Raw genomic sequence first — 57,671 nt, 5'->3', positions numbered from 1 at the left:
ATAAGGTCCGTAAACAAGTAATGGCTTAATCGCTGATCCAGGCTGACGGTAACCTTGATAAGCGCGATTAAAATCGTATTTTTGATAATTCTTTCCACCGATAAGAGCAATGATCTCATGTGTCTGATGATCAATGACTGTTACAGAACCCTCAATATCTTGATAAGGAAGATATTTCTTAACTGCATGAACGGCGCTTTTTTGTATAGTAGGATCTAATGCGGTTTCAATAATGACACCTGAAGCCAACACTTCTTGAACTCGGCGATTTAACTTGTTTGTCAGTTCTTCTTGTTGTGAAGGATTTGCATGCTCAATTTGATCGTGAAAGCCTTCAGCTTGTGAAATCATTTCTTTTAATTCAGTTTCTACATACGTGACATAATCAGGGTATAAGTCAGTTCTGCCTCGCAAATCAATGTCGATCGCTTCCGCTTTCATGGCGACCGCTTCCTCATTGGTGATGATCGACTCTTTTTTCATCAAATCTATTAATCTCTCTTGACGAGCTTTCGTTCGCTCAAAATGTTTTATCGGGTTGTAGAGTGAGGGATTGTTCGGAATAGCTGCTAAAAAGGCTTGTTCAGCAGGAGTTAATTCCGTAGCTTTCTTTTGAAAATAAGTGTTGGCAGCTGCCTCAATTCCATAAGCTCCATTTTGAAAGTAGATTGTATTTATATAAAGTTCTAATATCTCTTTCTTAGAAAAAGTTCGTTCAAGCTGATAGGCGTACAGTACTTCACTAAGTTTCCGATTGTAGGACTGCTCATAATTTAAATATAAGTTACGGGCCAACTGCTGTGTAATGGTACTAGCGCCTTCTTCAATCCCATTTGCTTGGATATTGACAGCTAGAGCTCTTCCTATTGCTGTTAAATCAAATCCAGGATGCTCATAGAAATGCTGATCCTCTGAAAGCACGAATAAATTTTTCGTGAAATCTGGAATGCTATCAAAGTCTATATAGATTCGGTTTAGCGGTTTATAGATATCTGAGATGATCTGTCCATGTTTATCATGAATAAAACTAGATTGATTGAGATTCTTTTGTTCGACATGTATTCGCTCATCTAAAAAGCTATGGAAGCTCTGAATTTGTCCCATTTCAGTGGAAGTGAGCATGACAAACATAATAAAAATAGGCAAGAATAAAATAATAAATAAATAGCCGGTGAGCATACGCCCCATGACAGACCCATTCCTTTTCCAAAGCTTTTAGTTATAACGTAAAGTTCCAAATTCTAGAACCTACATCATTATATGTGATCTATCGCCAATTCACAATCTAAGAAAGAATCGTAAGAAAGGAAAAGTTTTAGAAAAGTGTCTTCTTTTTACAGAAAAGTTAAAAAACTGCGTTTGAAAAATGATATAATAAAAAGATAATAGTTTGGGAAAGGGGGGAAAAGGAAGTGGAGGAGCATCAATATTTATTTATTGACTTTGAATTTACAATGCCTGAAAGAAGTCCAAGATACAAAGGGTTTTTTCCTGAGATTATTGAAGTAGGAATTGTTGCTGTTCGAAACAATCAAATATTTGAGCAATACTCATCCTATGTATTGCCAGAGCGTTTTCCTGTGTTATCACAACGCTGTAAATCATTTTTGAAGATTTCTCAAGAGCAGGTGAACTCAGGTATCCCGTTCGCAGAACTCATCAAGAAGTTCCAAGATATTACATCTGATTGTAAAAAGAGCACAGTTGTTACCTGGGGCAACATGGATATGAAGGTGTTACGCAATAATTGTCAAAAAGGGAGCTATCCATTTCCGATCAAAGGACAAGAAATTGATTTATCGATGGAATATAAACGTTTCTTCGGGGATCAAAATCAAACAGGATTATGGAAAGCGGTTCAGGAATACGGAAAAGAAGGCGTTGGAAAACATCATAGAGCGCTAGATGATGCCATGACGACTTATCATATCTTTAAATTAGTGGAGAAGGATAAAAAATACTTAAAGCAACATGAACCAACGACAATTGGGGATAGAGTAGATTTTTCAAAGCTCTTTAATAATTTAGCATAACAAGCCAAATCTATATGAATGATTTGGCTTATTATGATCTTGTCATCTTATTTAAAATAATCTTTTTCAAGGATTTCAATATTTTTCAAGCTTTTTTGTGCCCACACAGAATCTTCTGCTTGTAATTCTTGCTTCATCTTTGCTAATGCAGCTTGTAAAGAGGGCAAGTATTCAGGAATTTCTCCCTCATATGGTTTAACCATTTTTTTCGGCATATTTGCCTGTTCCCTGTAAGCAAGTGCACGCCTTTCATGAAATAAAGGTACATCGACTTCCTTCCCGGAATGGATATCTCCTTGCATCGGATGCTTCGCTACGGCCAATACTCTCACTAAATAATTTTCCCCACGGATGTCGGTGATTTCTCCAATATATTTGCCTGTCTTATAAAAAGCTGTCACAGAATCGCCTATTTTTAATTCGCTCATTTCCATGCTCCTTTCCAATTCTTCTAAAAATGATCTATCATAATTATGACGCAAATAAGTAAAAGCTACAACGTTTGAGGTAGAATGTAAAAAGATAGTATGAATGGATGGAGGGAATGGGTTTGAAAAAACAACATTATATGATCATTGCAGTCGTAGCAGTTATCTTATTTAGTACTTATTTTTATTTATTGAAAAGTGGACAAGAAACTGGAAAGCAAAAAAGTGAAGATTTAACCTTCCCACAGTTGACAACAGAAGTTCTGAATGGTGAACGCCTTGTTGAGATGGAAACGTCAATGGGGAATATTAAGATTAAATTATTCCCAGAACAAGCTCCTAAAGCAGTGGAGAATTTCATTACTCATAGTGAAAATGGCTATTATGAGGGTGTTGCTTTTCACCGTGTAATCAATGATTTTATGATCCAAGGCGGCGATCCAGTGGGAACGGGTGCTGGTGGAGAAAGTATTTATGGCGATTTTTTTGAAGATGAATTCTCGGATGAACTATATAACTTGCGTGGAGCCTTATCAATGGCTAATTTTGGAGCGAAAAACACGAATTCAAGTCAGTTTTTCATTGTCCAACGAAAAGTAATAGATGATAGTCAAGTAAAAGATATGGAAAAAAACAATTATCCGCAAGAAATCATTGAAGCATACAAAGCGAATGGGGGGACACCTTGGCTCGATAAGGTACATACCGTTTTTGGCCAAGTAGTTGAAGGAATGGATGTTGTTGATCAAATTGCAGCAGTCGAAGTGGATGGAAATGAGAAACCAGTTGAAGCTGTGCTAATAAATAAAATAACCGTTTTAGAATAGCGTTTTTTGTTAAGTTGAATTGATGGAGAGGTGGCTGTTAGGCTGATATAATAGTTTAATGGCAGGAATAGTTGGAAATGAAAAACAGAGAGGAAGATTTTTATGCTTCACTGGACGATTTTATCGCTCTTTTTATACTTCCCTGAGGATAAAACAGAGTACATCCCAGCGGCGATCACATCTGTTATTTTTGTCATCGGAGCGGTTTTAACGATGAAGTTTATTATGAAAAAATCGAAGCAAGATGAAGAAAAAACAAAAGCGCTTGAAGAAAAAATGCTTCAGTATGCACAAGAGGAAAAGAAAGAATGAAACAGGAGCCATAGAGGACTCCTGTTTTTTAGATCAGGTGAATGCTTTTTTTAAACGTTCTAATCCATCCATTAAGGTTTCACGGGTACATCCAATGTTCATGCGTACGAAACCTTCTCCCCCTGGACCGTATTTTGGTCCTGGCTCAAGAGCAAGCTTTCCTTTTTTGATGAGTTGTTCTTTGAGTTCTTCATCAGATAAACCAAGTTTGCGACAGTCCAGCCATAGTAAATAGGTGCCGTCCGGTTCCATGACAGAAAGTGTCGGCAGTTCCTTTTCAATAAAGTTTGTCGCAATTTCTACATTTTCCCTCAAATACATTAAAAGTTCCTCAAGCCATACTTCTCCATGTGTATAAGCAGCTTCCATACCGATAATCCCAAACGTATTTAAACTGAAAAACCCAAGCTTGTTTTGTATATTTTGAAAGAGATCACGTAGCTCTTTGTTTGCAATTATAACCGCAGAGGCTTGAAGACCCGCTAGATTAAACGTTTTACTCGGCGCAATGCAAGTGATTACATGATCTGTAAATTTCTCATCTAATGAAGCAATGGGAACGTGTTTATTCGGCTTATACATAAGGTCTGAATGAATCTCATCGGACAATATATAGCAATTGTATTGGATACAAAGCTCTGCCATCTTCGTAAGCTCGGTAGCGTTCCATGCGCGACCACTTGGATTATGAGGATTGCACAAGATAAAGAGCTTTACCCCTTCCTTTAGCTTCTCCTCAAAATCTTCAAAATCAATTTCATAGCGATTATCTTTCAATATTAGAGGTGAATTGACGACGACACGTTCATTCTTTTCAATCATATTGAAAAAAGGAGTATAGACAGGTGATTGAAGCATGACCTTATCGCCAGGTGCTGTCAAGGCTTGAATCGCAATGCCGATGGAAGGAACAACACCGGGGCTATAGAGAAGCCAAGACGGGTGGATCTCCCAGTTGTGCCGTTTATTTACCCAAGACTGTACAGCTTGAGATACATGGTCGGGAACGTATGTATATCCATAAATTCCATGGTCTAACCTGTTTTTTAGAGCATTTGTGACCTCTTGAGGTGGTTGAAAATCCATATCAGCTACCCACATTGGTAACACATCATTGGTCCCGAAAATTGCGTGATTTAATCCCCATTTTACAGAAGCTGTATGTTGGCGATCAATTTTTTTATGAAAATCATATATTCCCATTGTTGCACCCCATTTCATAAATTAAAGTTCTTATTACTTATGATAGAATATATTGCGAAAAATATAAACTAAAGTGATTGTTTAGATGATTTACTAAAACTTTCGCATCTCGAGAAATGTAACGTGTCAACTCATATTTCAAGACCGACTTCTGCAAATGTAGCCATTTGCTTCATCATATGACAAGCTGCATCTACAATCGGAAATACTATAGCGGCACCTGATCCTTCGCCAAGACACATATTCATATAGAGCACCGGTTCAATTCCTAGCATCTCACTAGCCTTCTTTCCACCAGGCTCAGCACTAGCATGCGATGTGATTATATACTCTTTTGCTTTAGGTTCAATCGAAATAGCAAGTAAGGCAGCTACAGTAGAAATATATCCATCGACCACAACAGGAACTCGATTTGCGGCTGCACCTAACATCACCCCAGCCATGCCGCCAATTTCTAGACCGCCCACCTTCGCTAGTACATCGATCGCATCATCCTTATTTGGTTCATTGATTGCAATTGCTTTCTTAATCACGTTAATCTTATGTTCGATTCCTCTACTCCCTACTCCTGCTCCTTTCCCAGTAATTTCTTTCGGATCAATATTTCCTAGAACAGACAAAATAGCTGTACTTGGAGTGGTGTTCCCGATTCCCATTTCTCCTGTCCCGAGTATTTGCGCTCCTTTTCTTATTTCCTCATTTGCCATCTCGATCCCTACTTCTAACGATTGAATAGCTTCTTCTCTTGTCATCGCAGGGCCCTTGGCCATATTATCTGTCCCATTTTTAATTTTCCTGTTCGTCACTTGGGCATCGCTTGGAATGTCCCCTTTTACTCCAATATTTACAGTAACGATCTTTGCAGCAGACGATTTTCCTAAGGCACCAACCCCTGTTACTCCTTTTTGAATGTGCATGGTTTGTGCAAAGGTAACCTCTTGAGGATTACTAGAAATATCTTCTTCATAAACACCATGGTCAGCCGCCATCACGACAATGGTTTTTTGAGTGAGGCCTGGATATAGCGTGCCGGTTATCCCTGCGAGTTGTACAGCTAAATCCTCTAGTTTGCCAAGACTGTTTGGCGGCTTAATAAGATTGTCCACCCTTTGTCTTGCCTTCTCCATCATTTCTTGATTCAATCCCTCAATTTGTAGAAGCGTTTTCTCTAATAAATTCATCTTTTTCTCTCCTCCTTAAAAAAATAAAAAGCCCATAGTTTACTTGCAATAGCAAATAAACTACAGACTTTTCCATCATCTATAACTTTAAAGTAAATAGGCAGGTCTCCTGGCTGTGGTTCATCATTTCATAGGCCTTCCCAAACAAAAGTCCAGTGGCTTTCTCTATGAAACTACCCATTACAGTGGTGGGACCGCTGAAGTTTTTCACTTCATTCCCTATTCTCCCCGAAGGGCACCTAATTACTTTTATAAACTTTTTGACAATTTTATCTTATAATAGATAATGTTGACAGGTCAACTCAAAAAATGGACTCTTGAAGGAAATGGGGAATTAACAATGACAATGAATAAATTCTTCTCTCCTCATTATCTGCTTATTTTGGTAGGAGAAAGTTGAGTTATGAAAAAATCATTAGTTAGGTGATATATATGGAAATAATGGAGACAAACGTAAAGCTCGTACAGACATTAAAAAATGGGATCCCTTCAGCCTGGGTGAAGAGGCATATGATCCGGAGATTGCCGATTCGATTGCCGCCGTTCATTACTTGGTAGAAGAAGGGAAGTTGGCTGGGAAAATTCAAGAGATTTATGAATTTTCCTTTGAAGAACTCATTCCGTTAGAAAAATGTCAGCAAATCGCTCGAGAACTTCTCGCAATTAAAAATGAGGGAAGTTGCTCGATTTAAAAACAGCTCCGAGTAGCTGTTTTTAGTTTGAAATAAATTCTTTGATATGTAAAAAAACATCTTCTGGTCTTTCCTCTGGAACTAAGTGACCGGTTTCTTCGAAAACGATTAGTTTTGACTGTTTCAAATCTTTGTGTAGTCGTTTGCCGATTTGTAAAGGAACGACTTTATCATGTGCGCCCCATATTAATAAACAAGGGCTTTCGATTTGTTGAAGCACTTGTGCTGGTAAATCTCCTTCACGATGACGAATCAATCGGGTAAGCCCTTTAAAAATATCATCCTCTAAGAAAGGTCTCATATATCCGTGAAACATCTCTTCATCAATTAAAGATTGATTGTAGACGACGTTTTGCAGGTTTTTCAATACACCAGAACGAGCTAAATGTCTTTTGACGATTAAATGAAAGAATGGGAGATAGCTCGCTAGGATTAAAGATTGTTTTGAGCGTTCTAAATAACCTGAACTACAAAGTAATACGACTTTCTGAACGAGGTCTGGTCGTAAGTGGGCCATGTTCAAAGATATTTGTCCACCCATTGAATGTCCAACAACTATGAATTGTTCTAATCCAAGCTTTTTCGTGAGTTCAATGATCGAATTTGCCATATTCTCATAGGAATATATATATTCTGTTGATTTTCCGCTATTGCCAAAAGGCGGGAGGTCAACTGAAATGATATTATATTCTTCTTTTAATAACGGGATCAGTCGGCGGAAACTAAAAGTTGATGACAAAAAACCATGTATTAAAACGAGTGTTAATGGAGATTTTTCATTTTTATAGTATTCATAGTAGAGGTCATTTCCACTAATTTGTTGATGACCTTTGTAATGAGGGGTTTCCATGGAAATTTCTCCTCCGTTTGTTTATTTCGTGTGTGACTCATTTCGTGTGAAAACTCGGTTTCACACGCCTTTTTCGCTTTAGGCTGAAAGGTTGCCCCAACAGCATGAAACGCATTGAGAAAGCGAGCTTTCTCCTGCGTTTCATGCTGTTGGGGCTAAAATGAGTCAAAAATCTTAGGGTGTGCGAGTCCGTAGGTTTGGTTTTTTGAGTGAAATTGACGCTTTTTGGGTTGAGTCAAAATTGATCAAGTTATGGATATTTTGCTATAATTTAGTTATTTTATGACAGGTGTATTTGATTTTTTTATTTTTATTTTGAATACGGTTGCCATAGTTTGTATTTGATATTGAAGGTGGGTCTTGGATGAAGTTAACGGATAAAGAGTTGGAGATTGTTGAGATTCTTGAAAAGGATGCACGGACTGTGGTTGATGATATTGCCAAAATGGTAAATATTAGTGTAAAGGAGACGGAGGAATTAATCAAGAAATTAGAGGAGAATAATGTCATTGTTCAGTATTCTTCGATTGTTGATTGGTCAAAAATTTCTGGTCATGAAGGGGTTACTGCGATGATCGATGTTAAGGTGACACCGAAACGTGGGGTGGGCTTTGATGAGATTGCTGAAAGAATTTATCGTTTTAAAGAGGTTAAGGCCCTTTATTTAATGTCTGGTGCATATGATTTATCGGTTATTGTGGAAGGGAAGTCCATGAATGAAGTGGCGAATTTCGTGTCACAGAAGTTGTCTACATTAGATTCTGTTATTTCTACTACTACTCATTTTATTTTGAAGAAATATAAGCATGATGGGACGATTTTTGAACAAGGTGACGATGACAAACGAATTGTGGTGTCCCCTTGATGAGTCAAACAAAAACTTATTTATCAAGAGCTGTGGAAGAGTTGAAACCTTCTGGAATTCGTCGTTTTTTTGATCTTGCGGCTGGGATGGAAGGGGTTATTTCCCTTGGGGTAGGGGAACCAGATTTTGTTACTTCATGGTCAGTGAGAGAAGCGGCAATTTTGTCTCTTGAACAAGGCTATACGTCCTATACCGCCAATGCAGGTCTGATGGAATTAAGGGAAGAGATTGCTTTGTACATGGAGAAAGGTTTTGAGTTAACGTATTCTCCAAGTAGAGAAATTATTGTAACTGTAGGAGCCAGTCAGGCATTAGATATTGCTTTAAGAGCGATTATTGATCCAGGTGACGAGGTAATTGTGATTGAGCCCAGCTTTGTGTCTTATGTGCCTCTTGTTAATTTAGCAGGTGGAAAAGGAATTACGGTTCAAACGAAAAAGGAAAATGATTTTAAAGTTACACCAGCTGAGTTGGAGCAAGTTATTACCGAGCGAACGAAGGCTATCATTCTTTGCTCACCGAATAATCCAACTGGTACGATGCTAGGTCAACAAGATTTCGAAGCGATTGCTGAGGTAGTCAAGAAGCATGATTTGGTTATTATCTCAGACGAAATCTACGCAGAACTTTCCTATGACGAGAAATTTGTTAGTTTTGCGGCCATTGAAGAGATGAGAGAGCGAACGATTTTGATTTCTGGTTTTTCCAAGGGATTTGCGATGACGGGTTGGCGCTTAGGTTTTGTCTGTGCCCCAAAGGAATTGACGGAAGCAATGCTGAAAATTCATCAATACGCAATGATGTGCGCACCAACGATGGCCCAATTCGCAGCGGTTGAAGCGTTGCGGAATGGACATGAGGATGTCAATGAGATGAGGAAAAGCTATCGTCGGAGAAGGAATTATTTTGTGCAATCATTAAATGAAATCGGTCTTGAATGTCATGTTCCAGGTGGAGCATTCTATGCGTTTCCATCTATAAAACGGACAGGATTAACTTCAGAACAGTTTGCAGAGAGGTTGTTAATTGAAGAAAAAGTCGCAGTCGTACCAGGAAATGTATTTGGTGAAAGTGGTGAAGGTCATATTCGCTGCTCTTATGCATCTTCAATGGAGCAATTGCAGGAGTCGATTAAGAGAATGAAGAGTTTTATCATAAGACAATCGTAAAATTTATTTGAGATGCTAAGCGCAAGTTAGCATCTCTTTATTTTTGTCCAGGAATATACAAATTCCCTCGACTTAATGTTAGTACAAACAGGATCGGTATGAAAAAATAACAGGAAAAATTCCGCTTAATAAGCAAGCATCATGAAAAAGAGCCGAAATAACAGGAGAAATTCCTGCTATTCCCTCAAAAAATGCCAAAATAAACGATTTTGCTCTCCATAAGCGGAAAATCTTCCGTTATTTTCCCTATATGGGAGCCAATCGAAGCGATAACAGGAAAAATTCCGCTTAAGGGCAAGAGCTGGTTGGATCGAACGAGACAAACCGAAGCTTCCATTGTAATAACAGGGCTTTATTCTCCTATCTATGACTAAACAATGTTTGCGTATAAAAAGAGCCTTACATAATAAAAAGCGAGGGATCCTCGCTATAAAAGCAAACGCTTTCGTTTTTACATTTGCTCAAACATGGTTTCGTTGATTTGGTTATAGCTTTGTAGAAGTTCTGTTGCTGGTACATCCAGCACAGTGGAGATTTTTAGAAGTGTTTCTTTTGTAGGGATGTGCTGTCCAGATTCATATTTTTCAATTCTAGTCGTACCAACACGTATTTTAACTGCGAGCTCTTCTTGGGACATATTGGCCCTTTCCCGGTAAAGCTTGATGTTATCGCCGATGGAAGCCATATTCTCACCATCCTTTCCCATGACACTTTTATCTACTTATAGTGTAACACGTCAATGGTTGTACCAACGGTAGCGTTCTTGAATATTTTTTTACATTTCAAGCTACCAGAAAAACTGGTAGCTTGAAAGAATTTAGAAGATCCCTATCGAATTTAAAAAGACAAAGATAATCCCAACCGGGGCAATATAACGAATGGCAAAGTACCAAATATCAAAGAGGACACCTAAACCATTTGTTCCAAGCTTGAGTTCTTCTTTAACGGCTTGTCTAGGTAAACGATAGCCGATAAATAAGGAGATAAACAATGCGCCGAGCGGTAAGCTAATATTACTGACCAGAAAATCGGCAAAATCGAAAATATTTTTATTAAAAATACTAATCTCAGCTAAACTTCCGAAAGACAGGGCACTTGGTACACCGACAATAAAGATGAGAACCCCAGCCAGCCAAGTTGCTTTCTTTCTTTTTCCAGCATCTTGTTTAACGCTCGCAGCGACAACAATTTCTAAAATGGAAAAGGCTGATGTTAGTGTTGCAAACAACAGTAAAATGAGGAAAATCGTTAAAAAGAATCCACCAAAGGCAATTTCATTAAAGACAGCTGGAAGAACGACAAAAACAAGTCCTGGCCCTTCTCCAGGTTCGAATCCTAGAGCAAATACCGCTGGAAAAATCACAAGGCCTGCTAATAGAGAAATGAAAATATTTAAACCGACAACAGAAAAGGCAGACTTCATAATATTCTCTGACTTTGCTAAATAGGAGGCATAGGTGACCATTACCGATATCCCTACACTTAAAGCAAAGAAGGATTGACCTAAGGCTAGAAGAAAGGTTTCCCCCGTAACACTGCTGAAATCAGGCTTTAATAAAAAAGAGACCCCTTCTAACGCTCCATCTAAAGTCATGGAACGGATGGCAAGAATAATGAAAAGAATAAATAATGCAGGCATCATATATTTATTCGCCTTTTCAATTCCTTTTTGAATCCCACCTTGAACGACCCAAATCGTTATTAAAAGAAAGATAATTTGGGCAAGGATGACCTCTGTCGTATTTCCGATTGTATGGTTAAAGAGGTTGACATATTCAGTTGGAGCTAGTCCGGAAAAAGCCCCCGTTATACTTCTCCATAAATACGATAAGATCCATCCACCGACAACACTATAAAAGGATAATAAAATAATTGAAGCGACGACCCCTAAATAGCCAAGTAGTTGCCATGGAGAACGAGGAGCGAGCATTCGATAGGCACTAACTGCATCTTTTTGTGCATTCCGACCGATGACGAACTCTGCAATCAGGATAGGAGCTCCAATTAATACGGTAAAAGCGATGAAAATAAGGAAAAAGACAGCTCCCCCATTGGTTCCTGCTACATAAGGGAATTTCCAAATTGCCCCGAGTCCAATTGCGGATCCAGCGGCAGCTAAAATAAATCCAAGCTTTGATGTCCATTGATCTTGTTTGTGCATGATAAAAAAATCTCCTTCAATCGATTGATATTTTTACATGTTACTATGAATTGTCGAAAAAAGGTAGTTTAAAAAAACGAATTTCATGGATATAATGTGATTTTTTGAATTTTAACGAATTTTTAATCAGTCATCGTCATCGAAATGAAAGAAGTTAAAGTTAACTTAAAGAATACTTAAAGTTGCAAAAAAGTACTTGTTATCTTTCCTATAAAGATGCTATAGTTCTTTATATGGAACATATTCGTTATAAAGAACCAACAAAATACGTTTTTATAGAGACTAAAATAAATATGTAACTTTCATATTCACTTTTTGTTCTTAATAAAGAATTTAACTTTTTTTGGCGATGTCTTCTTGCCAATATCAATGAAGGCACTCGGTCATACTGTGGGTTGCGTGGAAAACCTTAGATGCTAGTCGTCGAAAGTGTGATGTGAGGGGGGGTTAGATGCCCATTTAATCATTAAAATTTTTAACTGTAAAGTTTTGAATAAAGTGGAAATTATGACACCTAATGACATTCGGAGCGAGTTTGTCATTAGTAAGAAATCCCCACAAATTCATATCGGCATTGATAGGAGAATATGTTGAACAAAAGACGTTATAGTTAAGGATTTTAAATGGCAATAGCCAATTTTGCTAAAAGTATCTTAACATTTATTTTTCATACAGGAGGTGTTGACAGATAAAAAGGGTCAATATCGAAATAGTAGTTTTATGAAAAGATAGGTTTTCAATTTAAGTCGACAAAGCTAGATGAAGTTCATGAAGTCTTACATTGAATTTGATTCATATTGATGATGTTACTAGTATCTAGTTCGGCATTAAAAAGGGGTTACCTTTCAATGATCGGAAAAAATATTGCAGTAATTAGGAAGCAAAGAGGTTATACACTCACTCAATTATCCGAGCTATCCAATATTTCAAAGTCTTATTTAAGTAATATTGAGCGCAACATTAACAAAAATCCCTCACTTGAAGTTATCCAAAAAATTGCTAGCGTCTTAGATGTTGATTTAATTACTTTACTGAGAACCGGATCAGATTTGGATAGATATTTAAATGTTGATAACGAATGGGTAGAGATCCTTAAAGAATTAAAGGAATTAGGAATAGGCAAGGAACAACTCCGTGAATATAAAACATTGCTTGAATTTATTAAATGGAGAAATCAACAATCCAATTAAATATGTATCGTACTTTTTAAAAGACAATGCTTGTTGTCGAAGAGTGTCAATATTATAGCGCGTTCGTAGTGGAGGTTTATATGGAAGAATCACTTAGTATTAAGGATATCTTAAGGATATTAATTTATCGCTGGAAGTTTCTGCTTACCATTATAATCCTTGCAGCAGTTGTTAGTGGAGCTGTTTCATATTTCGTTTTAACACCGGTCTATCAAGCATCAACTCAAATATTGGTCAATCAGAAAAATTCGGAAAACAATCTCGACATTGGTCAGCAACAAAGCAATATCAGTCTAATTAATACGTATAGTGTCATCATTAAAAGCCCCGCAATATTAGAAAAAGTAATTGATAATTTAAATCTTTCAACGACTATAGAGGAACTTAATCAAAATATTTCGGTTGTCAGTCAAGATAATTCTCAAGTCTTTTCATTAATTATTGAACATAGTAATCCCGATACGGCCATTGCCATAGCCAATTCTATTACTCATACATTTCAGCAGGAAATAAAAGGGATTATGAATGTAGATAACGTAAGTGTTTTAGCGAAAGCGGAACGTAGTAATAATCAAGTTCCTGTTAAGCCTAAACCATTGTTGATTATTGGAATTGGAGTCGTGATTAGCTTACTACTAGGCATTGCTTGGGTGTTATTTATGGAATATTTAGATAACACGATTAAAGATAGTCATGATGTTCATATGTTTTTAGAATTACCTGTACTTGGATCGATTGAAGAAATCTCGAAACTAAAAGCAAAAGAAAGAATCAAGATAGAAGAAATTGGGGTTGAGTCGTTTGGGTCGTAAGAAAAGAAATAAAAATCAAATCGAACTGGTTGCATATAATTATCCGAGAATATCTGTTTCAGAGCATTTTCGTCTAATTCGAACAAATATTTTATACTCTGCTGTTAATGATAAAGAAATTAAATCAATTGTCGTAACATCTCCTGAAAAAGGTGATGGGAAATCGACAACCGCTGCAAATCTTGCCATTGTGCTGGCACAACAGGGAAAAAAAGTATTACTCGTTGATTCAAATTTAAGAACCCCTTCTCTTCATTTGGCCTTTAATATGATAAATAATAGGGGACTTACAAGCGTGCTTAAAAAAACGCTTTATTTAGATGAAGCGATCACAAAATCTTATATTCCTAATCTGGATGTGTTGACCAGTGGACCGATTCCATTGAATCCATCAGAGTTATTAAATTCAGATGCAATGGAAGTCATCATGAAAGAAATTTATGCGGACTATCATTATATTGTTTTCGATACTCCTCCAGCATTATCCGTGACAGATGCTCAAATTTTAGCGAATAAATGTGATGGAGTGGTTCTAGTGATTACTAGCCGAAAGACTCAAAAAAGCACGGCTTTAGAAGCAAAAGAATTATTAGAAAAAGCACGTTCAAGGTTTCTAGGAGTCGTAATTAACCGAATACAGAGAAAAAAACCAAAGTTAGTGAAACGTATTAATTAAAGGTGACGCTACTAGGAAAAGAAATTAAGAAGAGGGTTGAGGGAGATATGAAAAAGATTAGAAAAGCGATTATTCCAGCTGCTGGACTTGGAACGCGATTTTTGCCCGTAACAAAGGCAATGCCGAAAGAAATGCTTCCAATTGTTGATAAGCCAACGATTCAATATATTGTCGAAGAGGCCATTGCCTCTGGAATTGAGGATATTATTATTGTTACAGGAAAAGGAAAACGAGCAATAGAAGATCATTTTGATAATGCATTTGAACTTGAAAATAATTTAATGGAAAAAAATAAATATGAATTATTAGAACAGGTTCAAGCCCCATCGAAAGTAGACATTCACTATATTAGGCAAAAGGAACCAAAAGGGCTAGGGCATGCCATATGGTGTGCACGTAAGTTTATTGGCAATGAGCCATTTGCAGTGTTATTAGGAGATGACATCGTACAGGCTGAAATCCCATGTTTAAAACAATTAATGAACGAGTATGAAAAAACGCTTTCTTCTGTTATTGGGGTTCAAACTGTACCAGAGCATGAGACACATCGTTATGGCATTATTGAACCAAGTAAGCAATTAGGAAATCGTTATGCCGTACGTCATTTTGTTGAAAAACCTTCCGTTGGAACAGCACCATCCAATTTAGCGATTATCGGTCGATATATTCTGACCCCAGAGATATTTTTATTTCTAGAAAAACAAGAAATTGGAGCTGGCGGAGAAATCCAGTTGACTGATGCGATTCAAAAGCTTAATGAAATTCAACGTGTATTTGCTTATGAATTTGAAGGAAAACGATATGATGTTGGAGAAAAAATAGGATTTATCTTAACGATGCTAGAATTTGCACTGCAAAGAGAAGAATTAAAAGACGAAATTTTAGAATATATAGTAGACAAAGTTGCTTTGGAAAAGTCTCAAAAGGGGGTAAATTGATTGGAGTCGCAAATAAATCGTGAGCTTGCTAAGGAAGAAATAGCTGGAAGGAACTATATAATTGACGTTACAGCGATTAAAGACGATGACAAACTATTTCATTTTACCAAAAGAATCATTGATATTGTGGGAGCGCTAATAGGAATATTAGTGCTTTTATTTTTGGTCATCTTTTTCTATCCAGTGTATCAAAGGGGGGAGAACAAGGGACCGATGTTTTATAAGCAAGAGCGAGTTGGAAAATACGGAAAGAAATTTGAGGTATACAAATTTCGTTCAATGATTATAGGGGCGGACGAAAAATTGAAAGAAAACAAAGTTCTGTATCAAAAATATGTTAAAAATAATTACAAATTAGAGCAGGAGCAAGATCCAAGAGTAACGAAATTCGGGAGATTTATTAGAAAAACAAGTCTGGATGAATTTCCCCAATTTATGAATGTGTTAAAAGGCGAAATGAGTCTTGTGGGCCCGAGACCTGTAGTAGATGCTGAATTGAAGGAATATAAAGATAAGGTGGATGCTTTTTTGTCTGTAAAACCGGGGATTACAGGATATTGGCAATCTAACGGAAGGAGCGCTATCGGTTATCCAGAGCGTGTGAATATTGAACTTTACTATGTTTTCAACAAGTCATTGTTATTAGATATAAAAATACTATTTTTTACTATTTTTCAGGTTGTTAGTCGAAAGGGAGCCTATTAAATAGAAAAGGAATGTTACGACGTATAGGAGAAGCGCATGCTGATATATTTTATTCTTACAATAGCGATGTTGTACTGTTTATTCCTTTCGAGAATTACGATCATAAATGATGCAATCGGAGATAGAAATGAAGGGTTTTTGTTCAAAAATAATGGTGTTTTATTGATCTGGTATATGATACTACTCTTTTTAGCTGCATTTAAAGGTGCTGAAGTTGGCGTAGACTATCCTATGTATATCAGTTTTTTCATGCATAAAACATATATTGGATTACTTGAGCCTGGGATTAGTTATATTTATCATCTAGCAGATAAATATAATAGTTTTTATGTGTTCTCTACCATTATTTATTCTCTATTTTTACTGTTCATTTTTTATGCTGTTAAAAAGAATACACCGAACTATTTAATTAGTATTTTCCTATTTATTATCATGCATATTTATTTCAATAGCTTTAATCAAGTCCGTCAATTAGTCGCAGTTTCGATTATATTCTGTTTCGCTCATCTAGTTAGCTCTGAAAAGAGGCTCGATCGGCTCAAATATATCTTTGTCATCCTGATAGCTATGCTCTTTCATGATAGTGCGATCTTCATGTTTGTGTTAATCGTAATTCCTAGAAAACAGTGGAGCCCAAAGCTGGTGATTCCCCTATTTTTCGTCACGATTGTGCTCTATTTTTTACCATCGGTTAAGAATAGTATTGGTGAATTACTGATCTCTATTGCTGGATCGTATGGAGAGAAATATGCGAGCGGATACGTTTTTTTTGGTGTAAATAAGGAAAAAGGGTTCATTCAATTAATCCCAGTCATGATCCAAATGATTATTGTTAGCATCGCCCTTTATATACCCAAATTCAATGAGCATTTAAACATAAATTACAAACTTTATATATTTAGCATGAATGCAGTCATTATTAATTTATGGTTATATGCACTTGCTGGAATAGAGGCCATAGATCGATTGCAAATTTATTTTTCTTGCTTCAATATTTATTTCTATGCCTATTTAATTCATCACTTATTAAATAAAAAGAAACTGCTGGATCAGCTATTCGTTTTTCTGATCATTGCTTTTTGGATCTTGTATTATGTGCTCAGATTGCTAATAAACGTGCACGGGATTGTGCCCTATTCGTTTTTAATTTAGTGGGGAGAAGATTTTGATGGATGGATTAAGTGTTGTAATTCCAATTTATAATGTTGAAACCTATCTTGCTCATTGTTTACGTTCTGTTCTTGATAGTATGGGAGATCGGGGCAACATCCAGCTTATTCTTGTTGACGATGGTTCAACTGATCAGTCTGGAGAGATAGCTAGAAAGTATGCCCAAAAATACGAACAGATAGAGTATGTCTATAAAGAAAATGGGGGTTTGTCAGATGCAAGAAATTATGGTCTTCAATTTATTCACTATCAACATGTGACTTTTCTTGATAGTGATGATTATGTTGATATCAGCTATTTTTCAGAAGTGATGGCAGCCTTAAAATCTGACCCAGACTTAGTTATCTTTGATTGGATGGATGTGGGTGATGATGGCTATAAGAATGTTGTGAAGGGAATAGAACTCGCTGACGAAATTTGGACTGTGCAACCAAGTGCGTGGAACAAAGTTTATCGAGCAACTTTTTTTCAACAGATCAAATTTCCAAAGGGAAAACTTTATGAAGACGTTGGAACCATTTATAAGTTGCTTTATTATGTAAAAGACTATGTTTATATTAATAAACCACTTTATAAGTATCGGAAAAACCGAGCAGGAAGCTTGCTAACGACGATTTCACCTAAAATTAATGATATATATGAAATGTTGGAAGATACGCATCATTTTTATGTTGGAAATCATGCGTTTTCAAAAAAAACGCTGATGGCCTATGTTATCAATATATAAAGATTCTCATGTGGCCCAATATGTATCGTCAACTAAAATATTATCAATTTAACTTTATTGGTTTTTATAAAAAAATGAAAGGAACGAGGGAACTTTTGTACAAATATTTTTATGATTGGAAAAATAATCCGCATTTAAAAAAGAACAGCGATTATTTCAAGAATCGATTCGGTAATAACTATGTAAAGAGAATGGATCGATTGGGGGATAGCTTTGTTGCAACTGTCTATACAGTTGTTTTTTTAATGGCTAGAAATTATCGAAAGAGATAAAGAGGTGTCGCCAACCATTGGAAAAGAAAAAAATCTTATTTATTATGCAGAGTCTCCAAGGTGGAGGGGCTGAGAGGGTGACGTTGGATGTCATTCGCCATTTGGATAAAGAGCGATTTGAGCCATCCATTTTGATCATCCATTATTTTGGAGAATTAACCGAAGCGGTACCGAGAGATATTGAAGTAATAAAGGTATTAACAGGAAAAGAGAAGAGTTATTTTCATCCTTTTAAAGTCATTCGAATGGTTTTAAAGGCTGCTAAACGAGTAGATGGAATCGTCGGTTCTCTCGAAATGACGCCAACCTATTTGGCGGCAATTGCCTCTATTATAACGAACAAGCCAGCGATTGGCTGGGTGCATATCGATGTTCGAAAATATCCGAAAACGAATGAAACCGTGCATCGGTTCTTGATTAATAGGCTGTATAGAAAACTAACTACTATTATTGCGGTTTCAAATGGTGTGAAAAGATCGTTCGAGATGATGTTTCCACAAGTAAATGTCCCTGTTAAACGAATTTATAATCCTGTAAGAATTAAGGATATTGAGCGAATGATGGATGAGAAAGTGACGAATCTATCTACATCAGAACCTGTCATTTTGGGGATAGGTAGGTTGACTGAGATGAAGGGGTTTGATGATCTTATTAAGGCTCATAAATATTTATTAGAACATCATGTGAAAACGAAGTTAGTCATATTGGGAGAAGGTCCCCAAAGACGATGTTTAGAGAGCTTGATTCAAGAATTAGGGGTGGAGGACAGTGTCGAGTTAAAAGGATTTGTTCATAATCCTTACGCTTATATACGTACAGCTGATGTGTTTGCACTTAGTTCCATTTATGAAGGGTTTTCAGTGGTGGTGGCGGAAGCATTAGCCGTTGGAATCCCTGTCGTATCAACAGATTGTCCAAGTGGACCAGCGGAAATCCTCGCTGATGGAAAATATGGGCTTTTGTCACCAGTAAGGGATCATCAATCCCTCGCCTTGAACATAGTTGAAACATTAAATAATGAAAACAGATTACATCATGAACATGAGAGGAAAAAAAGGGCAAATGAATTTTCTTTTGAGGCCGTGATCCCAGAATTTGAAAAACTATTTAAGGAATTGGGAGAAGCATGATCCGGTCTTAGCCAATTTCAAAGATGGTAGGTGGAACACCAGTGAAACGAGTAAAGGTGAGCATCATTATTCCGGTTTTTAATAGTGAGAAATTTATAACTCAATGTATGGAAAGCGTCCTAAATCAAACGGTGGAGGATATTGAAATTATTGTCGTGAATGATGGCTCAACAGACCGCAGCTTTGAAATATTAACAAAATTGGAAGAAGAATTCGACCATATGATTCTCCTAAATCAAGAGAATCGTGGTCAGGCAATAGCGAGAAATCGAGCGATAGAGCATGCTACAGGTGATTATTTAGCCTTCGTTGATTCGGATGATTTTATTGAACCGAATATGGTGGAGCAGATGTACAACGGAGCGATTCAGAATGAAGTCGACATCGTTATTTGCAATTGGAACAGAGTGGATGTGACAGGAAGGGTCATCGAAAATAAAGACCATTCGGAATATGATCAAAAAATCATGACAAGAGAAGAAATTGTAAGGCTGTTTTTATGTCATGATCATGAGTTAGTAGAAGGCTTTTCCTTTAATAAATTAATTAAGAGAAGTATTCTTATTGAAAATCAAATTACGTATCCAAATATGGCTTATGAGGATATTCCGATGATCTTTTCGATCCTCACGAAAATAAATACATGTCTATATTTGAATCAAATACTCTATCATTATGTTCAACATCAAGACTCGATTACACATACGAAAAGCATTCGGAATATCGAACACTTTACCATTGCGATTAAAAGAGTGAAAGAAATTTTGATTCAAGAGCAGCTGTATGAATCATTTGAAGACGAGTATGACTATTACTGTTCGAAAAAACTTTTATCACAATACAGTTCATCCGTTCATGTCATTAAAAACTCTAAAGATTTAATACATGTTTTTGAATCTCTTTTAAAACCTATTTCGTTAAAAAAAATCTATTATTTTCATCCATATCGAGACATGCGCCTTTCTATTAAGCTGTTTTTATACAAAATCAAATTATTGCCTTTATTGATTCATATCTTTCGAAATATCAATATTCAACAAAGGACATAAACAAAAAGACCGAGGAGGTAAACACGCAATGGGAGATTTAATTTCAGTAATCGTACCCGTTTACAATAGCGAGAAGTACTTACCGAAGTGTATTGAATCCATTCTGAATCAAAGCTATCCCCACTTTGAATTAATACTAATTGATGATGGATCTTTAGATGATAGTTTGCATATTTGTCAAAAATATGCCGAGAAAGATCAAAGGATAAGAATCTTCTATCAGGAGAACAGAGGTCCTTCAGCTGCAATGAACAAAGGACTAGATATGGCAGAAGGAAACTATATTGCTTTTGTCGATTGTGATGATTATGTCGATCATCAATTATATGAAATCTTGTATAAAAACTTACACCATTATGAGGCAGATATTTCAGTTAGTAGTTTTCAATACGTATATGAAGAGGAAGAAATAAACGAACCCTTTGCAGCGAAAAAAATCGAAAATGAGCATATAGAGATTTATGAAGAACAGGAGATACTTGAAACATTATATGGAGATTTACATGTTGAAAATATTGTCGTGTGGAATAAGTTGTACAAAAGAGAAATATTTAATAGCTTACGATTTAAAACGGGCAAATGGCATGAAGATGAATTTATTGTCCATCGAATTTTAGATCGGGCATCTAAAGTTGTGTATTCCAATTTACCGTTATACTTTTATTTGCAAAGAAAGTCCAGCTTTATGGGAAAGAAATTCAATTTAACGAGATTGGATTTTTTAGAGGCTTTAGAAGAAAGGATGCTATTTTTTCAAGAGCGAGGATTTCAACGATTATATAATCAAACGCTCGATGATTATTTAAATATGCTGCCGAAACACTATTTTCTAGTGCGGAAATTTTTCCCGAAGGAAGTATGGATATTACATGGGTTACAAGAAAAATATAGAAGATTAAGTGAGCATTTACACGATTTACCGATGAATGTGAAGATTAAATATAGTCTTTTCAAGTATAATCCTCTTTTGTATAAGGTATGTATGAATACATGGCAAATGATGAAAACACAGAAGAGCGGTGTTGGAAATAAAAGTACGAACACGATGCTGATAAGTCCAGTTCTTTTTAGTGAGCTAAATATATTTTTAATGTTATAGATTTAAGGAGAAAGGGGGAAATCTAGGGTGGAAAAAGCAGTGGTTAATTTCTCTGAATATTCAGATGATAGAGGTTGTTTAGTATCCATTGAGGAAAATATTCATATCCCATTTGCGATCAAACGGGTTTATTATATTTTTGGCAATAAACAAAATTTAACTAGAGGAGGCCATGCTCATAAAGAGTTGAAGCAAGTGCTTATCTGTGTAAGCGGGTCCTGTACGATTATGTTAGATGACGGGCTGGATAAAAGGGAGTTCCATTTAAGTAGTCCAAACCAAGGATTACTGATTGAACGTTTTATTTGGCGAGAAATGAAGGACTTCTCTAAGGACTGTGTTTTGTTGGTGTTAGCCGATGCTTATTATAAAGCTGAAGACTATGTAAGAAGCTATGATGATTTCATCAATCTAGTTCGAGATAAGGAGATAATCCATGATTAACTTTCTTGATTTAAAGTCTTTAAATGATAGGTATGTAACGGAAGCTCTAGATTTTTTTACACACTTCTTAAATGATGGTCAATATATTCTAGGCAATGAAGTGAATATGTTTGAGTCAGAATTCGCTCGTTATTGTGGAACTAAGCATTGCATTGGTGTTGGAAATGGATTAGACGCTTTAACGTTAATTTTAAGGGGATATAACATAACAGAGGGCGACGAAGTAATTGTTCCAGGAAATACTTATATTGCAACGATTTTAGCGATTACGGCCACTGGTGCAAAGCCGATTATAATAGAACCAAATGAAGATACCTATAATCTCGATGTGGAATTAATTGAAGGCTCGATTACATCAAGTACAAAGGCAATATTATTAGTCCATTTATATGGACGTGGAGTTGAAATGGAGCAGCTTTGGTTATTAGCACAAAAATATCAATTGAAAATAATTGAAGATGCAGCGCAAGCACATGGAGCCAAACTCAGTGGAAGAAGGGTTGGAAGTCTTGGTGATGCCGCTGCATTTAGTTTTTATCCTGGGAAAAATCTTGGAGCTTTCGGAGATGGTGGAGCGATCACAACAGATGATACAGGACTTGCTTCCAGAATTAAAGCGTTAAGAAACTATGGCTCGCAAATTAAATATTTGAATCGTGAGAAAGGGGTCAATAGCCGTTTAGATGAGATACAAGCTGGTTTATTAAGATTGAAATTACCATATTTAGATGAAGATAATGCCAAGCGAAGAGAAATAGCACGTTATTATTGTAAACATATACAAAATCCCAATTTGGTCCTACCGAATTTTCCTGATGACGAAGAAAGTCATGTATGGCATTTGTTTGTAATAAGAGTGGAGAAGCGCCAAGATTTTCAGGCCTATATGAATGCCAATGGGGTCAGTACGCTCGTTCATTATCCAATTGCTCCTCATAAACAAGAAGCATATGTAGAGTTAAATGATTTAAGGTTACCGCTAACTGAATTGCTAGCAGAGCAAGTTGTCAGTTTGCCGCTGTATCCAGTTATGACTAGAGAACAGATTGAACATGTTGTGACTACGGCAAATCAATACAAAGGCTGAACAAAAAGAAAGGAGGCAAAGTATGAAGGGAATCATTTTAGCTGGAGGCTCTGGCACAAGACTATATCCGTTAACAAAAGCTGTTTCAAAACAAATTTTGCCTATATATGATAAACCGATGATCTACTATCCATTATCTATTTTAATGCTTGCTGGAATTAAAGAAATCCTCTTAATTTCTACGCCGCGCGATATAGGTGGGTTTAAAGAATTATTTGGCGATGGTCGCCATTTAGGGTTAATGATTGAATATGCGATTCAAGAAAAACCGAATGGTTTAGCAGAAGCTTTTATAATCGGAGAAGAATTTATAGGAGATTCCTCCGTCGCCTTAATTTTGGGTGATAACATCTTTTACGGAACAAATTTTATTGATTTCATTGAAAATGCTACCTCCTTGAAAATAGGGGGTATTATTTTTGGCTGTTATGTGAACGATCCGAGCGCATATGGAGTGGTCGAGATAGGGGACAATGGGGAAGCAATTTCGATTGAAGAAAAACCAAAAAGGCCAAAATCTAAATTTGCGATTCCAGGGTTATACTTCTTTGATAACAAGGTGATTGAAATAGCGAAAAAGGTTCAGCCATCTTCAAGGGGAGAAGTAGAGATAACCTCTATTCTAAATGAATATTTACAAAGGGGAAAACTGAAAGTAGAGGTGCTAGGGAGAGGATTAGCCTGGTTGGATACGGGGACAAATGAATCCCTTCTTAATGCTTCAAATTTTGTTGAGGTCATCCAAAAAAGGCAGGGAATGTATATCGCCTGTATAGAAGAAATTGCTTATAGAAAAGGATATATTTCGAAGCAGGAATTAATGGAATTAGCTTACCCACTTATGAAAACAGATTACGGAAAATATTTAATGGAACTAGCTGATAGCACGGTTGAGGAGTATTCTTTAGCCTATTCCTCAATGAATGGAGGGTAAGGGAAGAATGAATATTCTTGTTACGGGCGGAGCCGGTTTTATCGGTTCGAATTTCATCAGATATATGGCTTCTAAGTACGATTATACACTTGTTAATCTTGATGCATTGACGTATGCAGGCCATTTGACTAATCTTACGCGGTTACCGGATAAAAAGAATTATCAGTTTATAAAAGGAGATATTGGTGATCGCTCCTTGCTTAATCAGATATTTAGGCAATTCTCGATTGATATTGTCATTCATTTTGCAGCTGAAACGCATGTTGATCGTAGTATTGCTCATCCTGAAATTTTTCTACAGACCAATGTATTGGGCACCAATATTTTACTAGAAGTGGCGAAAGAGAATTGGCAAACGGAATTATCAACAAAAAATAATATTCAATATAAAACTGGCGTGAAATTTATTCAAATTTCAACAGATGAAGTATATGGCACATTGGAAAAAGAGGGATTTTTTACTGAAGAGACAAATCTCGCTCCAAATAGTCCGTATTCAGCGTCAAAAGCAGCTGCAGATATGATCGTTAGAGCTTATTATGAGACCTATGGTTTACCGATAAATATAACAAGATGTTCCAATAATTATGGTCCTTTCCAGTTTCCTGAGAAATTAATTCCTTTAATGATCAGTCAAGCACTTCAAGACAAGAAATTGCCAGTTTACGGTGATGGGAAGCAGATTCGTGATTGGCTACATGTATACGATCATTGTCGAGCGATAGATGCAGTATTGCATAAAGGAAAAGCAGGGGAAATTTATAATATTGGTGGAAATAGTGAAATGGAGAATATCGAAGTGGTTAAACTGCTTCTTAAGCTTCTTGGTAAAAAGGAAAGTCTCATTCATTTCACAGAGGATCGTTTAGGTCATGATCGGAGATATGCAATTGACCATTCGAAGATAACGAAGGAGCTTGGTTGGAAACCTATTTATCAATTTGAAAAAGGAATAATGGAAACCATTAATTGGTATGTTCAACATGATGGATGGCTTTTCAATAAAGCGGCTCTAGTTTATTAGAATGGAAAATTGCCTGTGCTAAATAAGAAGAAAAGTGGTGCTCAATTTTGGAAGAATTAATATCTGTCATTGTACCAATCTATATGGTTCAGGAGTATCTTCCTAAATGTTTAGATTCCATTTTACAACAGACGTATCGAAAAATAGAAGTTATCTTAGTCAACGACGGCTCGCCAGATAACTGCGCCGAAATATGTGAACAATACGCTTGTCAAGATCAAAGAGTAATCGTCAAACATCAGGAAAATGGCGGCTTATCAGCTGCTAGAAATGCAGGAATCGAATTAGCTAATGGGGATTATATTTGCTTTGTTGACCCTGATGATTATATTCATCCAAGAATGTATGAGCGATTGCATAAAAATTTAAAAGAGCATCGTGCTGATATATCAATTTGTGGCTATTCTGTCGTTCAAGAAAATGAAGGGACAACGAAACAGTCTTTTGATGAAATCGATGCAGGTAAGGAGTCTATCTCTGTTTTTAATAATCATCAGACGTTACATCATTTGTACACAGAGCTTCAATATATTACTTTAGGAGTTTGGAACAAATTGTATAAGAAAGAGTTATTTGATGGGGTAAGGTTTAAAGTGGGCAAAATTCATGAGGATGACTTTATCATGCATCATTTATTGGATAATGCTAGTAAAGTGGTATATACATCTATCCCTATGTACTATTATCTCCAAAGGAATACGAGTATTACGGGACAGAAATTCAATTTAAAAAGACTTGATAGATTAGAAGCTTTACAGGAAAGAATCCAATACTTTAAAGAAAAAGGGTATGAAGATCTGTATGAAAAGGCATATGAGCATTATTTAAATCTATTGTTTGTAGATTACTATTTGATTAAGAGCTCCTGTCCAGAAGAACGGCAAGTATATAAAAATTTAAGAAAGCAATTTATTCAATTTTTCGAAAGTAGGGGCAAAGTGGGACTCAGTACGAATCGAAAAATCAAATACAATCTCTTTAAAATTCATCCGTTGTTATCGATGATGGCAGAATATATTTGGAAAAGGATCGATCATCGAATGATGTTACGGTGAAAGGAACGTGCGCAAAAACAAGTGTAAACCTTAATGCAAAAAAAAATTAGGTGATTAAACTTTGAGTCTAAGAAAAAATTACTTATTCGAATTAATGTATCAAATCATAATGGTTTTATTTCCTCTAATGACCGTTCCATATGTATCGAGGGTGTTGGGAGCAAACGGAGTAGGGGTGTTTGCCTATTCAGGCTCAATTGTCCAATATTTCATTTTAATGGGAACATTAGGAATTGGAGTTTATGGAAGTAAGACGATCGCTACAGTTAGAGATGATAAGCAAAAATTAAGTAAAACATTCATTAGTATTTTTTCTTTGCAAATCACCATGTCACTGCTTGCGATCGTTGCTTATGTTTTATTTGTTCTATTTGGAGTAAACGAAAGTAAGTTAATTATGTATCTTCAAACACTAGCGTTATTGTCTTGTTTAGTGGATTGTACATGGTTTTTTACAGGCCTTGAGAAATTTAAGAGCATTGTGTTAAGGAACACGGTAGTAAGAGTAATCAGCATTATTTTGCTCTTTATTCTTGTTAAGAATCCTGATGATTTAGCGCTCTATACTCTGATTATGACGGGTTCAACATTACTAGGACAAATTGTCCTTTGGGTAGGAATTAAAGATTATATTACGTATGTACCCATTGCTTTATCGGATATTCTTAGTCATTTAAAACCAACACTTGTCTATTTCATTCCGTTAATCGCCATCCAAATTTATTTTGTCTTAAATAAGACGATGCTCGGGGTCTTTTCGACGAAAGCTGAGGTCGGACTTTTTGATTATGCAGATAAATTGTTGAAAGTGTGCCTAACCTTTGTCACATCTTTAGGGACGATTATGCTCCCGAAAATCGCCTATATCTTTAGCTCGGGAAAAATAGCGGAAGTGAAAGGGTATATTCATAAATCACTTGATTTCTCGACGATGATTGCCGTCCCTATTATGTTTGGGCTCGCCGGAATTTCTTCGGAATTTATCCCATGGTATTTAGGGAAAGAGTTTGAGCAAACGATCGATATTTTACTTATCATTAGTCCAACCATTTTATTTATGGCTTGGAGTGGAGTCTTTGGAACGCAATATTTATTGCCCCTAGGTAGAATGAAAATTTATAATATATCCGTTTATATTGGAGCAGTCATCAATTTAGTATTGAATCTATTTCTAATTAAAAATTATGGTGCAATTGGTGCGGCGATTTCTACGTTAGCAGCAGAGTTTTTCGTGCTCACCGTTCAATTTATTGCAATCAAAAAGGAATTTACATTTAAGCCTATTTTTATGAAGTCAAGTGATTATTTTATTGCGGGCATTGTCATGTATATCGTTGTAAGAGCGATTGGAGTGTATGGCGGCGTAGGAGTGGGTACGACCCTTATGCAAATAAGTATAGGAGCTATCACTTATGTAGCGATGGTGATGATGATTGAATACTATAAAAATGATGGTTTGCTTTTAAATGAGTTGAGGAAGCGTTATTTTGCCTTGATGAAAAAACGAGTCTATAAAAAAAGTACCCTGTAAAAAAAGAGACATCTGTCTCTTTTTTTTATAAGGATTGGGGAGTTGAATCTATGAATTCTATCAAAACGATATTCAATTCTGCTTTACAGGAGCATTTAGAAGTAATGGCAAAAATCGAAGAGAATTTAAGGGAGGAAATCGAGCGGATAAGCTATTTATGTAAGGATGCGATTGAACATAAAAATACGATATTTTTCATGGGGAATGGCGGGAGTGCAGCGGATAGTCAGCATTTGGCGGCGGAACTTGTTGGCAGATTTGTCAAAGAAAGAAAAGGCTTACCGGCTATTGCGCTGACGACGGATACCTCGATCTTAACCGCTGTAGGGAATGATTATGGTTACGAAGAAATTTTTAGTAGACAGATAGAAGCGCTTGTGAAACCTCACGATATTGTGATCGGAATTACGACATCTGGTAACAGTGACAACATCATTAGGGCGATAAAGCGGGCAAATGATAAAGGAGCGCTTACCATTGGGTTAACAGGGAAAGATGGTGGGATAATGAAGGACATATGTCATCGTTGTATCGTGATCCCATCAAGCAATACGGCAAGAATTCAAGAGGCTCATATTTTAATCGGACACATTATTTGTGAAATGATTGATGAGGAAAATGAATATGAACTGGAATATTAACGAGATTATTCAACGTTTTCAAAGCAAAATAAAAAGTTGTCGTGTACTTGTCATTGGAGATGTCATGCTTGACCAATATTATTTTGGTGAAATGAAGCGTATTTCACCTGAGGCACCTGTTCCGGTGGTTAACCTGAAAGAGGCGACACAAACTTTAGGAGGCGCAGCGAATGTCGCCAATAATCTTGTTCATTTAGGTTGCAAAGTATCTCTTGCAGGGGTAGTCGGGAGAGATAAAGGAAGAGATGATTTAGTAGAAATGCTAAGTTTCAAGGGGATTGATGTATCGGGAATCCAGACGGACGATCGCTCTACCACAATCAAAACAAGAATTATCAGTGGGAATCAACAAGTATTGAGAATGGATCAGGAAGAGAATGTGGAACTGTCGGATGCTGGGGTACATAAGTTTGAAGAGTGGTTCGTGCACCTACTAAGCATCGAAAAGTACGACGCAATTATTATTTCTGATTATGGCAAAGGTTTTTGTCAGTTTGAACTATGTCAATCAGTCTTATTTACAGCAAAGAGAAAGGAAATTCCTGTAATTATTGACCCAAAAGGGGACAATTGGGATAAATATAGGGGTGCAACCATTGTCACCCCAAATTTAAAAGAATTAAGTGATTTACGAGGAAAGGATATTCCTAATAGCAATCAAGCTATTCATAACTATGGGAAAGAACTTAGGAGAAAGTACGACCTTGATTATTTGTTAATTACGCGTTCAGAACAGGGAATGAGTTTAGTTGGAGAAAATCAAATCAATGATTTTCCGACTTTAGCGAAGGAGGTTTTTGATGTATCAGGTGCAGGAGATACAGTTGTTTCCACGCTCGGAGCGATGATGGGAATGGGAATTCCTGTTCAAGATGCGGTGAAAATTTCTAATATCGCTGCTGGAATCGTGGTTGGAAAGTTGGGGACCTACGCAGTTAAGGATGTGGAGTTAATCTCGAAGCTGGAATTTTTAAACGATAGAAGAAAAATAAATAAAATTTTTTCCGCAAACAATTTTCAAGCATTGCTAGATGGTTGGCGCAACAATGGAGAACGAATTATCTTTACAAATGGCTGTTTTGATCTTCTTCATATTGGCCATGCAACATACCTTAAAAATGCGAAAGAGCTAGGAGATAAATTAATCATCGGCTTGAATAGTGATCAATCTGTTAAGCGTTTAAAAGGGATAAATAGGCCAGTTAATCATGAACAGGATCGAGCGAAGATGCTGTCTTTTTTTGAATTTGTTGATGCAGTGATCATTTTTGATGAAGATACTCCACTTCGTCTGATTTCAGAAATAAGGCCGGATGTCCTTGTAAAGGGTGGAGATTATCGGGCAGAGGAAGTTGTGGGAAAAGAATATGCTAAAAAAGTAAAAATTTTATCCTTTGTTGACGGGTATTCCACGACGAGTTTAATTGAGAGAATCACAAATTAATCTTTCGACTGCCAATTTTTCATATAAAGAAGGTGTCATGTTTGGGAGAACGGGGAAGTTCGAAATTAAAATTACTGGATAAATACGTAGGAATTCCGTTGATTTTTTTATTAGGGCTCTTAAGAAAAAGAAATAGGAGCAGGATGGAGAATCCTGAAAGAATTGTGATCGTGATGATTGCTGCTATAGGTGATACAATCTTGCTTTCTTCGGTGATCAAAGAGTTAAGACGGGAATATCCACACGCCAACATCTCGCTCATTTGTTCAAAGGGAAATTTACTTGCAGCAAAGAATAATCCAGATGTTGACAACATCATTGATGTAGATATGGGCAAAATTTCACAAAGTTTATTCATGTTGCGAAAGTTGCCTAAAGCAGACTGGTTATTGGATTTCGGCCCGTGGGCAAGGTTTAATGCATTATTATCATTTGTCATAAAAGCAGAAATAAAAATAGGTTTTAAACGAACGAAGATGTTTAGGCATTATATCTATGATCGTTTTGTTGAACATTCTGATGAGCTACATGAATTAGAGAACTATAGAAGTCTCCTAAAAATCATTCCTTGTCGACTTTATCATGAACATCCTGTTTTTAAAATAAAGGAAGAGAGCAAGAAAGTCGTTAAGGACTTGTTGCAGCCTAATAGTCAGTATATTGTTTTCCACATGTTTGCATCAGGATCTCATAAAGAGAAGAAGGAATGGCCGATGCGGTTATGGGAAGAATTAGCCCAACAGCTCATGTCCAGAGGTTACAATATTATCTTAACTGGTGGAAAAGAAGATATTGAACGGGCGGAGGCAGTGGTGCAAAGACTTCGTCCACTTCAAGAACATGACTGCCTATCGGTAGCAGGGAGACTTTCCTTAGAAGAGACGGCTGCTGTGATCAGCGAGAGCATTCTTATGATCACAGTTAACACTGGTATTATGCATCTTGCAGCTGCGATAGACACTAGCATCATTGCACTGCATGGACCTACATCACCGAAAAGATGGGGACCAGTATCAAATAAGGCTGTCGTTCTTACGCCAAGGGTTCAGTGTGATAAGCTGTTGAGCCTGGGATTTGAAGAGCATCATTGTTCAATTCAAGATGGATGTATCTCAACTATTCGAGTAGAAGATGTTGTTTATCATGTAGAAAAAGGAGAATCTTTTGCGATATCCGGCGGTGTTTTTTGATAGAGATGGCGTCTTAAATGAAGATTTTGGTTATGTATACAGAGCTCAAGATTTTGTCTGGAAGGCAGGAGCGATTGAGAGTATTCGCTCGTTCAAGAGGAAAGGTTATTTGCTCTATGTCATTACAAATCAATCAGGAGTAGCGAGAGGTTTTTATTCGGAAGAAGATGTCAGGAAACTTCATATGTGGATGAATGATGAGCTCCAGCAAATCATTGGTGAAAAAGTAGATGGTTTCTATTATTGTCCACATCATCCTTTCTTAGGATCGAGTGCTTATACATGTGATTGTGAATGCCGTAAGCCGAAACCTGGGTTAATTGAAAAGGCTCTTTCAAACGGAAGAATTAATTTGCAGGAGAGTTTTTTAATTGGTGATAAGTCTACAGATCTGCTAGCTGCGAAAGCAATTGGAATGAAAGGTTATTTATTTCAAGGAGAAAACCTTTTTGATTTTTGTAAAAGCATTGGAGTGGTATAGAAAAGAAAGATGGCAGGAGCATAGCGAATAAGGGGAGGCTTAAGGTGAAAAAAGAAGGAATCAAGAAATTTAGTGTGGCAATAAAAAAATGGCGATCCCTTATAGTAATTGTGTTGCTTTTCCTCTGCCTAGCACTCTATTTTATGCAGAAATTTGGATCTGTCGAGACGCCGGCTGGTCTCGGGATAAATATTCATTTTACGGGTAAGCAAGTTGATATAGATAGGATTTCTGATGCGGATTTTGATCTTGTAAGAACAGACTTATTTTGGTCTTCCATTGAAAAAGAGAAAGGTGAGTATGAATTTGAATCGAATGGATACGATGAATTAACATATGAGCTTCTTAGCAAAGGAATAAGGCCTTATTATGTGCTGGACTATAGCAATCTTCTGTATGAAGAAGATGGGACGCTGATTGAAACTGAAGAGGGGCTGCAAGCATTTAATCAATATGTTAAAGAAGCAACTGAGCGTTATAAAAATAAGGGGATTATTTGGGAAGTGTGGAATGAACCTAATATTCAATCATGGTCTCCGAAAAAGTACTATGATTTATTAAAACAAACATCTACGACCATAAAAGAAAATGATCGGAGTGGATATGTAGTCGCCCCAGCTTTAGCTGGATTATCAGATGAATCATTAACATGGTTAGAGCAATTATTTCAAGAAGGAGCTCTTGACTATATCGATGCATTATCGGTCCATCCATATCGTTCTTGGTCACCTGAAACGGTCTCTTACGAATATAAAAACTTAAAAGAATTATTAAAGAAGTATTCATCGAAATCAATTCCGATCATTTCTGGAGAATGGGGGTACTCGACAGGAAATGGTTGGTATGGATTGAACTTAACCGAAGAGCAACAAGCTGCTTATCTTATTCGAATGATCCTCATGAATATGTTGGAAGACATCCCAATTAGTGTTATATATGGCTGGGAAAATGATGGGACAGATGAACATAATGGTGAGCATCATTTTGGAATCCGCCATCATGATACCACATATGCTAAATTAGCTTATGAGGCGATCAATACATTTTCATACTTGACATCTAATTATCAATTATTGGAAAGAATCGAGACTGATCACTTGGATGATTATGTAATAAAATTTATAAATGACGAGGAGCAAGAACTGTATATCATGTGGTCAGTTGATTCAAACCATGAAATAAAGTTTCCGCTAAAAAAGGATGAGGGACAAGTATTTTCAATGCTTGGAAAGAGATTGAATCCTTACGATAAAGAAAAGCGGATAATTGAAATTGGTCATGAACCAGTATATTTTTTCTTGACTAATTCCGATTAAAACTTGAAATATCTTGAAGAAAATGACGTTGTAAAGCTTGATTCCCTTCTTCTCTTTTTGAAAAAAACTCTAACTTGTGATATAATTTTATATTGCGTATAAAGTGATACTGATCTTAGGAAGTTAATCGATATTTATATAAGAAGGACAAACAAAATATGTGGACGGAAAGTTTGTCCCGTTTATGATTACTAAGGTTAGTTGTACTCTAAGGCAATTTCCCTAAAATTATAGGGTTATCGCCTATAGAGTAGGGTAAAGTATAAAAATATATCATAACTTAGGAGTGTTTACATGAGTGAAAAGATCGAAGTAGGAAGTGTAGTTACAGGAAAGGTAACAGGAATCCAGCCTTATGGAGCTTTTGTTGCAATTGATGAGAATACTCAAGGACTTGTTCATATATCTGAAGTTACTCACGGTTTCGTTAAAGATATTAACGAGCATTTAAAAGTGGGAGATGAAGTAACTGTAAAGGTTCTTTCGATTGATGAAGCAGCAGGAAAGATTGGTTTATCTATCCGTGCTACTCAAGAAGCTCCAGCTCAACCGGAAGCACCAAAGGCGAAAAAAGCAGCACCGCGTCGTCGCCAAGCTGCAGCAGCTTTCAAACAAGAAGAAGCACCACAAGGCTTCAATACACTTAAAGATAAGCTTCAAGAGTGGATTGAACAATCTCAACGCTAATATGATTGTAAAGAGGGAATCTCCAAAGCTTAACTTTTGAGATTCCCTCTTTTTATTTTCCGTAACCGATACTGCAGGTTTTGTCGGCTCATTCCTAATGTCTTCGCTGTTTTTGAAATATTTCCATCGTGTTGCCTCAACGCTCTTTTTAAAAAAGAGATTTCAGCTTCTTTTAAGAATTGCTCAAGTGTTTTGTGTTCTTCGATATTTCCTAAATCTGCTATGCCCTTTTGACTAAATGGAGGTTTGTTACGGATATGATTTGGTAAATGGGAGACCGTAATGACCCTTTCTTCATGAACAAGGTTCATCGCCCCTTCAATCAGATGTTCTAGTTCGCGAACATTGCCAGGCCAGTCGTATTCAAGAAAGTATTCCATTAATAATGGATCAATCCGTTCGATATCCATCCCAAATAATTGATTATATTTATTGATGAAAAAAGAGACAAGCTCCGGTATATCACTTTTTCTATCTCTAAGTGGGGGAATAAATAATGAAACGACGCTTAGGCGATAAAATAAATCCTTTCGCATCCTTCCATTCGTAATAGCGTCAATCGGATCCTCGTTAATGGTTGCGATAATTCGTACATCAACAGGTCGATCTTTTGTATCACCAATCCGTCTGATTTTTTTTTCTTGAATCACCCTTAAAAGCTTTGCTTGTAAAGAGAGTTCAAGGGAATTGATTTCATCTAATAGTAAGGTACCTCCTTCTGCCTGTTCAAACAATCCTGGCCGCTCTACAGCCCCTGTAAAGGCACCTTTCTTCGTGCCAAATAATATTCCTTCCAAGAGAGTTTCTGGAATAGCTGCACAGTTTTGCGTGATAAAAGGTCTTGAAGCACGACGGCTATTATGGTGGATACTTTGAGCAAAGAGCTCCTTACCTGTGCCGGTTTCCCCTATAATTAAGATCGTGGAGTTTGTCCTTGTTGCTCTTTTGCTTGATTCAATGACATCTAAAAAACCTTTATCGTCGCCAATTAAGCTTGCAAAGCTCACTTTTGCTTCGTTCTTATAGATATGATCTTGAAGGATTTTTTCAATTTTCGTCACATCTCGTGCAATCTCCATGGCACCGATGAGTAAACCATCTTTCAGTAATGGATAGGAATTATTAATCGTTGTAATTTCTTGCCCTTTATTATTAAAGTAAGACTGCCGAACATTTGTTATGCCTTCTCTATTTTGTAACACTTTCAATAAAGTACTTTCGCTATTGTGGTGAAAAGAGAACACTTCCTGAAGTCGTTTTTCTAATACATCCTCGATCTTCATCCCTTCAATTTCACTCATTTTTTTATTGTAAATAATCGTTTTGCCTGTGGAATCTACCACATGGACGCCTACATCGATTGAATGGAGAACTTTTTCATATATTACTTCCTTTTCATTCATGCTTCTTCCTCTTCCATCCTTTTTCTTCATTTTATCTGCTGCAAAGAAATTTTGCAAAATATAATTTATAGGGCAAAAATATTTTGCGTGCAAAAAAATAAAAGCCTTGCTATATAAGGAAAGTTATAATGGCATAAAACTTGCATTACACTAAGATAGAATTTGAAATCATCATTTAAAAGGAGTGTTCAATCATGACAATCGTAAATCATTCCCAATCTATCATTGAAAAAACAGATAAATACGGTGCTAATAATTATCATCCTCTCCCAATCGTAATTTCAAAGGCGGAAGGAGTATGGGTAGAGGATCCAGAAGGCAATAAATATATGGATATGCTTAGCGCTTATTCGGCCGTTAATCAAGGACATCGTCATCCTGAAATTATTCAAGCCTTGAAAGAGCAGGCAGATAAAGTAACCCTTACTTCCCGTGCTTTTCATAACGATCAACTTGGGCCTTGGTATGAATTAGTTTGCCAATTAACGAAGAAGGAAATGGCCTTACCGATGAACACAGGTGCAGAGGCGGTTGAAACAGCTGTTAAAGCAGCACGAAGATGGGCATATGATGTCAAAGGAGTTGCTGAAAATAAAGCAGAAATCATTGCTTGCATTGGCAATTTTCATGGTAGGACAATGACGGCTGTTTCATTATCGTCTGAGGATGAATATAAACGTGGGTTCGGCCCCATGCTCCCTGGAATTAAACTCATTCCTTACGGAGATATAGAGGCTTTGAAAAATGCGATAACAAAAAACACGGCAGCTTTCTTAATTGAACCTATTCAAGGAGAAGCAGGGATTGTTATTCCACCAGAAGGATTCTTAAAGAAGGCGTATGATCTTTGTAAAGAAAACGACGTCCTCTTTATTGCCGATGAAATTCAAGCAGGCCTTGCCCGTTCAGGAAAAATGTTTGCCTGTGATTGGGAAGATGTTCATCCAGATATGTATATTCTAGGGAAAGCACTAGGGGGAGGCGTTTTTCCAATCTCTTGTGTTGTCGCCGATAAAAATATTCTCGGTGTATTCAATCCTGGTTCACACGGCTCAACATTCGGGGGAAATCCAATGGCATGCGCCGTCTCAATCGCTTCTCTTCATGTTCTTGTGAATGAAAATCTTGCTGAAAGATCCTTAAAGCTGGGGGAATATTTTAAAAACAAGTTAACAGAAATCGATAATCCGATCATAAAAGAAATTCGAGGTCGAGGCCTATTTATTGGCGTCGAATTACATGAAGAGGCGCGACCATATTGTGAGAAATTAAAGGAAGAAGGTCTATTATGTAAGGAAACGCATGATACAGTCATTCGTTTTGCTCCGCCATTAGTTATTAGTGAGGAAGATTTAGACTGGGCGATTGAGCGGATTAAAAAAGTATTGAGTTAAGTTTTACGTAGCGAATTACAAACTTCATAAAATAAGAACGAAAAATCCTTGTATTTAATATGCAAGGATTTTTTGCAGTTCTTTTTCTTCTTAATCATAAATTTTGCATTACCCCTTAAATTGGAAGATAATATTAGTGAATAAGAAAGGAGACGTGAAACATGCAAAACTTTACATATTGGAATCCGACAAAACTTATTTTTGGCAAAGGTCAGCTGCAACAGTTAAAGGAAGAAGTTCCGAAGTATGGAAATAAGGTATTGCTAGTCTATGGGGGAGGAAGCATAAAAAAAAGCGGGCTCTATGATCAAGTAATTAGCCTTTTGAAAGAAGTAAATGTAGCTATTTTTGAGCTTTCAGGAGTTGAACCGAATCCACGTATCTCTACGGTTCGAAAAGGAGTAGACATTTGTAAATCTGAAGGGATCGATTTCATTTTAGCTGTTGGTGGAGGTAGTGTGATTGATTGTACCAAGGCAATTGCTGCTGGAGCTAAATACGATGGTGATGCATGGGATTTAGTGACGAAAAAGGCGTTTGCCAGTCAAGCTCTGCCATTTGGAACCGTATTAACCCTTGCAGCTACTGGTTCTGAAATGAACTCAGGCTCTGTTATTACCAATTGGGAAACAAAAGAGAAATATGGCTGGGGCAGCCCGGTTACGTTCCCGACATTTTCTATTCTAGATCCGGTCCATACGTATACGGTGCCAAAGAATCAAACGATTTATGGCATTGTTGATATGATGTCCCATGTATTTGAGCACTATTTTCACCTACAAGAAAATACGTTGTTACAGGATAGAATGTGTGAATCCTTATTAATCACGGTGATGGAAACCGCACCAAAACTACTTGAAGACCTTGAAAACTATGATTTACGTGCAACGATTTTATACAATGGAACAATGGCATTGAACGGAATGCTTTCGATGGGGTATCAAGGAGATTGGGCAACTCATAATATTGAGCATGCTGTGTCAGCGGTTTATGATATCCCGCATGGTGGAGGATTAGCGATTTTATTCCCTAACTGGATGAAGCATAATTTACATGTGAAACCAGAACGCTTTAAGCAGCTAGCTGTTCGCGTATTTGGTATTGATCCAGAAGGAAAATCAGCTGAAGAGGTAGGCTTAGAAGGTATTGAAAAGCTTCGTGAATTCTGGAATAGCATAGGAGCTCCGGCACGATTAGCTGACTATGATATTGACGATAGCCAATTAGAAGTAATGGCAGATAAAGCCATGATAAATGGAGAATTTGGCCGCTTCAAAAAGCTGAATAAAGAAGATGTTTTAGCCATTTACCGCGCTTCATTGTAAAAGTTGTCTATATAATAAGGAAGAGATGTGTTATTCATGGCACATCTCTGCAAATTTTTTAGGTCCTTTCTTGATAACCGCACAAGCTTTCGTTAAAGTATATATGAATACAATATAGATGGAGGACAACTATGGCACACGTTTATTTTGATTATTCCAAGGCACTGAGCTTTTTTGGAGAACATGAAATTACATATTTACGGGATTTAGTGAAGGTCGCTCACCATTCCTTGCATGAAAAAACAGGAGCTGGAAGTGATTTCTTAGGCTGGATCGACCTTCCTGTTGATTATGATAAAGAGGAATTCTCTCGTATTAAAAAATCAGCCGAAAAAATAAAAAGGGATTCTGATGTGTTACTTGTTATCGGAATTGGTGGTTCCTACTTAGGGGCTAGAGCAGCGATCGATATGCTTCAACATAGCTTTTATAACGCTCTAGAAAAAGGCAAGCGCAAGACGCCGCAAATTATCTTTGTCGGGAATAACATCAGCTCTACTTATATGAGAGATGTAATGGATTTATTAGAAGGAAAAGACTTTTCGATCAATGTCATTTCTAAATCAGGGACGACAACAGAGCCTGCGATTGCTTTTCGTATTTTCCGTAAACTGCTCGAGGAAAAGTATGGAGTTGAGGAAGCAAGAAAACGCATTTATGCGACAACAGATAAAGCACGTGGTGCATTGAAAACACTTGCGACAGAAGAAGGTTATGAAGCATTCGTCATTCCAGATGATGTGGGCGGTCGTTACTCTGTATTAACAGCGGTTGGGTTGCTTCCAATTGCCGTTAGTGGTGCTGACATTGATGCGATGATGAAAGGGGCAGCAGATGCTCGCGAAGAATACAGTTCATCTGAGCTCGAAAGTAACCAAGCCTATCAATATGCTGCAGTACGTAATCTCCTTTATAATAAGGGGAAGACAATTGAAATGTTAATCAATTATGAGCCATCATTGCAATATTTTTCTGAATGGTGGAAGCAGTTGTTTGGAGAAAGTGAAGGAAAAGACCAAAAAGGAATTTTCCCATCTTCAGCTAATTTTTCAACTGACTTACATTCATTAGGTCAATATGTTCAAGAAGGCAGACGGGATCTGTTTGAAACAATTATCCGTGTGGAAGAGCCGCGTCACGAACTTTCAATTGAAGAAGCTGACAGTGACTTAGACGGTTTAAATTATCTTGCTGGTAAAACCGTTGACTTTGTCAATAACAAGGCATTCGAAGGTACATTGCTTGCTCACACAGACGGAGGAGTTCCAAACCTAACTGTAACGATTCCAAAGCTTGATGAATATTCATTCGGTTATCTTGCATACTTCTTTGAAAAAGCTTGTGCGATGAGTGGATATTTACTCGGAGTGAATCCATTTGACCAGCCTGGAGTTGAAGCCTATAAAGTAAATATGTTTGCTTTACTAGGAAAGCCAGGATTTGAAGAAAAGAAGGCCGAGCTTGAAAAAAGACTATAATTGAATCCATTTCATATTCATGATTCTCAAGTTAAAAAATGAACGAATGTAACGCTAGACAATATCAATATTGGAATTTCATGGTGTGTACGAAATATTCGTTTTTTAATTTACCTTCTTACATTGTGAAATCAACTCAATTAGCTAAATTTAACAAATTAAAGGAAATCCCCCTTGGAGAAACTAAGAAAAAGTTTCGAAGGGGGATTTTTTTATGATTGAAATACCTTCAAGTATAGAAGGAGGAGAATATCAGCTAAACGATCTGGAACAACTTCTTAAACCGATTGGCTATACGATAGGAGGGAATTGGGATTACGATCATGGTTATTTTGATTATAAGATGGATGATCAAGAAGGCTATCAATTTTTACGGCTACCATTTCAAGTTGTTGAAGGACAATTAGATTCTTCCGTTTGTACAGTTAAATTAGGAACACCTTTTTTACTTTCTCATGAATATGAGGGAGGGGTAGATGAAGACGCTGATGTAGGTAATTTTTCCGCCTCTTTCGATCAGTTTCAATCACCTGAGAATAAGGATGCTCCTATCCCTGAGTCGTTCGTCAATACAGGACGAGTACTTGTGTCAGAGCTTGAAAGCATCCTCTAAAATCAATTAAGAAGAAGCAGAGATCACTAATAAAATATCGTGTTCTTTTAGAACGAAGGGATGGGAGGGATTGATGATGGTATCTCTCCCTCTTTTAATGCCAAATAAAAGGGCTCCCTCTTCAAGCAATTGTTTACTCGTGTCGATGAAATTTTTCCCGATATAATCAGTGGAAGATTGGAAGACAAAACGACTACCATTAAATTGTTCGAGCAAGATCATAAGGGCATCGACCTTTTCTGTAGAATGGAGACAATTAGTCATGACAGAGCTTGTAATTTGGTTTGTTTGGATTAATTCATCGGCACCTGCACGCAATGCGTTTGAAGATTGTTCTGTTGTCAAAATTTCGGCTACCGTGTAAACCGTTGAATTTAGGCCTTTAATCGCTAATAAAGTTAGGATCGTGTCCATATCGGCTTGAAGCTCATCTTTATTTTGATCGGCTGTAATAAGTACTTTTTTTGCATGATAAATATTTGCTTTAATAAGAACTTGGTCGGTAGTCGCCCTTCCTTTAATAAAATGGATGTGATAGTCAGAAAAAGGGTTGCTTTCTAATGTTTGATCGACCAAAACAATTAATCCGTAATTTTCTTCTTGTGAAAATTTTTCAATGATGGCTTTTGATCTTTCGTTCCAGCCGATAATAATCGTATGCTCTTTCCCTTTAAACATTATTTTCCCCTCAATATAGTCATTTTGCCGTTTTACAGCAGAAGAGGCCAACGTAACAAAATAAGACGAAACAAATCCAACACCTAACAAAATTAAGAAAATGCCAATCAATTTTCCTAAAATGGTTTTTGGAACAAAATCCCCATACCCAACTGTTGAAGCAGTAATGATCGCCCACCAAATTCCATCAAAAAGTGTTGTGAAGGTTTCAGGTTCGATTAAATAGGCAAATAAGCCAAAGAAAAAAAGTAATAACATGGCGATGAAAAATAGCCGAAGAAAGAAAGGCATTCGAATAAAATGCGAAAAAAAATGGTGGGGCATCGTTATATTACCTCATTCTTTTTATGACTTCTTCATCATTGTGACCACTTTTTTTTAGCGATAAACAAGGCTCCTTTCGATAGCTCTGTCAAAAATAAAAACTGCAGGTCACAAATCGGACCTGCAGTTTTAGTGATGTTATATTATTCAGCTTTAGCTGCTTGAAGATCTAATGAAATCTTGATCTTATCTCCAACTAGAACTCCACCAGTTTCTAAAGCGGCATTCCAAGTAAGACCAAATTCACTACGGTTGATGCTACCTTCTACTCCAAACCCAACTTTTTCATTGCCCCAAGGATCTTTACCAGTTCCCCCGTAAGTAACAGTGAATGTTTGCGGCTTAGTTGTATCTTTAATGGTTAAATCACCAGTGACGTCATATTCACCTTCATCTATCTTTGCGATAGAAGTAGCTTTGAACGTCATTTTTGGGAAGTTTTCTACATCAAAAAAGTCTGCAGAACGAAGATGTGCATCACGATCATTGTTACGTGTATCAACGCTAGCAGTATCAATTGTAAATTCAATCGTTGCAGTCGTTAAATCAGTTGGATCAGCTTCGATTGTTGCATCGAATTCATTGAAAGAACCCTTTACGTTTGCGAACATCATATGTTTTACTGAAAAGTCAACGCTGCTGTGTGCAGTGTCTAAAGCCCATTTAGTTTTTGTCATTGGTAAATCTCTCCCTTTTCCTCTATATTTGTCTCAAATTTAATTATCTCAAATTCAAGATGTTTTAACTTAAGATGAATTATATAATCCAAATACCAGATTGTCAATCAAATAAGTAATAAAAAAACATGATTTTTACAAAGAAGGAGCATTCTAACAGAGAAAGTTTATATAGAAGGCTTTTTTTGCAAACATTATTTTCTTTTTAAAAAAACATGTAGCTTTTGAAGATTAGTAAGGCTATTTACTGCCGACAGCTTCTCTTAAAGGACGAGCGAAAAGTGCCGTTGCAAACTTCCTGTATAGCAGTGTAGGTAAAAGTTAGTTTTAGGGTTTTGATAAAAACCACTATCAATGTGAAAATACCGATATAGAAAGGAATGAAGTGTTGTGAATCAGCCACTAGGTTATTTAAAAGAGGTTCTCTCGAATTATACGGATCGCTCAGATGTTTGTCAGGAAATTTATTCTATTATTAGAGAGCACGATTTTACGACTGAGGAGTCGTTTGTGCGAAAGCTATCAAATGAACAAATCGACTTTCTTAACAAAATTTTACCAGATGAAATCGATCATGCCCGAGAAGTAGAGGATTCCGAAAGAGTGGAGCAATTGAATGAAGTGTTTGAACTGCTTTATTGATCTAAGTGTAAGGCTCTTTTCGTAATGTTTTTGAACAGGAACATAGATAAAAATAATCTAGTAAGTAAACGAAAAAGTGCCGTGCAAAAATAATATGTGCTTCAAAACCACGTTGGAGGTATAAATGTCGGCTTTTGGACATTTACGAATAAAACAACACTCATTGTGAAAACAGTGAAGGGTAAAAACCATATTCTAAACAAAACAGAGATAAAAAAACGGGACAATTAGTCATTGTCCCGTTTTTCTCTATCCTCAACATATGGCTCATGTTCATAGGCTGGTAAATCTCCAAAGGGGGTCATAATTCCTTCTTCATCAAGAACTTCCTCGTAGCGCTCGTGCTGTGAGTTCGGATACACCGTGACATTCTTCCCTTCTATATCATTTCCGACAAAGTTCTCATAATCTTCGACATATCCGATGTTTTCTTCAGACTCAATATACGTATCGTTATAATGATCTTCTACTTTCACAAAATCGGACGGGGTCTCTGAGGTTCCCCAGCTCTCCACTTCTTGCCATGCGTCTTCAGCATCAAACGCTACCGTTTCATCTTGCTCATCCATATCGAATTTACCGAAAGGAGGCATTAATACTCCTTCTTCAATCGGACGCTCATGAGAAGTAATTTGATCAGGAGTATGTTCGATACAATAGGTTGTCGTAGGCAATGCTTCGAGTCGTTGTAAGGCAATTTCCTTTCCGCAAACCTCGCATTGACCATATGTACCATTTTCAATTGCATCCAACGCCTTCGAAATGTTTTTCATTTCATTTCGATAGTGCTCACTTAAGGCGATGTCTTTCTCTCGTTCGTATAATTCAGTACCTTCATCTCCTGGATGGTTATCGTAGCTAGATAGCTCTCCTACTGACTCATGAGCATGTCCAGCAGTTAAATTTAAGTGGTCATTCGCTTCGTATCTATTCTCTAAGTCTTTCTTTTGCTCTTCCAATTTTGTTTTAAACTTTAAAAGCTGATCCTTTGATAGCATCTGTAAGCAACCCTTTCAATAACTAATTCGTTCTTTTGTTTAGTATGAATCAATTGTTTCATGTTCATGCAAAGGATGTCAGGAACGAATAAAAATACAATAATAATCATAGGAGCGAAATGTGTAGAAAATATATGAATTGTAAGATAATCTGACAAGGAAAATCGGATCTTTGAAAAAAAGTTTATTGTAAAATAATATGTATCTTTATTTAAAAAAATGTATAAATATTGAAATCATCATTAAGATTAAACAAATTAGAAGTGACTATAAATAATTAGATATTATCCCAAATAATAAAATGTAAATTTAAATTATAAGAAAATTAACATTTCTTAATAAAATTAACTATACTAATAAAATTTTATAAAACAGATAGAAATTATCTATTTCGAAAATTGAAATAATAAAAATTCCTTCGTGTTTCGAAATTTAATAGAAAATTACAATTACTTTTATTTTTCCCTATATTGCAAAAATTTAAACCTGATAGTATACTTTTGCTAATCATTATTATCCAGTTATTCTTTTTGACTACCTGCTATAAAGGAAATCTAGTACAAAAGTCTGAAGGTAATGAGAAACCCCCATCATTGTGTTCGACTTAATTCTCACCAATAGACACAGTGAAGATTTATTCAAAAACAATCCAATCCTAAATAACCGAGAAGATATTAAGTTGAGGTGCAATTAATGACACAAAAAACTCTATTGGATGTTAAAGGACTAAAGACTTATTTTTATTTAGAAGGAAAGAAAGTAGCGAAAGCGGTCGATGGCGTTACGTTTTCTGTTAACCCAGGTGAGACTGTTGCCCTCGTTGGAGAATCGGGGAGTGGCAAAAGTATTACTTCTCTTTCAATTATGAAGTTAATTGGAAAGCCAGGAAAGATAGAAGAAGGAAAAATCCTTTTTGACGGAAAAGATCTTGTTACTTATTCGGATAAACAAATGACTCAAGTCAGAGGCCGAGAAATCGGAATGATATTTCAAGAGCCGATGACGGCTTTAAATCCCGTTTTTACGATTGGAAATCAAATTAAAGAAACATTGATTAGACATAAGAAGATTTCGAAAGCAGAAGCAGAAAGAAAAGCAATTGAACTATTAAAGCTCGTAGGGTTTCCAAGAGCGGAAGAAACAATGAAGGAGTATCCACATCAACTTTCTGGTGGAATGAGGCAAAGGGCGATGATCGCCATTGCGATTTCATGCGATCCTAAGCTTTTAATTGCTGATGAACCAACAACGGCTTTAGATGTAACAATCCAGGCACAAATCCTCGATATTATGGATGAGATGAAGAAGAAATTTAATATGGCTGTGCTTCTAATTACTCACGATTTAGGTGTTGTTGCTGAATATGCAGAACGAGTAATGGTTATGTATGGTGGACAAATCGTCGAGCAAACGACAGTGGAAAACCTTTTCTTAAATCCAAAACATCCTTATACAACCGGGTTGCTTGAGAGTTTGCCAAGCCTAGAAAAAGAGACAGATAGGCTTGGTGCGATTAAAGGAATGGTTCCTGCAGCACATGAATTTCCTATTGGTTGTAGATTCTCTGATCGCTGTCCGCATGCAATGGATAAGTGTCGAGCTTCAAATCCTGAACTAGTAACTGTTGAGCCGGGTCATAATGTCCGTTGCTATCTGTATGAATAAGGGGGCTAACTAGTGTCAGTAATAGAAAAAGAACTTCAAAAAAAGACAGAGCAAGAAAACGATTATATATTAGAGGCGAAAAACCTTAAGAAATACTTTCCGATTAAAGGAGGAGTCCTAAAACGTACAGTCGGGCATGTAAAGGCTGTTGATGATGTTTCTCTGAACATTATTAGAGGAGAAACATTAGGAGTTGTAGGTGAATCAGGTTCAGGGAAATCAACTTTAGGTCGTGTCATTCTAAGACTATTAGATCCTACTGGTGGTCAGATTGTCTTTGAAAATGAGGATATCACAACTTTAAACAATCGCCAGTTACGTCCATTCAGAAAGGACATGCAAATTGTTTTCCAAGATCCATTTGCTTCCCTCAATCCGAAAATGAATGTTCAAGAATTGATAGAGGAACCTCTTTTAGTTCAAACATCCTTAAGTAAGAGTGAACGTAAGGAAAAAGCAATAGATTTACTTGGTAAAGTTGGTCTAAGACCTGATGCTCGTTTGAAATATCCCCATGAATTTTCAGGTGGACAAAGACAGCGTATCAGTATTGCGAGAGCATTAGCGTTAAATCCCAAATTTATCATTTGTGATGAACCTGTATCTGCACTTGATGTATCCATTCAGGCTCAAGTTTTAAATTTAATGGCAGATTTGCAAGATGAATTTAATTTAACCTACTTGTTTATTGCCCATGATCTAAGTGTAGTAAAGCATATTAGTGATCGGGTAGCTGTTATGTATTTAGGGAGAATTGCAGAAATCGCACCAAAGAAAAATCTTTATGAAGCACCGTTACACCCTTATACAGAAGCTTTATTATCAGCAGTTCCATCAACAGATGTACTTGCAAAACGAGAGAAAATCATTTTAAAAGGGGATTTACCAAGCCCGTCAAATCCTCCATCTGGTTGTGCATTTAGAACGAGATGTCCGAAAGCTCACGAACGCTGTGCAATTGATCGGCCTGACCTTATAAATGTAAGTGAAGGACATTATGTAGCTTGCCACTTATATGATAATCAAAACTAAAAATGGGTTTATGAGATTGATAGATGAGAGTCGGTTCATCTTGAAATCTTTCTGTTGCAAAAAGAACCTTACATATAAGGAGGTGGTGTGCCTTAGGAATTTAGAGCAAGTCAGTTTGTCTTTTAAAATTTAAAAGGGGTGAATGAATTTGAAGAAAAGAAGTTGGTTATTACTACTTAGCTTTGTTCTCATGCTAGGTATCATTGCTGCTTGTTCTAGCAGCAATGAAAATGCAGGTACTGAAACTGATGGTGATGAAAAAGAGCCAGATACAGAGGAACCAGCAGCAGAAGGTCCACAAATGGGTGGAACAGTTGTTGGGGCAATGGATACTCCTCCATCTGGTCAGTTCAACCCAATTTTCTATGAAGAAGCATACGAAGCAAACGTTATTGATTTCGTATACGAAGGCCTAGTTGGACAAAATGAAGAATTAGAATTTATTCCTGGCTTAGCTAAATCATGGGAATTTAATGACGATCAATCAGAATTAACCTTCACATTAGAAGAAGGTGTAAAATGGCATGATGGTGAGCCGTTTACAGCTGATGACGTTGTTTTCACTTATAAGCTTCTTGCTAGCCCTGGCTACATTGAAGCTGGCGGAATTCGTACTTACATTGCAGAAAATCTATTAAGTTACGATGAGTTTAGTACTGGTGAAACTGAGGAATTCCAAGGTGTTGTTGCAGTTGATGAGCACACGGTTACATTTAAATTTAAGCAACCACATGTAATGGCATTAAGTGACGCTGCATTCCCGATTATTCCTGAGCACATTTTCGCAGATATTCCGATTGCAGATATGCCTGCAGCTCCAGAATCTCGTGAAGCTGGAAAAGTTATTGGTACTGGTCCATTCCAATTTACGGAAATGATTCAAGGTGAACAATATGTTCTTTCTAAATTTGCTGATTACTGGCAAGGTGAGCCTTACTTAGATAGTATCGTATGGAAAGTTGTTGACCAAGCGGTAATCCTAGGATTACTTGAAACTGGTGAAATTGATTTCGTTGCTGATCCAAATGGATTCCAAGCAGCTGACTACGAAACAGTAGATGCTATGCCAAATGTTGAAATTATTGAACAACCAGACTTTGGTTACCAAATCATGGGCTTCATGTTTAACCATGGTCCTGTTATGGATAAGTCTCAATGGAAAGAAAATCCAAAAGTAAAAGAAGTAAAAGTTCGTCAAGCAATTGCATACGCAATTGATCGCCAAGCGATTATTGATGGTTTACTTTACGGTAGAGGTTCTGTACAGAATTCACCAATTGCTACACAATTCTGGGCTTATGATGATACAAACCCAGAACAATATGAATTTGATCCTGATAAAGCAAAATCACTTTTAGACGAAGCGGGCTATGTTGATGCTAATGGTGATGGTATGCGTGAAGATCCAGATGGAAATGAGTGGGTATTAAATCTTCATTATCCACTAGGAAACCAAGTTCGTGAGCGTTCAGCGCCAATTATTGCTGAATTCTTAGGAGAAGTAGGAATTCAAGTAGAATTAGCTCAACCTAAGGAAGCTCCAGTGTACTTTGAAGATCTTGATGTTAACCCTAATAGTATGGACCTATTCTTACTTGGATGGTCATTGGCGTCTGGTGACCCAGACCCAGGCGGAATCTGGAGATCGGATGTACCTTATAACTACCCTCGTTGGGATAATCCAGAAGCTGATGCGTTGTTAACAGATGCGATTACACCACCAGAGGCATTTGAACAAGATTATCGTCAACAAGTATATAGTGATTGGCAAGTGAAGTTTGGTGAAGATTTACCAGCTGTCATCCTATATGCTCAAAATAAATTATGGGCACATAATAGTCGCTTAGAAGGATTTACAGTATTACCTTATTCCTTCTTAGGTGATTCACATCTTTGGTATGTAACAGAGTAATAGATCTTTACATCAATATAGAGAAGAGCGTTCGGTGTAGCGCCGCGCTCTTTTCTTGTTAAAAAAAGTTAAGTCCATATTTTAACTTCGAGAATTGTTTAGCGCAAGACGCTTGCGCTTTTCTATTGAATGGAGGGGAAACATTGTATCAGTATATCATCAGACGAATCATGGTTTTTATTCCAATGCTCATTGTTTTAACCATTTTCGTGTTTGCCCTTATGAAGGCTGCTCCGGGTGATCCTTTCTCTGGAAGATTAGATCCGAACATCGATCCTGAGGTGTACGAAAAGCAACGAGAAGCATTAGGTTTAAATGACCCCATTCATATTCAATATTGGAACTGGGTGAAAGGTGCCGCTCAAGGGGATTTTGGTCAATCGATCATTTATAAAGGACGAGCAGTATCTGATTTAATAGCTGAACGACTAGTGAATACGGTTAATTTGGGGATCATGACATTAATCATCACACTTGTCGTATCGATTCCAATAGGAATTTATTCAGCAAGGAAGCCGTATTCGTTATTAGATTATGGTGCTACTGCATTTGGCTTTTTTGGACTAGCTGTACCAAACTTTTTCTTTGGATTAATCGCCATCTATGTGTTTTCTATACAGCTTGGCTGGCTCCCATCACATGGGACTGTATCGAAACCGGGACTTGAGGGCTTTGAATTATTTCAAGATAAATTGAAGCATCTTATCTTACCAAGTATTACCCTTGGTTTAGCAGGAACAGCCTCCTATATGCGTTATATGCGTTCAGAGGTACTAGATGTTCTTGGAAGTGATTACATTCGAACGGCGAGAGCAAAGGGAATGACTGAACAGTCTGTACTTTATAAGCATACCCTTCGAAATGCACTGATTCCTATTATTACATTACTTGGATTTGAAATTGGGGCATTATTAGCAGGAGCCGTCATTACTGAAGGTGTTTTCCAGTTCCCAGGATTAGGGACATTGTTTCTTTCTTCTATAGGAAATCGGGATTACCCAGTGATTATGGCCATTAACTTGATGCTAGGAGTCACCATTCTCGTAGGAAATCTACTAGCAGATATTTTCTATAGTATTGTTGACCCAAGAATCCGCTACGATTGAGGTGAAATGAATGGAAATGAAACCACAAGGAACAACCAATACAGATCCTAGTATCAATTTAAGTAATGTGGAAAAAGGAAATAGTCCAACTCGAATAGCAATTAAGCGTTTTATGAAAAATAAGCTGGCTGTCGTAAGTGTGTTTGTCCTTATTTTAATTATCTTGGTCGTAGTCTTTGCACCACTTTTGACAGATCAAGACCCGACGAAATCAAACTTAACTTTAATTGAGCGTCCACCAAGTGCTGATCATCCTCTTGGTAATGACAGTTCAGGACGAGATAACTTGGCACGACTTTTATACGGTGGTCGAGTATCATTGATAGTTGGGTTCAGCGCAATGGTATTTACCCTTGTTATTGGAGTGGTGTTAGGTTCCATTGCAGGTTACTACGGTGGAAAAGTGGATAATATCATTATGCGTGCAGCAGATTTAATGCTTATGCTACCATTCCTTGTCTTAGTATTGACAGTAGTAGCTATTCTCCAGAAAGTAACGATTGCGATCTTTGTAACGGTCATTGCGTTAACATCGTGGCCGACCTTAACGAGGATCATACGAGGTACATTTTTAACCTTGCGAGAACAAGAATTTATATTGGGGGCAAAAGCGATTGGGGTTAGTGACTTACGAATTATTTTTAAGCATTTTATTCCCAATGCGGTTGGTCCGATCGTTGTAAATGCCACGTTAATGATGGCGTCTTATATTATTGTTGAATCAGCCTTGAGCTTTATTGGATTTGGAATACCGCAGCCAACACCGAGCTGGGGGAATATGATTTCTGAAGCTCAGAGTTTAAGAATATTGCGAAATAGTCCGGAAGCATGGATTCCACCAGGACTATTCATCTTAACTACAGTCCTTTGTATTAACTTTATCGGAGACGGTCTTCGAGATGCGTTTGATCCGAAGAGTAATAGACGTTGATAAAAATAACCTACTGACTAAAACATCAGTAGGTTAATTTTTGTTTACTAAGTTCATTTTCATGGGTAAATGTTGAATTGTGCTAGATATCTACACGAGATTAGACCATTCTGAATATAAGCCGCTTCCATTGCAACCTGGACAATCATATGGATTACTTAAATAGACAAATTCATTCGCTGGATAGATTAAGAATCCTCTTCCATAACACTCCGGGCATTTGTTTTCATCCTTCATTTTCGAGACATGTTTTTCGTAACGAGTATTTTTCCAATCGTTGAATGCATTAAGCAGCCCCATTTTTATCACCTCAATTTTTTCTTATTTTTTGTTGTAATTGTCAATTTTATACATGAATATTTTTAAAATCATAAATTTGTGCTTACTCATTTTAGAAAACACTATGATAGGTTCCGCTCAAAAAAATAATACTTCGACACGCTTGTACTACAACAGATAGGTGAGTAAATTTTCCTTAGTTACTAATATTATATGAGGAAAATGAGAATTTGGCACTATTTTTTGATTCTTTTATATATTCAAAAAAGTATTGATTATTGGTAAATACCGTGATTTAATAGGAACAGATAAACTTATCTGATATGTGATCTCTTAAAATATAATAAAGGAAGGGAGGATAGAAGATGAATGTTGAGAAAATTTCTATAAAAAAGGTGTCGGAATCTGTTGTAGAACAAATCGAGGAAATGATTGAGAGCGGTTCCATCGAAACTGGAGAGAAGCTTCCTTCGGTAAGGGAGTTATGTGATATGTTCGGTGTCGGTCGCTCTGCAATACGAGATGCCATTATTACGTTAAAAGGAAAGGGCATTGTAGATGTCAAACAAGGTCAAGGAACATTTATTCGTCGTTTTGATACTAAGAAATTATTCAATCCTTTATTAATCAATCCTGAATCAAATGATGTACGTGAACTTTTTCAAGTTCGAAAACTGCTTGAGCCAGGAATAGCCGAAATGGCGGCTCTCAATTGGACCGAACAGGATATGAGCCAATTAGAGAGGTGTTTTCATACGAAATCATCCTACGGTTGGGAGGAAGATTACCATTTCCATATGACCATAGCGAAGGCATCTAAGAATCAAATTATCTTCCAACTATTACAATTCATATCAACTACTACGAAAAAACACATGATTGAATTTCACCGTTATATTGAACAAAACCACTCCATTTTTGAAATAATTGCACAGCAACATAGGGATATTTTTGAAGCAATAAAAGAATCTGACTCTCTTAAAGCAAAAAATAAAATGACTGAACATTTAGAATACGTCGAAAGTATTATGCAGAAAAGCTTATGGAAATCGTCTTAAAAATATTTGAGAAGGAGAGGGATGAATTGATTACATCAGATTTATTCAATGACCTACAAGCAGTCATTAGTCATGAAAGAATAATAGAAAATCAAAAAATTGATGATTTTTTAGGGAATTCAGGAAGGGTAGAGATTAAGCCTCATTCAGAAGCGGAGATCATAAAAGTTTTAAACTATGCGAACGAGAATAATAGAGAGATTTCCATTGTTGCTGGAGGTACGAAGCGTGGTTTTGGAGGAATAACAAAAGCTGAGGACATTGCTTTATCATTGGAAAAATATCAGGGGATAGTTGATCATACGGTAGGAGATATGACGGTTACCGTCAAAGCGGGAACTCCCTTTAAAGAACTTCAAAAATATTTAGCGCAATATAATCAGAAAATTTCTTTAGATCCATTTTGTCCCGATAAGGCCACAATTGGAGGTGTCATTGCTGCAAATGACAGCGGTCCCAAACGACTAGGCTATGGCTCTGCGCGGGATGTTGTGATTGGATTGCGAATCGCCTATCCTGATGGTTCTGTAATTCGCTCAGGCGGAAAGGTCGTTAAAAATGTTGCAGGCTATGATATGAATAAGTTATTTATTGGTTCGATGGGAACGCTTGGAGTGTTAACAGAGGTCACGTTAAAGCTTCGCCCAGTCTCAAAATATGAAAGCGTTGTATTATTAGCGTTTCCGGACGGTCATGGCAAAGAGATCAAGGACTTTGTCAGTGAACTCCTAGACTCGATGATGGAACCAATCGCCCTTGAATTAGTAAGTCCTACCATGTCTGAAAAACTGACAGGACGAAAAAGCTATACCGTTGCTATAAGCTTTGAAGATATAGAAACGTCGGTACATTATCAAGAAGAGTTTGTAGAAAAAATCAAACCAGCTTGTGCTGATATGCGCATTTTGGATCAAGAGAATGCCGTTCAATTTTGGGAGCAGTTCTACAATATGGGTCCTAAGATGACAAACATAAGTGAAACGGAAGCAATATTAAAAATCGGGGTCGTTAATTTAGATGTGATTGATGTTGTAAGCGAGTGTGAACTTTTAAGTGATGCTCATAACCTGAAAATCGAAGGACATGGTGGACTAGGTCATGGATTGTGTCAAGTTCATTTGTCTGGTGCCCGTGAGGATGTGGAGGCAGCAATTTTTCATGTAAGAAAGTTTGTTACAGAAAAAAATGGTTACGTTATCATCAAGCATTTGCCCCTAGACCTTCGTCAAAAAATCAATGTTTGGGGAGAAAAACCTTCCTACTTCTTCTTATTAGAAGGAATAAAAGAAAAGGTAGATCCGAGAAAAATACTAAATCCTAAACGGTTTGTAGGGGGGATATAAATTGAGTTTAAAAGAAACGGATCTGAAAAGTGAGCCAACATGTCAAACGAATTCATTAAGTAATTATTTGTGGAGTGATCCACCAGATGAGAATAAGTGGGCAGATTGTGTCCATTGTGGTTTATGTTTAGAGGCTTGTCCAACCTATGAACAAACTGGTCAAGAACAACATTCGCCAAGAGGCCGAGTTCATTTAATTAAATCCGTAGCAGAAGGGAGATTAGTCGTTGATGAAGACTTTTCCGACCCCGTTTTTGTTTGTTTAGATTGTCGTGCCTGTACAACCGCTTGCCCAGCCGATGTTGATGTCGGGGGCTTAATTGAAGAAGCTCGCGGTCAAGTTCGTCAAGCAATACCTTTGAAAGGATGGAAGGGGACGACAAGTAAACTTCTATTGGAAGGATTATTCCCTCACATAAATCGTCTCCACTCTTTAGGAAGTCTGCTTAAATTTTACCAAAAGAGCGGATTGCAAAAGGTTGTTCGTAAAACAGGTTTGATTCATATCATGCCAAAGCATCTAGTTGAAATGGAAGCGATTATGCCAGAAATCGGGACACCCGTACAAAAGAAGTTTAAAGATCAAGAAATAATTAAGGCAAAGGGGGAATCAAAGCGTGAGGTCGCCATGTTAACGGGATGCATTATGGATGTGATGTTTAGTGATATCAATGAGTCGACCATCAATGTGTTAACGAAAAATGGAAACGATGTGATCATTCCTAAAAATCAAACTTGCTGTGGAGCTCTTCATGTACATGCAGGAGACCGTGAGACGGGGAGAAAGTTAGCAAAGCAAAATATCGAAGCATTCAAGGATGCAAAGAAGGTGATTACGAATGCGGCAGGTTGTGGATGTATGTTAAAGGAGTACCCAGAACTATTCCGTGAAGAACCTGAATGGCATGAAAAAGCAGAAGAATTCTCCAAAAAAGTAGAGGATATTTCAAAACATTTATATGATACAGGGTATGAAAAACCGAAAGTGGAATTGAATACGCGTATTACCTATCATGATGCGTGTCACTTAGCCCATGGTCAAGGTGTTCGTGAGGAACCGAGGGATTTATTAATCAATATTCCAGGAGTAGAAATGGTTCATATGCCGAATGCGGATCGGTGCTGTGGCAGTGCAGGAGTCTATAATATCACCAATCCTGAGATGGCGGGAGCTGTACTTGAAAGCAAAATGAGAAATGTTCCTGAGGATGTTGAAATGATATCCATGGGCAATCCTGGTTGCATGCTACAAATGGCTGTTGGTGTAAAGAAGTATGGAAGAAATCAAAAAATTGTTCATACCGTTCAGCTACTTGATTGGGCATATCAAAAAGAAGAGAAAGAGAGGGGGAAATAATGGCGAAAAAGAGATTGCAAACAACTGACAAGGATATTATCAATCTAGCAAAAATAGTGGGGGAAAAAGAAATTTTATATAAGCCGTCTGATTTGCTCGCTTACGATTGTGATGGGTTTACGATTCACAAGCATCTCCCAAAGGTAGTCGTCTTTCCCAATAATACAGAAGAGGTCGCTGAAGTGGTCAAATATTGTGATACCCATCAACTGCCTTTTTTAGCTCGTGGTGCAGGCACAGGTTTAAGCGGTGGGGCGATTCCTTTAAATGGAGAGGTGATCATCAGTTTAGTTAAAATGAAGCGGTTGTTGAGCGTCGATCTGGAGAACCGCCGTGCCGTTGTCGAACCAGGCTTCGTTAATCTTAAATTGACGAATTCGATTGCTCATAAAGGCTACTATTACGCACCAGATCCTTCTAGCCAATATGCATGTACGATTGGCGGAAATGTAGCTGAGAACGCAGGTGGAGCCCATTGTTTAAAATATGGAGTGACGACGAATCATATTTTAGGTTTAGAGGTTGTTATGCCAAACGGAGAAATTATTGATATCAGCAGCAATGGGGTTCCTGATGCGCCAGGCTATGATTTATTGGGTCTTTTGACAGGATCGGAAGGGACGTTAGGAATTGTCACAAAAATCACGGTTCGTATTCTTAAAAACCCAGAGGCAAAGCAAACAGTCCTCGCTTATTTTGATAAGGTGGAGGATGGGAGCCAAGCGGTATCTGATATTATTTCTTCGGGAATTGTTCCAGCGGCACTGGAAATGATGGATAAGACGGCGATTGCAGGGGTTGAGGCAGCGGCATTTCCTGTTGGTCACCCGAAAGATATAGAAGCAGTACTATTGATTGAAGTAGATGGAATATCAGCAGGAATTGATGAACAGATTAATCAGATATTAGCTGTGTGTAACAATCGTAATGTAAGAGAGGTGAAAGTAGCACAAAGTGAAGAGGAAAGAGGGAGATGGTGGGCAAACCGAAAAACAGGGTTTGGGGCGATGGGAGCTATCTCTCCAGATTATCTTGTACAGGATGGAGTGATCCCTCGCAGCAAGCTTCCAGAAGTGTTAGCTAGAATAAATAAAATCAGCGAGGAAAGTGGACTTAGAATTGCTAATATTTTTCATGCTGGCGATGGAAATTTACATCCTCTCGTCCTCTTTGATGCGAGAAAGCCTGGAGAAACAGAGAGAGCATTAAAAGCAGGAAGTGAATGTCTTCAAGTTTGTGCAGATGTAGGTGGAACGATCACGGGGGAACATGGTGTGGGAATCGAAAAAAGAGAAGAAATGCGCTTTGTGTTTACGGATAGAGAAATTCAGGCACAAACGGATATCCGTGATGTATTTAATCCTAAAAATTTGTTGAATGCTGGTAAGCTATTTCCTACACCTGGACGCTGTGTAGAGATAAAAAAAGAAATGAAGGAAGCATTGAGGACATCTTAAGGATCGGAACCTAACGGTGAATAAATGCATCGTTAGGTTCAATTAAATGAAGAGAAGTTACGGTTTTATTCATGTGACTACATAGAAAAACAAAAGATAAAATTTTTAGAAAATTATTGAAAGATGTTTTTTCACATGATATTATTTTTTTAGATAATAAATGAAACGCTGTTGCGTAATAACAAACGAGAAAAATAAGGAGGAGTTATACATGTCTGAATACGTGAAAATGGGCAATCTCCAGGTTGCTAAAGTGCTAGCTGATTTTATTAATAAGGAAGCGTTACCAGGGAGTCAGGTTGAGCAAGAAGAATTTTGGGTAGGCTTAGAGACTCTCATCGAAGATTTAGCTCCAAAAAATAAAGAATTACTTGCTATTCGTGATCAGATTCAAGAGAAAATTCATACTTGGCATAAAGAACACCAGGAATTTAATTTTGAACAATATAAGAGTTTTTTAGAAGAGATTGGCTATTTAGAGCCTGAAGTAGAAGAGTACGAAGTAACAACTACTAATGTTGATGATGAGGTGGCATCCCAACCTGGTCCGCAGCTTGTAGTCCCTGTTGATAATGCTCGCTATGCCCTAAACGCTGCTAATGCTCGTTGGGGAAGCTTATATGATGCTCTTTATGGCACCGATGTCATTAGTGAAGAAAATGGTGCTCACCGTGGTGGAGGCTACAATCCGGTAAGAGGAGAAAAGGTCATTCAATTTGCGAGAAACTTTCTCGATCAAGCAGCCGCACTGATTGATGCCACACATCAGGATGCAGTGAAATATGAGGTGGTTGATGGGAAGCTGGCTGTAACGTTAGAAAATGGAAATACGACTGGATTAGTGGATCAGTCAAAGCTAGTAGGCTATCAAGGGAGTGCTGAGGAGCCATCTGCTATTCTTTTGAAAAATAACCGACTACATTTTGAAATTCAAATTGACCATCAATCTCCAATTGGAAAATCGGATAAAGCGGGAGTAAAAGATGTTCTGATGGAGTCTGCTTTAACAACCATTATGGATTGCGAAGATTCAGTGGCAGCTGTTGACGCTGAGGATAAGACTCACGTTTATCGCAATTGGCTTGGTTTAATGAGAGGTGATTTAACAGCCACATTCCAAAAAGGCGGTAAAACGATTACTCGTTCGATGAATCCTGATCGCTTGTACACATCTCCAACTGGAGAAGAAGTTACATTAAATGGACGTTCAATGATGTTTACAAGAAACGTTGGTCACTTAATGACAACGAATGCGATTCTTAGACCGAATGGGGAAGAGATCCCTGAAGGAATCATGGATACTGTTATTACGAGTTTAATAGGGAAGCATACGTTATTAGGAAATGGGAAGTACCAGAATAGTAAAAAAGGCTCCATTTATATCGTTAAACCAAAAATGCATGGTTCTGCTGAAGTCGCATTTGCGAATGAATTGTTCAATCGAGTAGAGGAACTTCTCGGACTTGAGCGCAATACATTAAAAATTGGTGTGATGGATGAAGAAAGAAGAACGTCTCTTAACTTAAAGAATGCAATTAGTAAGGTTAAAGAACGGATCGTATTTATTAATACAGGATTCCTTGATCGGACTGGAGATGAAATGCACACTTCAATGGAAGCAGGAGCAATGATTCGTAAAAACGATATGAAATCAACGACCTGGCTGAAAGGATATGAAGACTCAAACGTAAATGTTGGTTTATCTGTAGGTTTCCAAGGACATGCACAAATTGGAAAAGGAATGTGGGCGATCCCCGATTTAATGGCAGAGATGATTAAGCAAAAAATTGGTCATCCTAAGTCAGGTGCAAATACTGCCTGGGTGCCGTCTCCTACAGCAGCAACCTTGCATGCTCTTCATTATCATGAGATTGATGTTATTGCTGTTCAAAATGAGCTATTGAAGGATGGTTCGATTGACTATCGAGATGCTATATTGCAAATTCCAGTCGCTGAAAATCCAGCATGGACGCCGGAGGAAATTCAACAAGAGCTCGATAATAATGCACAAGGAATTCTTGGTTATGTTGTCCGTTGGGTTGAGCAAGGAGTTGGATGCTCTAAAGTACCGGATATTAACAATATTGGCCTTATGGAGGACCGTGCCACATTACGAATCTCAAGTCAGCATATGGCAAACTGGCTACATCACGGAATCGTGACAGAAGCGCAAGTTTTAGAAACGCTGAAGCGGATGGCGAAGGTTGTAGATGAACAAAATGCAGGCGATGAGAACTATCGTCCAATGGCTGCAAACTATGACAATTCCGTTGCTTTCCAAGCAGCCTGTGACTTAGTTTTCAAAGGATACGAACAGCCGAGTGGATATACCGAGCCAATTTTACATCGTCGCCGCGCTGAATTTAAAGCAAAGATTGCAGTCGGTAACTAAATATTGTAAAGCAGGTTTATAGAAAGCGATAATAGTGGATTTATAGAAGGATAAAAGAATGGTCTAATAGGAAAGTCCGATTCATTATCGAGTAAGGAGCATTCGGACAGATTGAGTCGCGAATGTCAAGGGGCTGTCCGAATAGGAGGGCTATTCGGACAGTCCGAGCTGTAAAAGAAATAAGTAAGTCCGAATAGAGGGGTTATTCGGACAGCCCGAGCTGTAAAACAAATAAGTAAGTCCGAATAGAGGGGTTAATCGGACAGCCCAAGCTGTAAAACAAA

At 37.2% G+C, this 57,671-nt stretch carries 57 protein-coding genes and 1 riboswitch (1 of these 58 running past the window's edge); of the genes, 45 read left to right on the top strand and 12 right to left on the bottom strand.

Features of this window, described 5'->3' with window-relative positions:
* Positions 1-1,188: the 5' portion of a transglycosylase domain-containing protein gene (locus BMSHG_RS19365; protein ID WP_019156126.1), read on the bottom strand. It extends 678 nt beyond the left edge of the window; the window shows 1,188 of its 1,866 coding nt (coding positions 1-1,188); it begins with the start codon at positions 1,186-1,188; the stop codon falls past the left edge of the window.
* A 224-nt stretch (positions 1,189-1,412) separates the two neighbouring features.
* On the opposite strand from BMSHG_RS19365, the gene kapD reads away from it, so the two are divergent.
* Positions 1,413-2,033 carry a 3'-5' exonuclease KapD gene (kapD, locus tag BMSHG_RS19360; protein ID WP_019156125.1) on the top strand — a complete coding sequence of 207 codons (621 nt, stop codon included), beginning with the start codon at positions 1,413-1,415 and terminating at the stop codon, positions 2,031-2,033.
* Between the two features lie 47 nt (positions 2,034-2,080).
* Here the strand turns inward: kapD and BMSHG_RS19355 are convergent, their stop codons facing one another.
* Positions 2,081-2,461, bottom strand: coding sequence for a kinase-associated lipoprotein B (locus tag BMSHG_RS19355; protein WP_019156124.1), 381 nt, complete (start codon positions 2,459-2,461; stop codon positions 2,081-2,083).
* Positions 2,462-2,583: 122 nt separating this feature from the next.
* Between BMSHG_RS19355 and BMSHG_RS19350 the strand changes: the two genes are divergently transcribed.
* Both BMSHG_RS19350 and BMSHG_RS19345 read left to right on the top strand, forming a co-directional pair.
* Positions 2,584-3,288 carry a peptidylprolyl isomerase gene (locus BMSHG_RS19350; RefSeq protein ID WP_019156123.1) on the top strand — a complete coding sequence of 235 codons (705 nt, stop codon included), beginning with the start codon at positions 2,584-2,586 and terminating at the stop codon, positions 3,286-3,288.
* Positions 3,289-3,390: 102 nt separating this feature from the next.
* Positions 3,391-3,600 carry a hypothetical protein gene (locus tag BMSHG_RS19345; protein WP_019156122.1) on the top strand — a complete coding sequence of 70 codons (210 nt, stop codon included), beginning with the start codon at positions 3,391-3,393 and terminating at the stop codon, positions 3,598-3,600.
* 33 nt (positions 3,601-3,633) lie between these two features.
* Here BMSHG_RS19345 and BMSHG_RS19340 read toward each other — a convergent pair whose 3' ends face one another.
* Both BMSHG_RS19340 and cobT read right to left on the bottom strand, forming a co-directional pair.
* Positions 3,634-4,803 (bottom strand): MalY/PatB family protein, encoded by a 1,170-nt coding sequence (locus BMSHG_RS19340; protein WP_019156121.1) that lies wholly within the window; start codon positions 4,801-4,803, stop codon positions 3,634-3,636.
* Between the two features lie 131 nt (positions 4,804-4,934).
* Positions 4,935-5,984 (bottom strand): nicotinate-nucleotide--dimethylbenzimidazole phosphoribosyltransferase, encoded by a 1,050-nt coding sequence (gene cobT, locus BMSHG_RS19335; RefSeq protein ID WP_019156120.1) that lies wholly within the window; start codon positions 5,982-5,984, stop codon positions 4,935-4,937.
* An 82-nt stretch (positions 5,985-6,066) separates the two neighbouring features.
* A riboswitch (cobalamin riboswitch) is annotated at positions 6,067-6,242 on the bottom strand.
* Between the two features lie 174 nt (positions 6,243-6,416).
* Here cobT and BMSHG_RS29325 point away from each other — a divergent pair.
* Positions 6,417-6,542 carry a hypothetical protein gene (locus BMSHG_RS29325; protein ID WP_262362300.1) on the top strand — a complete coding sequence of 42 codons (126 nt, stop codon included), beginning with the start codon at positions 6,417-6,419 and terminating at the stop codon, positions 6,540-6,542.
* On the top strand, positions 6,506-6,676 hold the full coding sequence (locus BMSHG_RS29160) for a DUF1871 family protein (protein WP_235776427.1): 171 nt from the start codon (positions 6,506-6,508) through the stop codon (positions 6,674-6,676). The genes BMSHG_RS29325 and BMSHG_RS29160 overlap by 37 nt, the downstream gene beginning before the upstream one ends.
* A gap of 22 nt (positions 6,677-6,698) precedes the next feature.
* On the opposite strand, the gene BMSHG_RS19325 is transcribed toward BMSHG_RS29160, so the two are convergent.
* Positions 6,699-7,526: an alpha/beta fold hydrolase gene (locus tag BMSHG_RS19325; RefSeq protein WP_019156118.1), complete on the bottom strand. Its 828-nt coding sequence runs from the start codon at positions 7,524-7,526 to the stop codon at positions 6,699-6,701.
* Positions 7,527-7,890: 364 nt separating this feature from the next.
* Between BMSHG_RS19325 and BMSHG_RS19320 the strand changes: the two genes are divergently transcribed.
* Positions 7,891-8,391: an Lrp/AsnC family transcriptional regulator gene (locus tag BMSHG_RS19320; RefSeq protein ID WP_019156117.1), complete on the top strand. Its 501-nt coding sequence runs from the start codon at positions 7,891-7,893 to the stop codon at positions 8,389-8,391.
* Complete coding sequence (locus BMSHG_RS19315) at positions 8,391-9,560, top strand: aminotransferase (protein WP_019156116.1); 1,170 nt, start codon at positions 8,391-8,393, stop codon at positions 9,558-9,560. Before BMSHG_RS19320 ends, BMSHG_RS19315 begins: the two co-directional genes overlap by 1 nt.
* 451 nt (positions 9,561-10,011) lie before the next feature.
* Here BMSHG_RS19315 and BMSHG_RS26580 read toward each other — a convergent pair whose 3' ends face one another.
* Together BMSHG_RS26580 and BMSHG_RS19300 are read right to left on the bottom strand one after the other, a co-directional pair.
* Positions 10,012-10,245, bottom strand: coding sequence for a helix-turn-helix domain-containing protein (locus BMSHG_RS26580; RefSeq protein WP_019156114.1), 234 nt, complete (start codon positions 10,243-10,245; stop codon positions 10,012-10,014).
* A 132-nt stretch (positions 10,246-10,377) separates the two neighbouring features.
* Positions 10,378-11,721: a sodium-dependent transporter gene (locus tag BMSHG_RS19300; RefSeq protein ID WP_019156113.1), complete on the bottom strand. Its 1,344-nt coding sequence runs from the start codon at positions 11,719-11,721 to the stop codon at positions 10,378-10,380.
* Between the two features lie 848 nt (positions 11,722-12,569).
* Between BMSHG_RS19300 and BMSHG_RS19295 the strand changes: the two genes are divergently transcribed.
* The 23 genes from BMSHG_RS19295 (at position 12,570) to yugI (ending at position 33,323) form a co-directional block, all read left to right on the top strand.
* Positions 12,570-12,911 (top strand): XRE family transcriptional regulator, encoded by a 342-nt coding sequence (locus tag BMSHG_RS19295; protein ID WP_019156112.1) that lies wholly within the window; start codon positions 12,570-12,572, stop codon positions 12,909-12,911.
* Positions 12,912-12,991: 80 nt separating this feature from the next.
* Positions 12,992-13,723 (top strand): YveK family protein, encoded by a 732-nt coding sequence (locus BMSHG_RS19290; RefSeq protein WP_019156111.1) that lies wholly within the window; start codon positions 12,992-12,994, stop codon positions 13,721-13,723.
* Entirely contained in the window at positions 13,713-14,399 is a 687-nt protein-coding gene (locus BMSHG_RS19285) for a CpsD/CapB family tyrosine-protein kinase (RefSeq protein ID WP_019156110.1), read from the top strand. Before BMSHG_RS19290 ends, BMSHG_RS19285 begins: the two co-directional genes overlap by 11 nt.
* A gap of 47 nt (positions 14,400-14,446) precedes the next feature.
* Positions 14,447-15,337: a UTP--glucose-1-phosphate uridylyltransferase GalU gene (galU, locus tag BMSHG_RS19280; protein ID WP_019156109.1), complete on the top strand. Its 891-nt coding sequence runs from the start codon at positions 14,447-14,449 to the stop codon at positions 15,335-15,337.
* A gap of 57 nt (positions 15,338-15,394) precedes the next feature.
* The gene (locus BMSHG_RS19275; protein WP_026073542.1) at positions 15,395-16,042 is read left to right on the top strand and encodes a sugar transferase; all 648 of its coding nucleotides are present in this window, start codon (positions 15,395-15,397) and stop codon (positions 16,040-16,042) included.
* A gap of 36 nt (positions 16,043-16,078) precedes the next feature.
* The gene (locus BMSHG_RS19270) at positions 16,079-17,194 is read left to right on the top strand and encodes an EpsG family protein (RefSeq protein WP_019156107.1); all 1,116 of its coding nucleotides are present in this window, start codon (positions 16,079-16,081) and stop codon (positions 17,192-17,194) included.
* Positions 17,195-17,210: 16 nt separating this feature from the next.
* On the top strand, positions 17,211-17,939 hold the full coding sequence (locus BMSHG_RS26575) for a glycosyltransferase family 2 protein (protein WP_019156106.1): 729 nt from the start codon (positions 17,211-17,213) through the stop codon (positions 17,937-17,939).
* A gap of 20 nt (positions 17,940-17,959) precedes the next feature.
* Positions 17,960-18,211 (top strand): hypothetical protein, encoded by a 252-nt coding sequence (locus tag BMSHG_RS29155; RefSeq protein ID WP_019156105.1) that lies wholly within the window; start codon positions 17,960-17,962, stop codon positions 18,209-18,211.
* Between the two features lie 17 nt (positions 18,212-18,228).
* Positions 18,229-19,341, top strand: coding sequence for a glycosyltransferase (locus BMSHG_RS27215; protein ID WP_019156104.1), 1,113 nt, complete (start codon positions 18,229-18,231; stop codon positions 19,339-19,341).
* A 41-nt stretch (positions 19,342-19,382) separates the two neighbouring features.
* The gene (locus BMSHG_RS19255; RefSeq protein ID WP_019156103.1) at positions 19,383-20,390 is read left to right on the top strand and encodes a glycosyltransferase; all 1,008 of its coding nucleotides are present in this window, start codon (positions 19,383-19,385) and stop codon (positions 20,388-20,390) included.
* Between the two features lie 28 nt (positions 20,391-20,418).
* The gene (locus tag BMSHG_RS26565) at positions 20,419-21,489 is read left to right on the top strand and encodes a glycosyltransferase family 2 protein (protein WP_019156102.1); all 1,071 of its coding nucleotides are present in this window, start codon (positions 20,419-20,421) and stop codon (positions 21,487-21,489) included.
* Positions 21,490-21,516: 27 nt separating this feature from the next.
* Positions 21,517-21,933: a sugar 3,4-ketoisomerase gene (locus tag BMSHG_RS19245; RefSeq protein ID WP_019156101.1), complete on the top strand. Its 417-nt coding sequence runs from the start codon at positions 21,517-21,519 to the stop codon at positions 21,931-21,933.
* Complete coding sequence (locus BMSHG_RS19240) at positions 21,926-23,020, top strand: DegT/DnrJ/EryC1/StrS family aminotransferase (protein ID WP_019156100.1); 1,095 nt, start codon at positions 21,926-21,928, stop codon at positions 23,018-23,020. Before BMSHG_RS19245 ends, BMSHG_RS19240 begins: the two co-directional genes overlap by 8 nt.
* Before the next feature lie 22 nt (positions 23,021-23,042).
* Positions 23,043-23,954, top strand: coding sequence for a glucose-1-phosphate thymidylyltransferase RfbA (rfbA, locus tag BMSHG_RS19235; protein WP_019156099.1), 912 nt, complete (start codon positions 23,043-23,045; stop codon positions 23,952-23,954).
* A gap of 7 nt (positions 23,955-23,961) precedes the next feature.
* A complete protein-coding gene (gene rfbB / locus BMSHG_RS19230) occupies positions 23,962-24,978 on the top strand; it encodes a dTDP-glucose 4,6-dehydratase (protein ID WP_026073541.1) in 1,017 nt (338 codons plus the stop codon).
* Positions 24,979-25,025: 47 nt separating this feature from the next.
* On the top strand, positions 25,026-26,033 hold the full coding sequence (locus BMSHG_RS26560; RefSeq protein WP_019156097.1) for a glycosyltransferase family 2 protein: 1,008 nt from the start codon (positions 25,026-25,028) through the stop codon (positions 26,031-26,033).
* Positions 26,034-26,094: 61 nt separating this feature from the next.
* Positions 26,095-27,564, top strand: coding sequence for a flippase (locus BMSHG_RS19220; protein ID WP_019156096.1), 1,470 nt, complete (start codon positions 26,095-26,097; stop codon positions 27,562-27,564).
* A 50-nt stretch (positions 27,565-27,614) separates the two neighbouring features.
* On the top strand, positions 27,615-28,205 hold the full coding sequence (locus tag BMSHG_RS19215) for a D-sedoheptulose-7-phosphate isomerase (protein WP_019156095.1): 591 nt from the start codon (positions 27,615-27,617) through the stop codon (positions 28,203-28,205).
* Positions 28,189-29,649, top strand: coding sequence for a D-glycero-beta-D-manno-heptose-7-phosphate kinase (gene rfaE1 / locus BMSHG_RS19210; protein ID WP_019156094.1), 1,461 nt, complete (start codon positions 28,189-28,191; stop codon positions 29,647-29,649). The genes BMSHG_RS19215 and rfaE1 overlap by 17 nt, the downstream gene beginning before the upstream one ends.
* Before the next feature lie 41 nt (positions 29,650-29,690).
* Positions 29,691-30,839: a glycosyltransferase family 9 protein gene (locus BMSHG_RS19205; RefSeq protein WP_019156093.1), complete on the top strand. Its 1,149-nt coding sequence runs from the start codon at positions 29,691-29,693 to the stop codon at positions 30,837-30,839.
* Positions 30,814-31,320 (top strand): D-glycero-alpha-D-manno-heptose-1,7-bisphosphate 7-phosphatase, encoded by a 507-nt coding sequence (locus tag BMSHG_RS19200; protein WP_148346992.1) that lies wholly within the window; start codon positions 30,814-30,816, stop codon positions 31,318-31,320. The genes BMSHG_RS19205 and BMSHG_RS19200 overlap by 26 nt, the downstream gene beginning before the upstream one ends.
* Before the next feature lie 44 nt (positions 31,321-31,364).
* On the top strand, positions 31,365-32,636 hold the full coding sequence (locus BMSHG_RS19195; protein WP_019156091.1) for a cellulase family glycosylhydrolase: 1,272 nt from the start codon (positions 31,365-31,367) through the stop codon (positions 32,634-32,636).
* Between the two features lie 294 nt (positions 32,637-32,930).
* A complete protein-coding gene (yugI, locus tag BMSHG_RS19190) occupies positions 32,931-33,323 on the top strand; it encodes a S1 domain-containing post-transcriptional regulator GSP13 (protein ID WP_019156090.1) in 393 nt (130 codons plus the stop codon).
* A 29-nt stretch (positions 33,324-33,352) separates the two neighbouring features.
* Here the strand turns inward: yugI and BMSHG_RS19185 are convergent, their stop codons facing one another.
* Positions 33,353-34,726, bottom strand: coding sequence for a sigma-54 interaction domain-containing protein (locus BMSHG_RS19185; protein ID WP_019156089.1), 1,374 nt, complete (start codon positions 34,724-34,726; stop codon positions 33,353-33,355).
* 194 nt (positions 34,727-34,920) lie between these two features.
* Between BMSHG_RS19185 and BMSHG_RS19180 the strand changes: the two genes are divergently transcribed.
* The 4 genes from BMSHG_RS19180 (at position 34,921) to BMSHG_RS19165 (ending at position 39,536) form a co-directional block, all read left to right on the top strand.
* Positions 34,921-36,120, top strand: coding sequence for an ornithine--oxo-acid transaminase (locus tag BMSHG_RS19180; RefSeq protein WP_019156088.1), 1,200 nt, complete (start codon positions 34,921-34,923; stop codon positions 36,118-36,120).
* A 161-nt stretch (positions 36,121-36,281) separates the two neighbouring features.
* Complete coding sequence (locus BMSHG_RS19175) at positions 36,282-37,445, top strand: iron-containing alcohol dehydrogenase (RefSeq protein WP_019156087.1); 1,164 nt, start codon at positions 36,282-36,284, stop codon at positions 37,443-37,445.
* Positions 37,446-37,576: 131 nt separating this feature from the next.
* On the top strand, positions 37,577-38,923 hold the full coding sequence (locus BMSHG_RS19170; RefSeq protein ID WP_019156086.1) for a glucose-6-phosphate isomerase: 1,347 nt from the start codon (positions 37,577-37,579) through the stop codon (positions 38,921-38,923).
* 214 nt (positions 38,924-39,137) lie between these two features.
* Complete coding sequence (locus BMSHG_RS19165) at positions 39,138-39,536, top strand: YugN-like family protein (RefSeq protein WP_019156085.1); 399 nt, start codon at positions 39,138-39,140, stop codon at positions 39,534-39,536.
* A 6-nt stretch (positions 39,537-39,542) separates the two neighbouring features.
* Here the strand turns inward: BMSHG_RS19165 and BMSHG_RS19160 are convergent, their stop codons facing one another.
* Together BMSHG_RS19160 and BMSHG_RS19155 are read right to left on the bottom strand one after the other, a co-directional pair.
* Positions 39,543-40,538, bottom strand: a complete 996-nt coding sequence (locus BMSHG_RS19160; protein WP_019156084.1) for a potassium channel family protein — start codon at positions 40,536-40,538, stop codon at positions 39,543-39,545.
* Positions 40,539-40,681: 143 nt separating this feature from the next.
* Positions 40,682-41,215: a YceI family protein gene (locus tag BMSHG_RS19155; RefSeq protein WP_019156083.1), complete on the bottom strand. Its 534-nt coding sequence runs from the start codon at positions 41,213-41,215 to the stop codon at positions 40,682-40,684.
* Between the two features lie 390 nt (positions 41,216-41,605).
* Here BMSHG_RS19155 and BMSHG_RS19150 point away from each other — a divergent pair, with 390 nt between their 5' ends.
* Complete coding sequence (locus BMSHG_RS19150) at positions 41,606-41,857, top strand: sigma-G-dependent sporulation-specific acid-soluble spore protein CsgA (protein WP_019156082.1); 252 nt, start codon at positions 41,606-41,608, stop codon at positions 41,855-41,857.
* Positions 41,858-42,084: 227 nt separating this feature from the next.
* On the opposite strand, the gene BMSHG_RS19145 is transcribed toward BMSHG_RS19150, so the two are convergent.
* Positions 42,085-42,855, bottom strand: coding sequence for a TraR/DksA C4-type zinc finger protein (locus BMSHG_RS19145; RefSeq protein WP_019156081.1), 771 nt, complete (start codon positions 42,853-42,855; stop codon positions 42,085-42,087).
* Between the two features lie 693 nt (positions 42,856-43,548).
* On the opposite strand from BMSHG_RS19145, the gene BMSHG_RS19140 reads away from it, so the two are divergent.
* The 5 genes from BMSHG_RS19140 (at position 43,549) to opp4C (ending at position 49,501) form a co-directional block, all read left to right on the top strand.
* The gene (locus tag BMSHG_RS19140; protein WP_019156080.1) at positions 43,549-44,520 is read left to right on the top strand and encodes an ABC transporter ATP-binding protein; all 972 of its coding nucleotides are present in this window, start codon (positions 43,549-43,551) and stop codon (positions 44,518-44,520) included.
* Positions 44,521-44,532: 12 nt separating this feature from the next.
* Positions 44,533-45,552, top strand: coding sequence for an ABC transporter ATP-binding protein (locus BMSHG_RS19135; protein WP_019156079.1), 1,020 nt, complete (start codon positions 44,533-44,535; stop codon positions 45,550-45,552).
* 148 nt (positions 45,553-45,700) lie between these two features.
* Positions 45,701-47,464: a peptide-binding protein gene (locus tag BMSHG_RS19130; RefSeq protein ID WP_019156078.1), complete on the top strand. Its 1,764-nt coding sequence runs from the start codon at positions 45,701-45,703 to the stop codon at positions 47,462-47,464.
* Between the two features lie 143 nt (positions 47,465-47,607).
* Positions 47,608-48,570, top strand: coding sequence for an ABC transporter permease (locus BMSHG_RS19125; protein ID WP_019156077.1), 963 nt, complete (start codon positions 47,608-47,610; stop codon positions 48,568-48,570).
* A 10-nt stretch (positions 48,571-48,580) separates the two neighbouring features.
* The gene (gene opp4C / locus BMSHG_RS19120; protein ID WP_019156076.1) at positions 48,581-49,501 is read left to right on the top strand and encodes an oligopeptide ABC transporter permease; all 921 of its coding nucleotides are present in this window, start codon (positions 48,581-48,583) and stop codon (positions 49,499-49,501) included.
* A 90-nt stretch (positions 49,502-49,591) separates the two neighbouring features.
* Here the strand turns inward: opp4C and BMSHG_RS19115 are convergent, their stop codons facing one another.
* Positions 49,592-49,801: a hypothetical protein gene (locus BMSHG_RS19115; protein ID WP_019156075.1), complete on the bottom strand. Its 210-nt coding sequence runs from the start codon at positions 49,799-49,801 to the stop codon at positions 49,592-49,594.
* 344 nt (positions 49,802-50,145) lie between these two features.
* On the opposite strand from BMSHG_RS19115, the gene BMSHG_RS19110 reads away from it, so the two are divergent.
* The 5 genes from BMSHG_RS19110 to BMSHG_RS19090 all read left to right on the top strand — a co-directional run bounded on the left by BMSHG_RS19110 (position 50,146) and on the right by BMSHG_RS19090 (position 57,387).
* Positions 50,146-50,838: a FadR/GntR family transcriptional regulator gene (locus BMSHG_RS19110; protein ID WP_019156074.1), complete on the top strand. Its 693-nt coding sequence runs from the start codon at positions 50,146-50,148 to the stop codon at positions 50,836-50,838.
* A 26-nt stretch (positions 50,839-50,864) separates the two neighbouring features.
* A complete protein-coding gene (locus BMSHG_RS19105) occupies positions 50,865-52,181 on the top strand; it encodes an FAD-binding oxidoreductase (RefSeq protein ID WP_019156073.1) in 1,317 nt (438 codons plus the stop codon).
* A 1-nt stretch (position 52,182) separates the two neighbouring features.
* The gene (locus BMSHG_RS19100; protein ID WP_019156072.1) at positions 52,183-53,538 is read left to right on the top strand and encodes a (Fe-S)-binding protein; all 1,356 of its coding nucleotides are present in this window, start codon (positions 52,183-52,185) and stop codon (positions 53,536-53,538) included.
* Positions 53,538-54,995: an FAD-binding oxidoreductase gene (locus BMSHG_RS19095; protein ID WP_019156071.1), complete on the top strand. Its 1,458-nt coding sequence runs from the start codon at positions 53,538-53,540 to the stop codon at positions 54,993-54,995. The genes BMSHG_RS19100 and BMSHG_RS19095 overlap by 1 nt, the downstream gene beginning before the upstream one ends.
* Positions 54,996-55,206: 211 nt before the next feature.
* Positions 55,207-57,387 (top strand): malate synthase G, encoded by a 2,181-nt coding sequence (locus BMSHG_RS19090; protein ID WP_019156070.1) that lies wholly within the window; start codon positions 55,207-55,209, stop codon positions 57,385-57,387.
* Positions 57,388-57,671 lie beyond the last annotated feature (284 nt).

The organism is Robertmurraya massiliosenegalensis JC6 (genome assembly GCF_000311725.1).
In the GTDB taxonomy this organism is placed as follows: Bacteria; Bacillota; Bacilli; order Bacillales; family Cytobacillaceae; genus Robertmurraya; species Robertmurraya massiliosenegalensis.
Note: the sequence above shows the minus strand (reverse complement) of the source record. Positions and strands in the feature narration are given on the sequence as shown.

Bases quoted from the DNA above. Each gene is read 5' to 3' on its own strand.
- BMSHG_RS19355 (WP_019156124.1), bottom strand. From the start codon at position 2,461: ATGAGCGAATTAAAAATAGGCGATTCTGTGACAGCTTTTTATAAGACA.
- BMSHG_RS19345 (WP_019156122.1), top strand. From the start codon at position 3,391: ATGCTTCACTGGACGATTTTATCGCTCTTTTTATACTTCCCTGAGGAT.
- BMSHG_RS19340 (WP_019156121.1), bottom strand. From the start codon at position 4,803: ATGGGAATATATGATTTTCATAAAAAAATTGATCGCCAACATACAGCT.
- cobT (WP_019156120.1), bottom strand. From the start codon at position 5,984: ATGAATTTATTAGAGAAAACGCTTCTACAAATTGAGGGATTGAATCAA.
- BMSHG_RS29325 (WP_262362300.1), top strand. From the start codon at position 6,417: ATGGAAATAATGGAGACAAACGTAAAGCTCGTACAGACATTAAAAAAT.
- BMSHG_RS19325 (WP_019156118.1), bottom strand. From the start codon at position 7,526: ATGGAAACCCCTCATTACAAAGGTCATCAACAAATTAGTGGAAATGAC.
- BMSHG_RS19320 (WP_019156117.1), top strand. From the start codon at position 7,891: ATGAAGTTAACGGATAAAGAGTTGGAGATTGTTGAGATTCTTGAAAAG.
- BMSHG_RS19315 (WP_019156116.1), top strand. From the start codon at position 8,391: ATGAGTCAAACAAAAACTTATTTATCAAGAGCTGTGGAAGAGTTGAAA.
- BMSHG_RS26580 (WP_019156114.1), bottom strand. From the start codon at position 10,245: ATGGCTTCCATCGGCGATAACATCAAGCTTTACCGGGAAAGGGCCAAT.
- BMSHG_RS19300 (WP_019156113.1), bottom strand. From the start codon at position 11,721: ATGCACAAACAAGATCAATGGACATCAAAGCTTGGATTTATTTTAGCT.
- BMSHG_RS19295 (WP_019156112.1), top strand. From the start codon at position 12,570: ATGATCGGAAAAAATATTGCAGTAATTAGGAAGCAAAGAGGTTATACA.
- BMSHG_RS19290 (WP_019156111.1), top strand. From the start codon at position 12,992: ATGGAAGAATCACTTAGTATTAAGGATATCTTAAGGATATTAATTTAT.
- galU (WP_019156109.1), top strand. From the start codon at position 14,447: ATGAAAAAGATTAGAAAAGCGATTATTCCAGCTGCTGGACTTGGAACG.
- BMSHG_RS19270 (WP_019156107.1), top strand. From the start codon at position 16,079: ATGCTGATATATTTTATTCTTACAATAGCGATGTTGTACTGTTTATTC.
- BMSHG_RS26575 (WP_019156106.1), top strand. From the start codon at position 17,211: ATGGATGGATTAAGTGTTGTAATTCCAATTTATAATGTTGAAACCTAT.
- BMSHG_RS29155 (WP_019156105.1), top strand. From the start codon at position 17,960: ATGTATCGTCAACTAAAATATTATCAATTTAACTTTATTGGTTTTTAT.
- BMSHG_RS26565 (WP_019156102.1), top strand. From the start codon at position 20,419: ATGGGAGATTTAATTTCAGTAATCGTACCCGTTTACAATAGCGAGAAG.
- BMSHG_RS19240 (WP_019156100.1), top strand. From the start codon at position 21,926: ATGATTAACTTTCTTGATTTAAAGTCTTTAAATGATAGGTATGTAACG.
- rfbA (WP_019156099.1), top strand. From the start codon at position 23,043: ATGAAGGGAATCATTTTAGCTGGAGGCTCTGGCACAAGACTATATCCG.
- rfbB (WP_026073541.1), top strand. From the start codon at position 23,962: ATGAATATTCTTGTTACGGGCGGAGCCGGTTTTATCGGTTCGAATTTC.
- BMSHG_RS19215 (WP_019156095.1), top strand. From the start codon at position 27,615: ATGAATTCTATCAAAACGATATTCAATTCTGCTTTACAGGAGCATTTA.
- rfaE1 (WP_019156094.1), top strand. From the start codon at position 28,189: ATGAACTGGAATATTAACGAGATTATTCAACGTTTTCAAAGCAAAATA.
- yugI (WP_019156090.1), top strand. From the start codon at position 32,931: ATGAGTGAAAAGATCGAAGTAGGAAGTGTAGTTACAGGAAAGGTAACA.
- BMSHG_RS19185 (WP_019156089.1), bottom strand. From the start codon at position 34,726: ATGAATGAAAAGGAAGTAATATATGAAAAAGTTCTCCATTCAATCGAT.
- BMSHG_RS19180 (WP_019156088.1), top strand. From the start codon at position 34,921: ATGACAATCGTAAATCATTCCCAATCTATCATTGAAAAAACAGATAAA.
- BMSHG_RS19175 (WP_019156087.1), top strand. From the start codon at position 36,282: ATGCAAAACTTTACATATTGGAATCCGACAAAACTTATTTTTGGCAAA.
- BMSHG_RS19170 (WP_019156086.1), top strand. From the start codon at position 37,577: ATGGCACACGTTTATTTTGATTATTCCAAGGCACTGAGCTTTTTTGGA.
- BMSHG_RS19165 (WP_019156085.1), top strand. From the start codon at position 39,138: ATGATTGAAATACCTTCAAGTATAGAAGGAGGAGAATATCAGCTAAAC.
- BMSHG_RS19160 (WP_019156084.1), bottom strand. From the start codon at position 40,538: ATGCCCCACCATTTTTTTTCGCATTTTATTCGAATGCCTTTCTTTCTT.
- BMSHG_RS19155 (WP_019156083.1), bottom strand. From the start codon at position 41,215: ATGACAAAAACTAAATGGGCTTTAGACACTGCACACAGCAGCGTTGAC.
- BMSHG_RS19145 (WP_019156081.1), bottom strand. From the start codon at position 42,855: ATGCTATCAAAGGATCAGCTTTTAAAGTTTAAAACAAAATTGGAAGAG.
- BMSHG_RS19140 (WP_019156080.1), top strand. From the start codon at position 43,549: ATGACACAAAAAACTCTATTGGATGTTAAAGGACTAAAGACTTATTTT.
- opp4C (WP_019156076.1), top strand. From the start codon at position 48,581: ATGGAAATGAAACCACAAGGAACAACCAATACAGATCCTAGTATCAAT.
- BMSHG_RS19115 (WP_019156075.1), bottom strand. From the start codon at position 49,801: ATGGGGCTGCTTAATGCATTCAACGATTGGAAAAATACTCGTTACGAA.
- BMSHG_RS19110 (WP_019156074.1), top strand. From the start codon at position 50,146: ATGAATGTTGAGAAAATTTCTATAAAAAAGGTGTCGGAATCTGTTGTA.
- BMSHG_RS19095 (WP_019156071.1), top strand. From the start codon at position 53,538: ATGGCGAAAAAGAGATTGCAAACAACTGACAAGGATATTATCAATCTA.
- BMSHG_RS19090 (WP_019156070.1), top strand. From the start codon at position 55,207: ATGTCTGAATACGTGAAAATGGGCAATCTCCAGGTTGCTAAAGTGCTA.